50 protein-coding genes (1 of these 50 cut by a window edge) are annotated in these 57,671 nt (G+C 51.2%); 26 read left to right on the forward strand and 24 right to left on the reverse strand.

What is annotated here, in order from left to right:
• Positions 1-3,443: the 5' portion of a pyruvate:ferredoxin (flavodoxin) oxidoreductase gene (gene nifJ / locus FDX19_RS04655; protein WP_137381768.1), read on the reverse strand. Its footprint begins 82 nt before the window's first position; 3,443 of the gene's 3,525 nt are visible here — the first part of the coding sequence; it begins with the start codon at positions 3,441-3,443; its stop codon lies beyond the left edge, outside the window.
• A gap of 274 nt (positions 3,444-3,717) precedes the next feature.
• On the opposite strand from nifJ, the gene FDX19_RS04665 reads away from it, so the two are divergent.
• A complete protein-coding gene (locus tag FDX19_RS04665) occupies positions 3,718-3,984 on the forward strand; it encodes a DUF333 domain-containing protein (RefSeq protein WP_003020360.1) in 267 nt (88 codons plus the stop codon).
• Between the two features lie 13 nt (positions 3,985-3,997).
• On the opposite strand, the gene hslJ is transcribed toward FDX19_RS04665, so the two are convergent.
• From hslJ to FDX19_RS04680, 3 genes are all read right to left on the reverse strand, one after another.
• Positions 3,998-4,417: a heat shock protein HslJ gene (gene hslJ, locus FDX19_RS04670; protein ID WP_048211553.1), complete on the reverse strand. Its 420-nt coding sequence runs from the start codon at positions 4,415-4,417 to the stop codon at positions 3,998-4,000.
• Between the two features lie 112 nt (positions 4,418-4,529).
• Positions 4,530-5,519 carry a 2-hydroxyacid dehydrogenase gene (locus FDX19_RS04675; RefSeq protein ID WP_137381769.1) on the reverse strand — a complete coding sequence of 330 codons (990 nt, stop codon included), beginning with the start codon at positions 5,517-5,519 and terminating at the stop codon, positions 4,530-4,532.
• A gap of 252 nt (positions 5,520-5,771) precedes the next feature.
• Positions 5,772-6,587: an APH(3')-I family aminoglycoside O-phosphotransferase gene (locus tag FDX19_RS04680; RefSeq protein WP_137381770.1), complete on the reverse strand. Its 816-nt coding sequence runs from the start codon at positions 6,585-6,587 to the stop codon at positions 5,772-5,774.
• Between the two features lie 298 nt (positions 6,588-6,885).
• Between FDX19_RS04680 and FDX19_RS04685 the strand changes: the two genes are divergently transcribed.
• The 4 genes from FDX19_RS04685 (at position 6,886) to FDX19_RS04700 (ending at position 10,357) form a co-directional block, all read left to right on the forward strand.
• Complete coding sequence (locus FDX19_RS04685) at positions 6,886-9,525, forward strand: YdbH family protein (protein ID WP_137381771.1); 2,640 nt, start codon at positions 6,886-6,888, stop codon at positions 9,523-9,525.
• Positions 9,522-9,713 carry a YnbE family lipoprotein gene (locus FDX19_RS04690; RefSeq protein WP_137381772.1) on the forward strand — a complete coding sequence of 64 codons (192 nt, stop codon included), beginning with the start codon at positions 9,522-9,524 and terminating at the stop codon, positions 9,711-9,713. The genes FDX19_RS04685 and FDX19_RS04690 overlap by 4 nt, the downstream gene beginning before the upstream one ends.
• 7 nt (positions 9,714-9,720) lie before the next feature.
• Positions 9,721-10,047 (forward strand): YdbL family protein, encoded by a 327-nt coding sequence (locus FDX19_RS04695; RefSeq protein WP_137381773.1) that lies wholly within the window; start codon positions 9,721-9,723, stop codon positions 10,045-10,047.
• A 130-nt stretch (positions 10,048-10,177) separates the two neighbouring features.
• Positions 10,178-10,357 (forward strand): hypothetical protein, encoded by a 180-nt coding sequence (locus FDX19_RS04700; protein WP_121584690.1) that lies wholly within the window; start codon positions 10,178-10,180, stop codon positions 10,355-10,357.
• Between the two features lie 34 nt (positions 10,358-10,391).
• Here the strand turns inward: FDX19_RS04700 and azoR are convergent, their stop codons facing one another.
• Positions 10,392-10,997 carry an FMN-dependent NADH-azoreductase gene (gene azoR / locus FDX19_RS04705; protein ID WP_005126702.1) on the reverse strand — a complete coding sequence of 202 codons (606 nt, stop codon included), beginning with the start codon at positions 10,995-10,997 and terminating at the stop codon, positions 10,392-10,394.
• A gap of 201 nt (positions 10,998-11,198) precedes the next feature.
• Here azoR and hrpA point away from each other — a divergent pair, with 201 nt between their 5' ends.
• The 3 genes from hrpA to aldA all read left to right on the forward strand — a co-directional run bounded on the left by hrpA (position 11,199) and on the right by aldA (position 17,658).
• Positions 11,199-15,101, forward strand: coding sequence for an ATP-dependent RNA helicase HrpA (gene hrpA, locus FDX19_RS04710; RefSeq protein ID WP_137381774.1), 3,903 nt, complete (start codon positions 11,199-11,201; stop codon positions 15,099-15,101).
• 126 nt (positions 15,102-15,227) lie between these two features.
• Positions 15,228-16,019 (forward strand): YdcF family protein, encoded by a 792-nt coding sequence (locus tag FDX19_RS04715; RefSeq protein ID WP_137381775.1) that lies wholly within the window; start codon positions 15,228-15,230, stop codon positions 16,017-16,019.
• A gap of 199 nt (positions 16,020-16,218) precedes the next feature.
• A complete protein-coding gene (gene aldA / locus FDX19_RS04720; protein WP_137381776.1) occupies positions 16,219-17,658 on the forward strand; it encodes an aldehyde dehydrogenase in 1,440 nt (479 codons plus the stop codon).
• A gap of 54 nt (positions 17,659-17,712) precedes the next feature.
• Here aldA and FDX19_RS04725 read toward each other — a convergent pair whose 3' ends face one another.
• Together FDX19_RS04725 and gap are read right to left on the reverse strand one after the other, a co-directional pair.
• A complete protein-coding gene (locus FDX19_RS04725; protein WP_137381777.1) occupies positions 17,713-18,639 on the reverse strand; it encodes an alpha/beta hydrolase in 927 nt (308 codons plus the stop codon).
• 126 nt (positions 18,640-18,765) lie between these two features.
• Positions 18,766-19,767, reverse strand: coding sequence for a type I glyceraldehyde-3-phosphate dehydrogenase (gene gap / locus FDX19_RS04730; protein ID WP_137381778.1), 1,002 nt, complete (start codon positions 19,765-19,767; stop codon positions 18,766-18,768).
• Positions 19,768-19,956: 189 nt separating this feature from the next.
• Here gap and cybB point away from each other — a divergent pair, with 189 nt between their 5' ends.
• Positions 19,957-20,487: a cytochrome b561 gene (cybB, locus tag FDX19_RS04735; RefSeq protein WP_137381779.1), complete on the forward strand. Its 531-nt coding sequence runs from the start codon at positions 19,957-19,959 to the stop codon at positions 20,485-20,487.
• Between the two features lie 41 nt (positions 20,488-20,528).
• On the opposite strand, the gene FDX19_RS04740 is transcribed toward cybB, so the two are convergent.
• The gene (locus FDX19_RS04740) at positions 20,529-21,455 is read right to left on the reverse strand and encodes a DMT family transporter (RefSeq protein WP_137381780.1); all 927 of its coding nucleotides are present in this window, start codon (positions 21,453-21,455) and stop codon (positions 20,529-20,531) included.
• Between the two features lie 180 nt (positions 21,456-21,635).
• Here FDX19_RS04740 and FDX19_RS04745 point away from each other — a divergent pair, with 180 nt between their 5' ends.
• Positions 21,636-22,055, forward strand: coding sequence for a translesion error-prone DNA polymerase V autoproteolytic subunit (locus FDX19_RS04745; RefSeq protein ID WP_137381781.1), 420 nt, complete (start codon positions 21,636-21,638; stop codon positions 22,053-22,055).
• On the forward strand, positions 22,055-23,365 hold the full coding sequence (locus tag FDX19_RS04750; protein ID WP_137381782.1) for a Y-family DNA polymerase: 1,311 nt from the start codon (positions 22,055-22,057) through the stop codon (positions 23,363-23,365). Before FDX19_RS04745 ends, FDX19_RS04750 begins: the two co-directional genes overlap by 1 nt.
• A gap of 146 nt (positions 23,366-23,511) precedes the next feature.
• Here the strand turns inward: FDX19_RS04750 and FDX19_RS04755 are convergent, their stop codons facing one another.
• Positions 23,512-24,603 (reverse strand): YadA C-terminal domain-containing protein, encoded by a 1,092-nt coding sequence (locus FDX19_RS04755; RefSeq protein ID WP_170974344.1) that lies wholly within the window; start codon positions 24,601-24,603, stop codon positions 23,512-23,514.
• 1,072 nt (positions 24,604-25,675) lie between these two features.
• Here FDX19_RS04755 and FDX19_RS04765 point away from each other — a divergent pair.
• From FDX19_RS04765 to FDX19_RS04775, 3 genes are all read left to right on the forward strand, one after another.
• A complete protein-coding gene (locus FDX19_RS04765) occupies positions 25,676-25,951 on the forward strand; it encodes a metal/formaldehyde-sensitive transcriptional repressor (protein WP_012132328.1) in 276 nt (91 codons plus the stop codon).
• Between the two features lie 32 nt (positions 25,952-25,983).
• Complete coding sequence (locus tag FDX19_RS04770; RefSeq protein WP_137381784.1) at positions 25,984-27,102, forward strand: S-(hydroxymethyl)glutathione dehydrogenase/class III alcohol dehydrogenase; 1,119 nt, start codon at positions 25,984-25,986, stop codon at positions 27,100-27,102.
• Positions 27,103-27,271: 169 nt separating this feature from the next.
• Positions 27,272-28,960 (forward strand): methyl-accepting chemotaxis protein, encoded by a 1,689-nt coding sequence (locus FDX19_RS04775; RefSeq protein ID WP_137381785.1) that lies wholly within the window; start codon positions 27,272-27,274, stop codon positions 28,958-28,960.
• Positions 28,961-29,009: 49 nt separating this feature from the next.
• Here the strand turns inward: FDX19_RS04775 and FDX19_RS04780 are convergent, their stop codons facing one another.
• The 7 genes from FDX19_RS04780 to pcaQ form a co-directional block, all read right to left on the reverse strand.
• Positions 29,010-30,083: a pilus assembly protein FimA gene (locus FDX19_RS04780; RefSeq protein ID WP_137381786.1), complete on the reverse strand. Its 1,074-nt coding sequence runs from the start codon at positions 30,081-30,083 to the stop codon at positions 29,010-29,012.
• A 20-nt stretch (positions 30,084-30,103) separates the two neighbouring features.
• Complete coding sequence (locus FDX19_RS04785) at positions 30,104-30,691, reverse strand: fimbrial protein (protein ID WP_137381787.1); 588 nt, start codon at positions 30,689-30,691, stop codon at positions 30,104-30,106.
• Positions 30,692-30,699: 8 nt separating this feature from the next.
• Positions 30,700-31,260, reverse strand: coding sequence for a fimbrial protein (locus FDX19_RS04790; protein WP_137381788.1), 561 nt, complete (start codon positions 31,258-31,260; stop codon positions 30,700-30,702).
• Positions 31,261-31,263: 3 nt separating this feature from the next.
• Positions 31,264-33,849 (reverse strand): outer membrane usher protein, encoded by a 2,586-nt coding sequence (locus FDX19_RS04795; protein ID WP_137381789.1) that lies wholly within the window; start codon positions 33,847-33,849, stop codon positions 31,264-31,266.
• 25 nt (positions 33,850-33,874) lie between these two features.
• Positions 33,875-34,597, reverse strand: a complete 723-nt coding sequence (locus tag FDX19_RS04800; RefSeq protein WP_249357522.1) for a fimbria/pilus periplasmic chaperone — start codon at positions 34,595-34,597, stop codon at positions 33,875-33,877.
• 78 nt (positions 34,598-34,675) lie between these two features.
• Positions 34,676-35,236: a fimbrial protein gene (locus tag FDX19_RS04805; RefSeq protein WP_137381790.1), complete on the reverse strand. Its 561-nt coding sequence runs from the start codon at positions 35,234-35,236 to the stop codon at positions 34,676-34,678.
• 379 nt (positions 35,237-35,615) lie between these two features.
• Complete coding sequence (gene pcaQ / locus FDX19_RS04810; RefSeq protein ID WP_137381791.1) at positions 35,616-36,539, reverse strand: pca operon transcription factor PcaQ; 924 nt, start codon at positions 36,537-36,539, stop codon at positions 35,616-35,618.
• Positions 36,540-36,770: 231 nt separating this feature from the next.
• On the opposite strand from pcaQ, the gene FDX19_RS04815 reads away from it, so the two are divergent.
• The 4 genes from FDX19_RS04815 (at position 36,771) to FDX19_RS04830 (ending at position 41,379) form a co-directional block, all read left to right on the forward strand.
• Positions 36,771-37,673, forward strand: coding sequence for a manganese-dependent inorganic pyrophosphatase (locus FDX19_RS04815; protein WP_137381792.1), 903 nt, complete (start codon positions 36,771-36,773; stop codon positions 37,671-37,673).
• Positions 37,674-37,795: 122 nt separating this feature from the next.
• Positions 37,796-39,139 (forward strand): VOC family protein, encoded by a 1,344-nt coding sequence (locus FDX19_RS04820; protein WP_137381793.1) that lies wholly within the window; start codon positions 37,796-37,798, stop codon positions 39,137-39,139.
• 193 nt (positions 39,140-39,332) lie between these two features.
• Positions 39,333-40,988, forward strand: a complete 1,656-nt coding sequence (locus tag FDX19_RS04825; RefSeq protein WP_137381794.1) for a glucan biosynthesis protein D — start codon at positions 39,333-39,335, stop codon at positions 40,986-40,988.
• 166 nt (positions 40,989-41,154) lie between these two features.
• Positions 41,155-41,379 (forward strand): YdcH family protein, encoded by a 225-nt coding sequence (locus FDX19_RS04830; RefSeq protein WP_003020276.1) that lies wholly within the window; start codon positions 41,155-41,157, stop codon positions 41,377-41,379.
• A 66-nt stretch (positions 41,380-41,445) separates the two neighbouring features.
• Here the strand turns inward: FDX19_RS04830 and alr are convergent, their stop codons facing one another.
• Positions 41,446-42,672 carry an alanine racemase gene (alr, locus tag FDX19_RS04835; protein WP_137381795.1) on the reverse strand — a complete coding sequence of 409 codons (1,227 nt, stop codon included), beginning with the start codon at positions 42,670-42,672 and terminating at the stop codon, positions 41,446-41,448.
• 219 nt (positions 42,673-42,891) lie between these two features.
• Here alr and rimL point away from each other — a divergent pair, with 219 nt between their 5' ends.
• Positions 42,892-43,437 (forward strand): 50S ribosomal protein L7/L12-serine acetyltransferase, encoded by a 546-nt coding sequence (gene rimL / locus FDX19_RS04840; protein ID WP_137381796.1) that lies wholly within the window; start codon positions 42,892-42,894, stop codon positions 43,435-43,437.
• Here the strand turns inward: rimL and ydcK are convergent.
• A complete protein-coding gene (gene ydcK, locus FDX19_RS04845; protein WP_137381797.1) occupies positions 43,429-44,409 on the reverse strand; it encodes a YdcK family protein in 981 nt (326 codons plus the stop codon). The genes rimL and ydcK overlap by 9 nt on opposite strands.
• A gap of 113 nt (positions 44,410-44,522) precedes the next feature.
• Between ydcK and tehA the strand changes: the two genes are divergently transcribed.
• The 3 genes from tehA (at position 44,523) to FDX19_RS04860 (ending at position 46,945) form a co-directional block, all read left to right on the forward strand.
• A complete protein-coding gene (tehA, locus tag FDX19_RS04850; protein WP_137381798.1) occupies positions 44,523-45,524 on the forward strand; it encodes a dicarboxylate transporter/tellurite-resistance protein TehA in 1,002 nt (333 codons plus the stop codon).
• Positions 45,524-46,120, forward strand: coding sequence for a tellurite resistance methyltransferase TehB (gene tehB / locus FDX19_RS04855; protein ID WP_137381799.1), 597 nt, complete (start codon positions 45,524-45,526; stop codon positions 46,118-46,120). The genes tehA and tehB overlap by 1 nt, the downstream gene beginning before the upstream one ends.
• A gap of 156 nt (positions 46,121-46,276) precedes the next feature.
• Entirely contained in the window at positions 46,277-46,945 is a 669-nt protein-coding gene (locus FDX19_RS04860; RefSeq protein ID WP_137381800.1) for a DUF3313 domain-containing protein, read from the forward strand.
• A gap of 38 nt (positions 46,946-46,983) precedes the next feature.
• On the opposite strand, the gene FDX19_RS04865 is transcribed toward FDX19_RS04860, so the two are convergent.
• Positions 46,984-47,892 carry a DMT family transporter gene (locus FDX19_RS04865; protein ID WP_137381801.1) on the reverse strand — a complete coding sequence of 303 codons (909 nt, stop codon included), beginning with the start codon at positions 47,890-47,892 and terminating at the stop codon, positions 46,984-46,986.
• A 184-nt stretch (positions 47,893-48,076) separates the two neighbouring features.
• On the opposite strand from FDX19_RS04865, the gene FDX19_RS04870 reads away from it, so the two are divergent.
• Positions 48,077-48,946 (forward strand): helix-turn-helix domain-containing protein, encoded by an 870-nt coding sequence (locus FDX19_RS04870; protein WP_137381802.1) that lies wholly within the window; start codon positions 48,077-48,079, stop codon positions 48,944-48,946.
• Here the strand turns inward: FDX19_RS04870 and FDX19_RS04875 are convergent.
• Entirely contained in the window at positions 48,929-50,095 is a 1,167-nt protein-coding gene (locus FDX19_RS04875) for a benzoate/H(+) symporter BenE family transporter (RefSeq protein WP_137381803.1), read from the reverse strand. The two genes, FDX19_RS04870 and FDX19_RS04875, sit on opposite strands and share 18 nt — an antisense overlap.
• A 104-nt stretch (positions 50,096-50,199) precedes the next feature.
• On the opposite strand from FDX19_RS04875, the gene FDX19_RS04880 reads away from it, so the two are divergent.
• On the forward strand, positions 50,200-50,736 hold the full coding sequence (locus tag FDX19_RS04880; protein ID WP_137381804.1) for a helix-turn-helix domain-containing protein: 537 nt from the start codon (positions 50,200-50,202) through the stop codon (positions 50,734-50,736).
• A 78-nt stretch (positions 50,737-50,814) separates the two neighbouring features.
• Complete coding sequence (locus FDX19_RS04885) at positions 50,815-52,776, forward strand: U32 family peptidase (protein ID WP_137381805.1); 1,962 nt, start codon at positions 50,815-50,817, stop codon at positions 52,774-52,776.
• Here FDX19_RS04885 and FDX19_RS04890 read toward each other — a convergent pair.
• The 4 genes from FDX19_RS04890 to FDX19_RS04905 all read right to left on the reverse strand — a co-directional run bounded on the left by FDX19_RS04890 (position 52,773) and on the right by FDX19_RS04905 (position 55,729).
• On the reverse strand, positions 52,773-53,003 hold the full coding sequence (locus tag FDX19_RS04890) for a DUF2554 family protein (RefSeq protein WP_005126741.1): 231 nt from the start codon (positions 53,001-53,003) through the stop codon (positions 52,773-52,775). The two genes, FDX19_RS04885 and FDX19_RS04890, sit on opposite strands and share 4 nt — an antisense overlap.
• Before the next feature lie 187 nt (positions 53,004-53,190).
• Entirely contained in the window at positions 53,191-53,316 is a 126-nt protein-coding gene (locus tag FDX19_RS04895) for a DUF2474 domain-containing protein (RefSeq protein WP_124021191.1), read from the reverse strand.
• Positions 53,316-54,326, reverse strand: a complete 1,011-nt coding sequence (gene cydB, locus FDX19_RS04900; RefSeq protein ID WP_137381806.1) for a cytochrome d ubiquinol oxidase subunit II — start codon at positions 54,324-54,326, stop codon at positions 53,316-53,318. Before cydB ends, FDX19_RS04895 begins: the two co-directional genes overlap by 1 nt.
• Positions 54,326-55,729 carry a cytochrome ubiquinol oxidase subunit I gene (locus tag FDX19_RS04905; protein ID WP_137381807.1) on the reverse strand — a complete coding sequence of 468 codons (1,404 nt, stop codon included), beginning with the start codon at positions 55,727-55,729 and terminating at the stop codon, positions 54,326-54,328. The genes cydB and FDX19_RS04905 overlap by 1 nt, the downstream gene beginning before the upstream one ends.
• Positions 55,730-56,139: 410 nt before the next feature.
• On the opposite strand from FDX19_RS04905, the gene FDX19_RS04915 reads away from it, so the two are divergent.
• Complete coding sequence (locus FDX19_RS04915) at positions 56,140-57,549, forward strand: PLP-dependent aminotransferase family protein (protein WP_137381808.1); 1,410 nt, start codon at positions 56,140-56,142, stop codon at positions 57,547-57,549.
• Positions 57,550-57,671: the final 122 nt, after the last annotated feature.

Below are 57,671 nucleotides of genomic sequence, written 5' to 3' on the forward strand. Positions count from 1 at the left end.
TTCCACAGTTGCTCCGCAACCTCGGGTTGTTGAGCATTCAGGCGGCGGAATCGCTGCTCGTTAAGCAATGTTTCAGCCAGCGCGTCTGACGGTGGGCGAGAGTCCAGCGCCAGCGGCAGTTTACCTTCGTCTGCACGACGCGGGTCAAAGCGGTATAGCGGCCAGAATCCGGTTGCGGTGAGCTGACGCATCTGATCGTGGCTCAACGCGAGATCGTAGCCATGTTCTTCGCAAGGGCTGTACGCAATAATCAGTGACGGGCCCGGATAAGACTCCGCTTCCTGAATCGCTTTCACCGTCTGGTTTAGCTGTGCGCCCAACGAGATCTGCGCCACGTATACATGACCGTACATCATCATACTGACACCAAGATCTTTGCGGGCTTTGCGTTTACCATGCTCGCCGAATTTAGTCACGGCACCGAGCGGCGTGGCTTTTGACGCTTGCCCGCCAGTGTTGGAGTAACACTGGGTATCCAGTACCAGAATGTTAACGTTCTCTGTCAGGCTTAAAACATGGTCCAGACCACCAAAGCCTATGTCATAGGCCCAGCCATCACCACCAATCAGCCAAATGGATTTTTCCACCAGCGCATCGGCGTCGGTCAGCAACTGCTGTGCGTCTTCGACACCCTGCAGATGCTGGCGCAACGCTGCAACTTGCTCACGACGGACTTCTGGTGTTGCCTCCGCGTGCAGGGCGTCATTCAGCTCAGCCGGGATTTTATCGGCAAACTGTTCCAGTAAACGCATGACGCGCACACGATGCTGATCTACCGTCAGACGGAAGCCCAAACCAAACTCGGCGTTATCTTCAAACAGTGAGTTCGCCCACGCCGGCCCACGGCCATTAGCATCGGTGGTATACGGCGTTGAGGGCAGGTTACCGCCATAAATTGATGAACAGCCAGTGGCGTTGGCGATCAGCATACGATCGCCGTACAGCTGCGTAAGGAGTTTGATATACGGCGTTTCACCGCAACCGGAACAGGCTCCGGAATATTCAAACAGCGGGGTAATCAGCTGAGACGTTCGGATATCAATACGTTCCAGCTTGCTGCGATCGATCTCCGGCAGATTGAGGAAGAAGTCATAATTCACTTTTTCTTCTTCAACGTGTTCAAGGCGAGACATCATATTGATGGCCTTGATCTCAGGATTCTGGCGATCTTTCGCAGGGCACACTTCGACGCACAGATTACAGCCGGTGCAATCTTCAGGTGCAACCTGCAGTACGTACTTCTGACCGCGCATATCGCGTGATTTCACATCCAACGAATGCAGGCTGGCAGGGGCGCTTTCCATCGCTTCTGGTGAGACCACTTTGGCACGGATGGCCGAGTGCGGACAGGCGGCAACGCAATGGTTACACTGGGTACACAATTCTTCTTTCCAGATAGGGATTTCTTCGGCGATATTGCGTTTTTCCCAGCGCGTGGTTCCCATCGGCCAGGTACCGTCCGGTGGTAACGCTGAAACGGGCAGGGCATCGCCGAGACCTGCGAGCATTGCTGCTGTCACGGTTTTTACAAAATCAGGCGCGGCATCAGAAACGACCGGCGGACGGTTGGCGCTGTGCGGATCAACCGGTTGCAGTGCCACCTCGGCGACGGATTCACGTGCCAGCGCCAGCGCCTGCCAGTTACGTTCAACCAGATCCTGACCTTTACTGCTATAGCTTTTGGCTATGGCGCCCTGCAATTCAGCCAGGGCGCTGTCACCGGGTAAGATTTGCGTCAGATGGAAAAACGCCATTTGCATGACGGTGTTAATACGCGCGGCCAGACCGCACTCACGTGCGATTTTGGCCGCATTAATCACATAGAAACGGGCTTTCTTCTGATTCAGAACCGCCTGAACTTCCTGTGGCAGGCGAGTCCAGACTTCATCCACGCTATACGGCGTATTGAGCAGGAAAATACCGCCAGGCTTCAGACGCTCGGCCATTTGATATTTATCGATAAACTGCAACTGATGGCAGCCGACAAAATCAGCCTGCGATACCAGATACGCCGAACGGATAGGCTTCTCACTGACGCGCAGATGAGAAACGGTCAGGCCACCTGCTTTTTTCGAATCATAGACGAAATAACCCTGCGCGTACCACGGCGTGGAGTTACCGATAATCTTGATATTATTTTTGGTGGCCGATACGCTGCCGTCGCTGCCCAGACCATAGAACAGCGCTTCGAGCTTGGCGGTACCGGGCAGGGTGTTTTCTGGCAGAGGCAGCGACAAATTGGTGACGTCGTCATAAATACCGACCGTAAAACGCGATTTGGGCTTAGCGCTGCTCAGTTCATTAAATACCGCCATCACGCAGTCCGGGCCAAACTCTTTAGAAGAAAGCCCGTAACGCCCGCCAATGACGCGCGGTAATGTTTCCCGCTCGCCGCAGTTAAAGGCTTCTGCCAACGCGGTCATTACATCCAGATACAACGGTTCAGCCTGGGCGCCAGGCTCTTTGGTGCGATCCAGAACGGCAACGCTACGCGCCGTTTCTGGTAATGCCTGCAGTAAATGTCTGGCGGAGAAGGGGCGGAACAGCCGAACTTTCAGGACGCCAACTTTCTCTCCACGAGCAAGTAACTCTTCGACGACTTCTTCGCAGGTACCAATCGCGGAACCCATCAAGATAATGACACGCTCTGCCTGTGGATGACCGTAATACTCAAATGGCTGGTACTGACGACCCGTCGCCGTGGCGAAATCGTTCATCGCCTGTTCTACGTGATCGTAAACCGCGTTGTACCATGGGTTCGTCGCTTCGCGTGACTGGAAGTAAGTGTCCGGGTTGGCAGACGTCCCGCGAATAACCGGATGCTCTGGATTAAGCGCACGAGCCCGATGCGCATCAATTTCAGCTTGCGGCATCAGGCTGAGGATCGTGTCATCGGCCAGCGGCACAATTTTATTGATTTCATGCGATGTGCGGAACCCATCAAAGAAATGAATAAAAGGGACGCGGCTTTTCAGCGTGGCGATTTGTGAAATCAGCGCGAAATCCTGTGCTTCCTGGACGCTGCTGGCGCAGAGCATGGCGCAGCCTGTCTGGCGCACGGCCATTACGTCGGAATGGTCGCCGAAGATAGACAGCGCATGAGTAGCAATGGTACGCGCGGCAACGTGCAACACAAATGGCGTCAACTGACCAGCCAGTTTGTACAGCGTTGGGATCATCAAAAGTAGACCCTGCGATGAGGTAAACGACGTTGAGAGCGCACCGGTCTGCAATGCGCCGTGAACGGTCGCGATTGCGCCGCCTTCTGACTGCATTTCTACGACGCGAGGGGTATCTCCCCAGACGTTTTTAAGCCCGTTCCCGGCCCAGGCGTCTGCCTGTTCCGCCATCGTCGAGCTCGGCGTAATCGGGTAGATGGCGATAACCTCGCTGGTACGAAAGGCAACCGAAGCAACCGCACCATTACCGTCAATTGTTTGCATACTGACACCCTTACATTGCGCAAAAAGAGGGACACGCGTAACAGTAGCGAGTCCTGTAATTATTCTTTTATTTTAGCAAAAGGCTTTCAGGCACATTTTCGCTTTTGTGTCCCTGGAATAAACAGAATGAATGGTTTGATCAAAGGAGTAGCCAAAAAATTGCCAGAAAATGTAAACAGCACGCATAAATGCGCATTTTGCCTCTCGACGGCAGTGTTTCCGCTGCCTATTATTTATGGCTGTGTCGTTTGGTTAATATTCAGAGGGGAGTAAGATGCGCGCAGCGTTTTGGGTAGGGTGTGCCGCGTTATTATTATCGGCTTGCAGTAGTGAACCTGTTCAGCAGGCAACGGCCGCACACGTTGCACCGGGCATGAAGGCTGCAATGTCCAGTTCCGGAGAAGCCAACTGTGCCATGATTGGCGGTTCGCTATCCGTTGCTCGTCAACTGGATGGTTCTGCCATCGGGATGTGTGCATTACCCAACGGCAAACGCTGTAGCGAGCAGTCGCTTGCCGCCGGAAGCTGTGGGAATTATTGAGCCACTGCTTTTACTACATTAAATCCGCCAGTTTAAACGTCAACGTTTGTTCTGCCGTAGCCAGTGTTAACTGGTCAGCAGTCAGATCGACCTGTGCGCCTTGCTTAAACATCTCGCTGACGATGCCGTCGAGCGCGTTAAGCTGTGGATCGGCGCACATCATGCGCGTCATTGCCATGTCTTTCACTTTTAATTCACCGTCGGACAGCTTGCCCTGACCGTGGAACTGATTACACATTTTTCCCGACACCGTCATATTTTCACCGAAACTTAATTCAGGTGGGTTATTGGCGACGGTTACCGGCTTGCCATTGACGCTCTGTAAAACAAAACGGTGGTGCTGTAACTGTTCGCGATTGACGGAAATTTTTCCATTGCTCACACAGCCAGCCATAAGCATGCTGAGCGCAATCAGCGTGACAATTTTCTTCATTAACTTTCTCTACGTTCGTGACGGGATCACATTCATGATAATAATGATATCGCCAGATTTATCATCGGGGATTATCTGAAAGTGCTCCCCTGAGGGCAGGGGAGCGGAATGATTAGAAGAGGGCGTTCGGGCAGGTTTCGCCTTTGGCGATTTGAGCCAGATTCTGCAAGGTTGTTTCAGAAATGCTGGTCAACGCTTCGGCAGTCAGGAATGCCTGATGCCCGGTGAACAGGACGTTATGGCAGGCTGACAAACGACGGAACACATCATCCTGAATCACGTCATTGGACTTATCTTCAAAGAACAGGTCGCGTTCATTTTCATACACGTCCATTCCCAGGGAACCGATTTTCTGGTTTTTCAGCGCGTCGATTGCTGCCTGAGAATCAATCAGCGCACCACGGCTGGTGTTGATGACCATCACGCCATTTTTCATTTGCTCAAAGGCTTCGTGATTGAGCAGATGATAATTTTCCGGTGTTAACGGGCAGTGCAGGGAAATAACATCCGACTCCGCAAACAGTGTTTTAAGATCGACATATTCAACCCCTAACTCAAGGGCGGCGGCGCTGGGATACGGATCAAACGCCAGCAGGCGCATACCAAACCCTTTCAGGATCCGCAGTGCAGCAATACCGATTTTACCTGTACCAATCACTCCGGCAGTTTTGCCGTACATGGTGAAACCCGTCAGACCTTCAAGTGAGAAGTTGGCGTCACGAGTACGCTGATAAGCACGATGGATACGGCGGTTCAGCGTCATCATCATACCGATTGCATGTTCGGCGACGGCTTCAGGTGAATAGGCAGGAACACGTACAACCTGCAAGCCCAACTCTTTCGCGGCGTCCAGATCGACGTTATTGAACCCGGCGCAGCGCAGCGCAATGTATTTCACACCGTGCTTTTTCAGCTCTTCCAGAACAGGGCGGCTGCCATCGTCATTCACGAAGATACACACGGCTTCGCAACCGTGGGCTGTTTTTGCCGTCTTTTCCGTCAACAGAAAGTCAAAAAATTCAAGTTCAAAACCAAAAGCCTCGTTAACCTGCTGCAGATACTTCTTGTCGTACTGTTTTGTACTATAGATGGCGAGTTTCATAAGACTTTCTCCAGTGATTTTGACGTCACATTAATCCAATTCAAATTATTCTACAAAATATAAAAAATTATTGACAGTCAAAGACGTAATGAAAAATTCCAGCGCATCTGTTGTTAGTGTGGGCAGGTTCTTTAATTTCAACAACTGATTTCACTCATGTCAGACTGCATGCGGCTTTTGGTTGTTTTTTTGCCCATGCAGGCGGAGTCAGGTACGGACATACGGTACGACCCCACATTGCAGACGTAGCGTTTAAAAAAACTCATCGAGCATCAAATGAAACTGCACTTTGTTACTGTCTGGGTGGGAAATGCCATACGTTTGAAAAAGTCGTTGCTGTAAAGACCGTGAAAATTCCCCGAGACAACTCCAGAGGATCGCAAGGTCCTGGTAACGATCGGCAATGCCAACCCGACCAACGTCAATACAACCCATCACGCGGCCGTCAGCAAAAATAAGGTTATCAAGCGAGAAGTCGCCATGCGTCACAACGGGATCGGGTGGAAATGGCAAAAGGGTATGCATTGCATCCCAGACTTGTCCAGCAGACCAGTCATGACGTTCATCATCAAAATCATCGGTATCTACCAGACCGTTGACCATTCGTGTATGGGCTAATGAGAGACGAAACGGGTAGTCGCTGTTAAAAGGGCAGTGGCTGACTGGAATGGCATGTAATCGACGCAGGAATACTGCCAGCGCATCAACAATATCGCCACGGTCATCAGGATAGTCTTCCAGCATCTGAAAAGCGGTTTTTCCACTGATTGCTGTTGTCAGAAGCCACGCTTCATCAGCCGTACGGCTAAAATGATTGATGGCGGGCAGAGGCATATAGGCCTGCAGCCAGTTGAGTCTGACCATTTCATCGGTGATATCATTTGCAACGGTGCCTTTGCCATGCTTTAGAAATAACTCTGGCGCATCAGCCTTGCCATATAAGTGATAAATTGCCGCCCCGGACAGACCGACATTATTCCGCGCCCATTGATAACCTGTCAGCTCAGCGTCCAGCAGTGGGTTTAACGGCAGACTGGCGCATAGCGTTTCTCTTTGCGAATGATTCATACAACCCCTTTGTTTGGCAACAGACGCACAGCAGAGCATTCTAATCGCACTCACTGTAAACCTATCATTTTGCAATGTAAGGTATTGATTGACGCATCGCTGTCATAACAGTCCTGAACGGATGTAATTAATCTCCATCTTATTGATTTATCAGTTTCTTTGTGACTGATCTGCGTTCTATAAAAACGACATATCTTTCGGGAGCATCTATTCTTAATGTGGGCATGTTTAGTTAAACATGCCACAATACAAGCCTAAACCGGCTTAAATTTTCGCTAAATCAGGATATTAACTACCCATGAAGGGTAAATATAAAGCCGTTCTGGCACTCCTCTTATTATTGATTCTCATGCCGCTGACGCTGCTGATGACACTCGGTTTGTGGGTGCCTACGCTGGTGGGTGTCTGGTTACCGGTAGGCACGCGTATCGCGCTTGATGAGAGCCCACGGCTGACCCGACACGGACTGTATATCCCGGAACTTCGTTATCTGGTCGATGATTGCCCGTTAGCACGTATTACTCAGGCCGAACTGTCGCACCCGAGTCGTTGGTTGTTGAACGTCAAGACGATTGAAGTGGATTCTGCTTGCCTGGCCAAACTGCCTCAGACGCAACCCTCACCCGTCGCGCCTAAAACGTTGGCGGAATGGCAATCGATGCTGCCCAATACCTGGATTAACATCGATAACGTTATTCTCTCTCCATGGCAGGAGTGGCAGGGCAAACTGTCACTTTCGTTAACATCGTCTATTCAGCAGCTTCGCTACCAGGGGGAAAAGGTTAAATTCCAGGGGCGCCTGCATGGACAAAATCTGACGGTAAATGAACTGGACGTTGCGGCATTTGAAGGGCAACCGCCGGTAAAACTGGTTGGGGAATTTACGATGCCGCTGGTTCCTGACGGACTGCCTGTGAGCGGGCATGCGGTTGCAACGCTCAGTTTACCGCAGGAACCCACGCTGGTGGATGCGGAGCTGGAATGGCAAGAAAATAGCGGACAACTGATCGTGATGGCACGGGATGCGGCCGATCCGCTTCTCGATCTGCCATGGGAAATAACGCGTCAGCAACTGACTATCAGTGACGGTCGCTGGAACTGGCCTTATCAGGGGTTCCCGTTAAGCGGGCGTCTGGGGGTGAAAGTCGAAAACTGGCAGGCCGGCCTGGAAAATGCCGTGGTGAGTGGGCGTCTGAATATTCTGACGCAAGGTGAAGCTGGCAAAGGGAATGCGGTGTTAACCCTGGGGCCCGGCAAGCTCAACATGGATAACAGCGAAATGCCGCTGCAGTTGACCGGTGAAGCCAAACAAGGCGATCTGATTTTCTACGCCATGTTACCTGCAAGCCTCACCGGCAGCCTGAACGATCCGCAATTGGCGTTTGAACCTGGAGCATTGCTGCGTTCGCGTGGCCGAGTCATCGACTCACTTGATATTGACGAAATTCGCTGGCCATTGGCTGGCGTTAAAGTGACACAGCGCGGTGTGGATGGGCGGCTACAGGCCATTTTACGCGCGCATGAGAACCAGATGGGGGGCTTTGAGTTACACCTTGATGGTCTGGCAAATGATTTTCTTCCTGATGCCGGTCGTTGGCAGTGGCGGTATTGGGGCAAAGGCAGTTTTACACCGATGCATGCGAGTTGGGATGTCGCGGGCAAAGGGGAGTGGCATGACAACACCCTGAGACTTTTCGACCTCTCGACCGGATTTGATCATCTGCAATACGGCACCATGAAGGTGGAAAACCCGCGTCTGGTGATGGATGCGCCGATCGTGTGGGTCCGAGATGCCGAAAAACCGACGTTTAGCGGTGCGCTTTCGCTCGATGCCGGAAATACGCTCTTTAGTGGGGGCAGCGTCTTACCCCCTTCAACGCTGAAGTTCAGCGTCGAAGGGACCGATCCGACGATTTTCCAGTTTAAAGGTCAACTTCATGCCGGGGCAATGGGTCCGGTACAGTTGAATGGACGCTGGGATGGGGTCCGCCTGCGTGGCCAGGCCTGGTGGCCAAAACAATCACTCAGCGTTTTCCAGCCATTGGTACCACCGGACTGGAAAATGAATCTGCGCGAAGGTGAACTGTATGCGCAGGTGGCATTCTCTGCCGCGCCGGAGCAGGGCTTTGAGGCGGGGGGGCACGGCGTACTGAAAGGGGGCAGTGCCTGGATGCCTGATAACCAAATTAACGGTGTCGATTTTGTGCTGCCGTTTCGTTTTAGTGAAGGCGCATGGCAACTGGGTACGCGGGGGCCGGTGTCATTACGTATTGCGGAAGTTGTGAATCAGGTTGCTGCGACAAACATCACCGCCGATCTGCAGGGCGGATATCCCTGGAGTGAGGACAATCCGCTACTGTTAAGCGATGTCAGCGCCGAACTGCTGGGTGGCAAAGTGGTTATGCAACAACTGCGTATGCCGCAGCACGATCCGGCATTGTTACGGGTGCAGAATATCTCCTCCAGCGAACTCATCAGTGCGGTAAATCCGAAGCAGTTTGCGATGTCGGGTCCGGTCAGCGGTGCGTTACCGTTATGGCTGAATAATGAAAAGTGGATCATCAAAGACGGGTGGTTGACCAACCCAGGACCAATGACGTTACGTATTGATAAAGACACCGCGGATGCCGTTGTCAAAGATAACATGGCAGCCGGCGCGGCGATCAACTGGTTACGTTATATGGAAATAACGCATTCCTGGACGAAAATAAATCTGGATAACCTGGGTGTTTTAACTATGCAGTCAAACGTCACGGGGAATAGCCGGGTGGATGGCAAAGTGGGTACCGTTAATTTGAATTACACCCATGAGGAAAACGTATTTACGTTATGGCGCAGTTTGCGTTTTGGTGACAATTTACAGGCATGGCTTGAGCAAAATGCGGCGCTGCCAGAAACCCATTGCCCGGAAGGCAAGGAATGTGAGGAACAACAATGAAAATGATAGCTGCCATGCTGGGCCTGCTTGCGTCATCTCTGCTGGTGGGGTGTACCCCCAGAATCGAAGTGGCTGCGCCTAAAGAGCCCATCACTATCAATATGAACGTCAAAATCGAGCACGAAATCCATATCAAAGTGGATAAAGACGTCGAGAGTTTACTGAAATCGCGCAGCGATCTGTTCTGAGGTCACGATGAAAAAACAGCTTGTAGCGATCCTGGTGGCGTTAAGTTTTTTGAGCGGCAACGTATGGGCATTGACGCTGAATGAAGCCAGAACCCAGGGGCGGGTAGGTGAAACGCTCAACGGCTATCTTGTCGCGCTGAAAACGGATGCTGAAACGCAGGCGCTGGTGAATGAGATTAATAAAGCGCGCAACGCCAGTTATCAACAACTGGCTGAAAGCAATAATATTCCGCCAGATGAAGTGGCAAAAATGGCCGGGCAAAAACTGGTCGCTCGCGCCAAACCCGGTGAGTACGTACAGGGCATAAATGGCAAATGGTTAAGGAAAGAATAATTCATTTCTGAGCCGACGCTGACAAGTATTGCATTCACTTGAATTATTCATCGACATCGCAATAGTTGCCACACGGCATGATATCGATGTTGATATAGTTCCCCTCCGGTAGCGTCACTGGAGTGAAATCATGTGGCTTTTTAAGTGGTATGTCTGGAATCGTTGGGTATTCAAGCTGTTAAGCCGGGATGTCGCGGAGCCGGAACAATTTTTACTGCATTGCTGGGAAGAGAATCTGGCGAAGTGCAGGGATTATGCAACCATCTGGCGTGATATTAATCGCATTCACGGGAAGCAGGCAAAGAAGTAAGTACCCTCCCACCGGATGGTGAGAGGGTCAATCATCAGGCAGCGACGACGCTGTCGATTGCCGCTTTTGCATCGGACTGTGCTTTAGATGCCACTTCCGGACCGTAAGCAATACCTTCCGCGAAGACGACGTTCACATCGGTGATGCCGATAAAGCCCAGGAACACATTCAGATACGGGGTGATCAGGTCGGTCGGCGTATCTTTATGGATACCACCACGGCTGGTCAGCACGATAGCACGTTTTCCGGTTACCAGACCTTCCGGGCCTTTCTCGGTGTAACGGAAGGTTACGCCAGCACGGGCAATCAGGTCGAAGTAGTTTTTCAGCTGCGTTGGGATGTTGAAGTTATACATCGGCGCGGCGATAACAATCACATCATGCGCTTTCAGCTCAGCGATCAGCTCATCAGACAGCGCCAGTGCTTCTTGTTGACGTGGCGTCAGCGGGGTATCGCTCGGGCGCATCGCACCCACCAGTTCGCCATCCAGTACCGGAACAGGATTTGCAGCCAGGTCACGGACGGTGATTTCGTCAGCAGAGTGCTTTTCACGCCACTGTTCAACAAAATAATCAGACAACTGACCAGACTGAGAGTACCCTGCCAGAATACTGGATTTGAGAACTAATACCTTGCTCATGGGTGTTTCCTTTTATGTGTTTGAAGGGGATGTGCCCCGTTGCTTGTTGACACTTTATTCACAATCCTGCCGCAGTGATAGCGCAATATATCGAATCCTATGTTCGAAATTATTGAACAACACATGAAAAGCGCCGATGTGGTACTCTATACCCATCATCTACAAGAGATTTAACCTGGCAGAGCACTGCCCTCTAACGCTATGACAGAACAACAAAAATTAACCTTCAACATCCTGCAGCAACAGCTGGAATCGCTGATGCTGCGCGACAGACAGCGTTTTTCTCGTCGCCTGCATGGCGTGAAGAAGGTTAAAAATCCTGATGCACAACAGGCCATTTACCAGGAGATGGCAAAAGAGATTGACCAGGCAGCCGGTAAGGTTGGGCTGCGTGAAGCCGCTCGACCGACAATTACCTACCCGGAAAACCTGCCTGTCAGCCAGAAAAAACAGGATATTCTGGAAGCTATTCGCGACCATCAGGTGGTGATAGTTGCCGGGGAAACCGGTTCAGGTAAAACCACCCAGCTACCAAAAATTTGTATGGAGCTGGGGCGAGGGGTGAAGGGGCTGATCGGCCACACCCAGCCGCGTCGTCTGGCGGCGCGTACCGTCGCTAACCGTATTGCTGAAGAGCTACACACTGAGCCGGGTGGCTGTATCGGCTATAAAGTCCGCTTTAGCGATCATGTCAGCGATAACACCATGGTTAAGCTGATGACGGACGGTATTCTGCTGGCGGAAATCCAGCAGGATCGGATGCTGATGCAGTACGACACCATCATCATCGATGAAGCGCACGAACGCAGTCTGAACATCGACTTTCTGCTTGGCTATCTGAAAGAGCTTCTGCCGCGCCGTCCAGATCTGAAAATTATCATCACCTCGGCGACTATCGATCCGGAGCGTTTTTCAAAGCATTTCAATAACGCGCCAATTATCGAAGTCTCCGGTCGAACGTATCCAGTAGAAGTACGCTATCGCCCGATTGTTGAAGACGCGGATGACACCGAACGCGACCAGTTGCAGGCAATTTTCGATGCCGTTGATGAACTGGGACGCGAAAGCCAGGGTGACATTCTGATCTTCATGAGTGGTGAACGTGAAATTCGCGATACCGCTGATGCACTGAACAAACTGGATTTACGTCATACCGAAGTCTTGCCGCTGTACGCCCGTCTCTCCAACAGCGAGCAGAACCGCGTGTTTCAGTCGCACAGCGGTCGCCGTATCGTGCTGGCGACCAACGTGGCGGAAACGTCGCTGACCGTACCTGGCATCAAGTATGTGATTGACCCAGGAACGGCGCGTATCAGCCGTTACAGCTACCGTACCAAAGTGCAGCGCTTGCCGATTGAACCGGTGTCGCAGGCTTCTGCGAACCAGCGTAAAGGTCGCTGTGGTCGTGTATCGGAAGGGATCTGTATTCGTCTCTATTCAGAAGATGATTTCCTGTCGCGCCCGGAGTTTACCGATCCGGAAATTCTACGTACCAATCTGGCGTCGGTTATTCTGCAAATGACGGCGCTGGGTCTGGGGGATATTGCGGCATTCCCGTTTGTTGAAGCCCCGGATAAACGCAATATTCAGGATGGTGTGCGCCTGCTCGAAGAGCTGGGGGCGATTACCACCGACGAGCAGCAAACCGCTTACAAACTGACGCCGTTGGGCCGTCAGTTGTCGCAATTGCCAGTGGACCCACGTCTGGCGCGTATGGTGCTGGAAGCGCAGAAACATGGCTGCGTCCGTGAGGCGATGATCATTACCTCGGCGCTGTCCATTCAGGACCCGCGTGAACGTCCTATGGATAAGCAACAGGCTTCCGACGAAAAACACCGCCGCTTCCACGACAAAGAGTCTGATTTCCTTGCATTTGTAAATTTGTGGAATTACCTCGGCGAGCAACAAAAGGCGCTGTCGTCGAACCAGTTCCGCCGTCAGTGTAAGGTTGATTTCCTTAACTATCTGCGCGTGCGCGAATGGCAGGATATCTACACGCAGCTGCGTCAGGTCGTGAAAGAGTTAGGGATCCCGGTTAACAGCGAACCAGCTGAATACCGGGAAATCCACGTCGCGCTGCTGACCGGTTTACTGTCGCATATCGGGATGAAAGATGCGGATAAACAGGAATTTACCGGTGCGCGTAATGCCCGTTTCTCGATCTTCCCAGGTTCCGGTTTATTCAAAAAACCGCCGAAGTGGACAATGGTTGCAGAGTTGGTGGAAACCAGCCGTTTGTGGGGGCGCATTGCCGCGCGAATCGATCCCGAGTGGGTGGAGCCGGTTGCCCAGCATCTGATGAAACGTTCGTACAGTGAACCGCATTGGGAGCGTGCCCAGGGGGCGGTGATGGCGACAGAAAAAGTCACTGTTTACGGCTTACCGATTGTTGCCGCCCGTAAGGTGAACTACAGCCAGATCGATCCTGCACTATCGCGTGAACTGTTTATTCGCCATGCATTGGTGGAAGGTGACTGGCAGACGCGGCATGCGTTTTTCCGTGACAACCTCAAGCTGCGTGCGGAAGTGGAAGAGCTGGAGCATAAATCGCGTCGTCGCGATATTCTGGTCGATGATGAGACGCTGTTTGAATTTTACGACCAGCGCATCAGCCATGATGTGGTTTCCGCCCGCCACTTTGATAGCTGGTGGAAGAGGGTCAGCCGTGAGACACCGGATCTGCTCAACTTTGAAAAGAGCATGCTTATCAAAGAGGGCGCGGAGAAAATCAGCAAGCTGGATTACCCGAACTTCTGGCATCAGGGCAATCTTAAACTGCGGTTAAGCTACCAGTTTGAACCCGGCGCTGATGCGGATGGCGTGACCGTGCATATTCCGCTGCCGTTACTAAACCAGGTTGAAGAGAGCGGTTTTGAATGGCAAATCCCGGGGCTGCGTCGTGAACTGGTGATCGCGCTGATTAAATCACTGCCAAAACCGGTACGACGTAACTTTGTACCGGCACCGAACTATGCTGAAGCATTTTTAGGTCGTGTGACGCCGCTGGAACTGCCGCTGCTGGATTCGCTGGAGCGTGAACTGCGCCGGATGACCGGCGTCACCGTTGACCGTGAAGACTGGCACTGGGATCAGGTGCCCGATCATCTGAAAATAACGTTCCGGGTGGTCGACGATAAGAACAAAAAGCTGCAGGAAGGACGCTCACTGCAGGATCTGAAAGATGCGTTGAAGGGTAAAGTCCAGGAAACGCTGTCTGCGGTGGCCGATGATGGTATCGAACAGAGCGGTCTGCACATCTGGAGCTTTGGTCAACTGCCGGAAAGTTACGAGCAAAAACGCGGCAACTATAAAGTGAAAGCGTGGCCAGCGCTGGTGGATGAACGAGACAGCGTTGCCATCAAACTGTTTGATAATCCGCTGGAGCAACAGCAGGCGATGTGGTGCGGTTTACGCCGTCTGTTGCTGCTGAATATTCCATCACCAATCAAATATTTACACGAGAAGCTGCCCAACAAAGCGAAGCTGGGGCTGTATTTTAACCCGTATGGCAAAGTGCTGGATTTGATTGACGACTGTATTTCCTGCGGTGTGGATAGACTTATCGACGCTCACGGCGGCCCGGTGTGGACGGAAGAGGGCTTTGCGGCGTTGCACGAAAAAGTGCGGGCTGAGCTGAATGACACGGTGGTCGATATTGCGAAGCAGGTCGAACAGATCCTGACGGCGGTATTTAACATCAACAAACGTCTGAAAGGGCGTGTGGATATGACCATGGCGCTGGGGCTTTCGGATATCAAATCGCAAATGGGCGGGCTGGTGTACCGTGGATTTGTCACCGGCAACGGTTTCAAACGTCTGGGCGATACGTTGCGTTATTTGCAGGCCATTGAAAAACGGCTGGAGAAACTGGCGATTGATCCGCACCGCGATCGGGCGCAGATGCTGAAAGTGGATAGCGTGCAGCAGGCCTGGCAGCAGTGGTTCAATAAACTGCCGCCTGCGCGGCGTGAAGATGATGATGTCAAAGAGATCCGCTGGATGATAGAAGAGCTGCGAGTCAGCTACTTTGCCCAGCAGCTCGGCACGCCATATCCCATCTCGGATAAACGTATTCTGCAGGCGATGGAGCAGATTTCAGGCTAACGCGTGGTGGTGCCGTAGGCCGGATAAGGCGACGCCGCCATCCGGTGAGGTAAGGCGCGGTGCCTGCTGGTGCTGCGCTTATTAGGCCTACGCCGGTCTACAGAACAAAGACCAGGAGTCACGAACATGAGACAGTTTCCAACACTTTCCGCGCCTACCCTTGCGGCAATAAATACCGTAGGACAATGGTTAGCGCAGAGCGATTTTGTGGACCACGCCGCTATTCAGGCAGACTGTGTGGTTCTGGCGGGGAATGCGGTGATCCCGACTATCGATGCGGCCTGCCAGATAGCGAAAGAACATCAAATTCCCTTGCTGATCAGCGGGGGAATAGGCCATTCCACAACGTTTCTGTATAGCGCGATTGCTCAACATCCGCGCTATAACATCATCCGCACCAGCGGACGAGCAGAGGCGGCGATCCTGGCTGATATCGCGCACCAGTTCTGGCAAATTCCGGGTGAGACGATTTGGGTGGAAGATCAGTCAACAAACTGCGGTGAGAATGCACGCTTTAGCTGTGCCTTACTGAACCAGGCGACAGAAAATATTCGCACGATCATTGTGGTGCAGGACCCAACAATGCAACGCCGCACGATGGCGACATTCCAGCGTGTAACCCGTGATGATCTGCAGGCGCCGCGCTGGTTGAGCTTTCCTGGTTTTATCCCTGAGTTGACTCTACAGAACGGCGGTGTGGATTTCGCACCGACTGCGGAGGGGCTGTGGTCTGTGGATCGCTATCTTTCGCTGATTACCGGCGAATTGCCGAGACTACGTGATGATGCAAGCGGCTATGGCCCTCGCGGTCGTGATTTTATCGCCCATGTTGATATCCCGCAGAATGTTGAGGAAGCATGGCTGCATCTGCAAAACGATACGGCGCTGACTGACCTGCTGGCGAGCCGATCGCTGTAATTTCTGCCGCCCGTTTGTGCATGTTTTGTCGCAAACGGGCATAAATCCTGCCTGTTTTTTCCCTTCGCCATGACATTACCAGACGCTTTTATGAAGCGGCTCACAGAACGACAATTCCAGCAGTAATGCGCCATGCATGATTGGTATTAATTAACAATAGTTTTACTTGTTAAAAACAAATCAATCACAGGAGAAGCGCATGTCAGTACCCGTACAACATCCTATGTATATTGATGGGCAGTTTGTGACCTGGCACGACGATGCCTGGATTGATGTCGTCAATCCAGCGACCGAAGCGCTGATCTCGCGTATTCCCGATGGACGCGCTGAAGATGCACGTAAAGCGATTGATGCCGCGGAGCGTGCCCAGCCGGCATGGGAGGCGCTACCTGCAATTGAACGTGCAAACTGGCTACGCAAAATTTCTGCGGGCATACGTCAACGCGCCAGTGAAATCAGTGCGCTGATTGTGGCTGAGGGCGGGAAGATCCAACAGCTGGCCGAGGTCGAAGTCTCGTTTACCGCCGACTACATCGATTATATGGCGGAGTGGGCACGGCGTTACGAAGGTGAAATCCTGCAAAGCGATCGTCCGGGTGAGAATATCCTGCTGTTTAAGCGTGCGTTAGGTGTAACAACCGGTATTCTGCCGTGGAACTTTCCGTTTTTCCTGATTGCCCGCAAACTGGCGCCAGCTTTGCTGACGGGTAATACCATTGTGATTAAACCCAGCGAATTCACGCCGAATAATGCGATCGCCTTTGCCAAGATTGTTGATGATATTGGTCTGCCGCGTGGGGTATTTAACCTGGTGCTTGGACGCGGTGAAACGGTCGGTCAGGAACTTGCCGGGAACCCCAAAGTAGCGATGGTGAGCATGACCGGCAGCGTTGTGGCGGGCGAGAAAATCATGGCTGCGGCAGCGAAAAATATCACAAAGGTATGTCTGGAGTTGGGTGGTAAAGCGCCGGCAATCGTCATGGATGATGCCGATCTTGAGCTGGCCGTGAAGGCAATTGTTGACTCGCGGGTGATTAACACCGGTCAGGTGTGCAACTGTGCCGAACGCGTGTATGTCCAGAAAGGTATCTATGACCAGTTTGTGAATCGTCTGGGCGAGGCAATGAAAGCCGTCCAGTTTGGCAATCCGGCCGAGCGTAATGACATCGCGATGGGGCCGCTCATTAATGCGGCTGCGCTGGAACGTGTGGAACAGAAAGTGGCGCGCGCAGTGCAGGAGGGGGCCAGGGTAGCGCTAGGCGGTAAGGCCGTTGCTGGCAAAGGCTATTACTACCCGCCGACGTTGCTGTTAGACGTGCGTCAGGAGATGGCGATTATGCACGAAGAGACGTTTGGTCCGGTGCTGCCGGTGGTAGCGTTTGATACGCTGGAAGAGGCGCTGACGATGGCCAATGACAGCGACTATGGGCTGACTTCGTCGATTTACACGCAAAACCTGAATACGGCGATGAAGGCGATTAAAGGGCTGAAGTTTGGCGAAACCTATATTAATCGCGAAAATTTCGAGGCGATGCAGGGGTTCCATGCGGGATGGCGTAAGTCAGGAATTGGCGGCGCAGACGGTAAGCATGGCCTGCATGAATATCTGCAAACGCAGGTGGTTTATCTGCAGTCCTGATACTGAAACGCCGAGTATAAGCCGGGTGCTCCTGTGTGCCACCCGGCACAATCATCACACTTTTGTGGCTATCCAGTTCATCATCATTTCCGGCCACACGGCCAGCGGTAACCCTTGAGTATCCCGAATACCGAAGCCGTGTTTGCCGCGTTCAAACAGATGCATTTCAACAGGAACCCCCTGTGCGCGAAGCGCATTAAAAAATGCCAGACTGTTCTCGACTTTCACCGCCGGATCGTCAATGGCATGCAGCAGGAATGTTGGCGGCGTCGCGTTCTCAACCCGTTCTTCAAGTGAATAGCGGTGCAGATCCTGCTCTTCGGGGGTCGTGCCAACTAATTCAAGGCGAGAGCCAGGATGAGCAATATTCTCACGCAGGCTAATCACCGGATAGACCAGCGCCATGAACGCGGGGCGGGCGGGTTGTTCGTCTACGCAATCGATGGGCGTATAAACTGATTCAGCAAAACGTGTTCCCAGGCTGGCGGCCACATGACCGCCGGAGGAAAAGCCGAGGACACCGATACGATCAGGATCGATTTTCCACTCATGAGCGTTAGCCCGAATGTAGCGAATCGCACGTTGGGCATCGGCCAACGGGGCGTTTGACGCTTCCTCGTGACCATCCCCCGGCATGCGATAGGTCATGACAAACAGGGTATAACCGCGGGCATTAAAAAAGGGCGCCAGCGCGCTGCCTTCTTTGTCCAGCACGACGCGGCGATAAGAGCCGCCGGGGGTGACAAGTATTCCCACACCATTCGGTTTTGCGGGGGCGTAGACGGTGATTTCTGGGGCACGAATACCGGTTACAGCACGATCGTAATGAGAGGTTCCCGTGTGTCTGGGTTCGGGGGTAAATACCGCATCGCTGTTTTTTGCTCCGGGGGCTTCACCCATTGGCCAGACTGAGACGGTGGCGGCGTGGGCAACGGCTTGCGCTATCATAGTTTCTAACGTTTCACGACTCAGTGCTTCCATTACTGTGCTCCCTCTGTGGCAAAGGTTAGCTATAGCACACTTAATGAATTGAAAACGGGGAGAGACTCACAACGTATTGAATTAGCGGGAAATGAAACGAGGCGGAGGCGATCCTCCGCCATAACACTAAAGCGTGATAAATTTATCCAACGTACGGATAAGTTGGGTGACAAAACCGTACTCGTTATCGTACCAGGCCACGGTTTTTACCAGTTGCAGATCGCCCACTTCGGTGATTTCGGTTTGTGTCGCATCAAATACTGAACCGAAATGTGAGCCAATAACATCTGACGAGACAATTTCTTCGTCGGTATAGCCGAATGACGCATTGTTCAGCGTTGCCTTTTTCAGCGCGTTGTTAACCTCTTCCGCAGTGACTTTTTTACCCAGAATCGACACCAGTTCAGTGACAGAGCCTGTTTTTACCGGAACACGCTGGGCGTGGCCTTTTAATTTCCCGCTCAGGGCCGGGATCACCAGACCAATCGCCTTCGCCGCACCGGTGGTATGAGGAATGATATTTTCTGCTGCCGCGCGTGAAGCTCGCAGATCCTTACCACGTGGCCCATCAACCAGTGACTGTGTCCCGGTATAGGCATGGATGGTGGTCATGGTGCCAAGCTGAATACCGAAGTTGTCATGCAGCGCTTTTGCCATCGGCGCCAGGCAGTTGGTAGTGCACGATGCGACTGAGATAATCCGATCGTTTGCATCCATCGTGTCGTCATTCACGTTAAAGACGATCGTCTTCATCTCTCCCGCCGGGGCGGATATCAGCACTTTTTGGGCACCAGCATCCAGGTGGGCCTGCGATTTTTCTGTTGAGGTATAAAAACCGGTGCACTCGATAATAATTTCCGCACCTGTAGTTTTCCACGGAATATTTTTGGCCTCTTTTTCGGCGTAAACAGCAATTTTTTTACCATCGACAATCAGTGCGTCCTCGGTAAAGTCGACGCTCCAGGGGAATGGCCCGTAGTTTGAATCGTGTTTTAACAGATAGGCGAGGATTTTCGGTGAGGTAAGGTCATTGATAGCGACGACCTCCACACTGCTTTTGACTTCCAGTAGCCGACGCAATACCAGACGACCGATACGACCAAAACCGTTAATGCCAATTTTACTCATGGTTTTCTCCTGTCAGGATGAGACGGTACGACATATTTTCCCTACCAGGCATAGTCCAGTCAGGCATCCGCGGCAATAGCTGTTTTTGCGGTTAAACGTAACTGACTGAAAATGAGTGAACAAAACTTAATGAATTTTTAACAAAAGCCCGTTATGTTGACGCATTATTGTTTTTATTCGAGAAGTGTTATGGGGAATAAGTATTCTGGCCTGCAAATTGGCATTCACTGGCTGGTCTTTTTGTTGGTCATTGTGGCCTACAGTGCCATGGAGTTTCGCGGATTTTTCCCGCGCAGCTATCGTCCCGGGTTCAACATGGTGCATGTTTCCTGTGGTATCACGATTTTAGCGTTGATGGTGACACGTCTGCTGGTCAGACTTAAGTATCCGGCACCGCCGATTGAGCCAAAACCGAAGCCGATGATGATTGGCATGGCGCATCTGGGGCACCTGGTTATCTATTTGCTGTTTATTGCGCTGCCGATTATTGGCCTGGTGATGATGTATAACCGGGGAAATCCGTGGGTTGCATTCGGCATTGTTATGCCACATGCAGCAGAAGCCAATTTTGAACTGGCCGATATGCTGAAATCATGGCACGAAACGCTGGCAAACCTGGGTTATTTTGTCATTGGCCTGCATGCCGCTGCGGCTCTGTTACATCACTATTTCTGGAAGGATAATACGCTCCTGCGCATGATGCCGCGTAAGCGTTCCTGATCAAACGCCCCGCGTAATGCGGGGTGTTTTATTCTCCGTGATTATTTTTCGCAAGAGATCTCTTTTTCAACGCGTTGCACCTGCGTGGCGCGTTTCTTCAGGCTGATGATGGCCAGCGCCAGAACAATCAGCACAATCCCGCTACCTTCGACAACGCCAGGTTCTTCGCCGAGCAACCACCAGGAAAAGAGTACCCCACAAACCGGCACCGCCAGCGTGCTTAAGCTGGCGATACTGGCAGGCAGGTTACGCAGCACAAACAGCCATAAGCTCCAGGCCAGCGCTGTTGCCAGTACGGCGCTGTATCCTAATGCCCAGAATACGACAGGCTGCCAGTCAGGCGTTCGCTGTGGGACCAGCCAGGCGACCAGACTCATCACCAGCGCGGCATACAGCATCTGCCACGAGGTGAGTGCTAACAGGTCGATATTGGGATGACGAGCGTACATACGTTTGGCGACAACCGCACTGGCCCCCCAACTGATACCTGAGAGGATTGCCAGCAGCGCACTCTTCATTGACGAAAAGTCCAGTTGCCACGGCTGTAATACCAGTATCAGGCCAAACGCCGCCACTGCAATAGCGACGTACTGCAAACGACGCATGCGTTCACCGAGAAAAAGGGCGGCCATAATGACCACCCAGAAGGGCATGGTATAACTCAGAATAGCGACTTTTCCCGCACCGCCGCTGACCAGCGCCCACTGTGATAATCCCACCATGCCGCACGTTTGTAACAAGGCTATCGCCAACGTATAACCGAACGGGGTCGGGCGCATTCCGCGTCCGCGTAGCATCAGGACAATAAATAATAACAATGCTCCAAAAGAACAACGTAGTGCGGTGAAATCGAATGAACCAATGTAGTGCGTGACCTGTTTCATAGCAATCCAGCTATAGCTCCAGATGAGCGTTAGCGCGATCAGGCCGCCAATGGCCAGCGGATTGCTTTTCCCTGCGGTAGTCATAGTGTGTCCGTTTTGATGATGTTATGGCGCTACTATACCCGGTTTCATGTCGCGATACTTTTGTGCAGACACGAGTCGTTATAATTCAGGCGAATAGCCATAGCGCCACAAAAAGCCGCTTGAACAACTGCTCAGATAAAACTACTGTATATAAATACAGTTAATATTGGATGAGTCATTATGTTGTTTCTCAAGCCAGCGGATCTCCGCGAAATCAATACAACTCCCTTGTTTAGTGACCTTGTTCAGTGCGGGTTTCCCAGCCCGGCTGCGGATTATGTCGAGCGGGGCATCGATTTGAATGAATTGCTAATTCAGCATCCCAGTGCCACGTACTTCGTGAAAGCCGCGGGGGATTCAATGATTGAGGGGGGGATCGATGATGGCGATTTGCTGGTTGTTGACAGTTCGCTGACGGCGGTACATGGCGATATTATTATCGCTGCCGTTGATGGTGAGTTCACGGTTAAGCGGCTGCAGCTTCGTCCAACGGTACAGCTCGTTCCAATGAACAGCGCTTATGCACCGATCGTTATCGGTCGTGAAGAATCACTGAATGTATTCGGTGTCGTTACCTATGCCGTGAAGGCTCTGCGCTGATGTTTGCGCTCTGCGATGTAAATTCATTTTACGCCAGCTGTGAGACCGTTTTCCGGCCCGATCTCTGTGATAAACCGGTGGTGGTTCTCTCAAATAACGATGGCTGTGTTATTGCCTGCAGCGCGGAGGCCAAAAAGCTGGGTATCCAAATGGGGGCGCCGTACTTCAAACAAAAAGAGTTGTTCCGACGTTACGGTGTGACGTGTTTTAGCTCAAATTACGAGCTGTATGCGGATATGAGCAGTAGAGTCATGTCCATCCTCGAGGAACTCTCTCCGCGCGTGGAAAGGTATAGTATTGATGAAGCGTTCTGTGACTTGACGGGGGTGAGGAACTGCAGAGATCTTACTGATTTTGGTTGCGAGATGAGGGACGCTATTTTGCAGAAAACGCATCTTAAGGTGGGCGTCGGTATTGCTCAGACCAAAACACTGGCTAAGCTGGCAAACTATGCGGCTAAAAAGTGGCAGGCTCAGACGGGAAGCGTGGTCGATTTATCGAATAGCGAGCGCCAACGCAAACTGATGGCTGCCGTTCCGGTAGATGAAGTCTGGGGCATTGGTCGCCGTATCGGTAAGAAACTGGATGCCATGGGCATTAAAACGGTTTGTGACCTGGCTGAAACCGATATTCGCTTTATCCGCAAACATTTCAGCGTGGTGCTGGAAAGAACCGTACGGGAATTGCGCGGCGAATCGTGCCTGGCGCTGGATGAGTTTGCGCCGGTTAAGCAGGAAATTATCTGCTCAAGGTCGTTTGGTGTACGGCTCACGGATTATAATGCCATGCGGGAGGCTATTTGCACCTATGCTTCACGTGCGGCGGAGAAGTTGCGCGGAGAGCACCAGTTCTGCCGCTTCATTTCTGCGTTTATTAAAACCAGTCCATTTGCCCATAACGAACCTTACTATGGTAACAACGCGTCGGTAAAACTATTGACGCCAACCCAGGACAGCCGGGATATTATTGGTGCGGCAACGCGCTGCCTTGACGCCATCTGGCGAGAGGGACGGCATTATCAAAAAGCTGGCGTGATGTTAGGGGATTTTTTCAGCTCCGGTGTGGCGCAGCTCAATCTTTTTGATGAAAACGTCCCGCGGCATAATAGCGACAAACTTATGACGGTTCTGGATACCCTTAATGCTAAAAATGGTAAAGGGACGCTCTGGTTTGCCGGACAAGGGATACAGCAGCCATGGGCAATGAAACGAGACATGCTCTCACCTCGCTATACGACGAGATACAGTGATTTACTGCGGGTGGGGGATCTCCAACGGTGTAATGCCACATCTACGATTGCGTGTCTCTGACATTTCGGGAGCATGAAAAAGCAAGATACAGATCCCGCCTTTTTCATGCTATGCCCCGTTATTTACCTGATAATTCCTGCAAATACTGTGGTGGTTGATATCAAAAGTGGCCGCTATAAGTACGCGTTCAGACCACGGCTTATTCCTTACCAGCCATAAGACATGCCGCCGCCAACCACAAAGTTATGCTGTGTATCGTTGGAAACGGATGCTTTAACGACAACGTGCTCTGATGCCCGGGCAGAGAAACCGACAGCCAAAGCTGTTTCGCCATCCGTCGTACCGACACCCGCGCCGACGTTGACGCTCTGAGACTCAATAACCTGGGGGATATTCGCCATTGCTGCGACACCAGCGATGCCAGCGGACGCGCGTTTACGGTTCTGATCCACTTCATTTTTCAGCTTACCGAAGTTAGCGTTGGTGTTCTGCTCCAGTGTTTCGATGCGTTGCTCATGATTGGCCAGTTCGTCGGTGTGTTTCGCAACCGTCGCGTTGGTCGCTGCACGTTCAGCGGCGGCATCAGCCAGATACTTATCGACGGATGCCGAGCGTTGAGCGAACGACGAGGCTGCAACTTTTTGGGACAGGCCTGCTGTCAGCGTCTGGTAATGCGTTGCTTCTGTCTTCACTTCATCTGTGATGGCCTGTTTGTTAGAGGCAACCTGGGCTGCGTCAGCTTTGGTGCCGATTGCCGTTCTGAGCTGGTTATCAGCATCTGTACGATCGGTGATTTCTTTCTGTAATTCACCATCCTGACGCTGCTGATCGGTGCTGAACGTGCTGCTATCAACCTTGTTTTTGAGGGCATTAGTGTTGTTGTCAGCGGTTTTCTGTGCATTCCCCGCGTCCCGCATGGCTTGTGTGATATCGTTATTCTGTTGTTGGTCAAGTGCTGCCTGGGTGTTTTTATCCGTAGTATAGGTTGGCTTATCGACAAAATTACCTTGTGACTGCTGGAGTTGCGTGATGGCCTGTTGGTTGGCAATTGCTACGGCAGCTATATTGTTTGCCTGAGTGACATCGGCTTTATTTGCTGAAAGACCCGCAATCGCCCCGTGGAGGTTTTCTAAATCGTACGTTGCGCCATCAATACCCGTGATAGTAATGGTGCCGACAGGATTAGGCGTTTTGGTAAAGGTAGTGACACCATTTGTTGTCGTGCCGATAGCCGCTTCTGCAATTCCAGACAATAGCAAAGAAGAGAGAGTAATAGCAGTAATTAAGTTGGTTTTCATACATGTCATCATTAATATATAAGTGTTTAAGATTGCGTTGAGCGCTGTTTGAACTTCAACGTAAATAAAATTAGATAGAATACTATCTGGCGTTTTTTGATGTTCTCTTGTCCTGTGCGTGAAGCGGCATTTTCAACAGAGACCATATACAATGTTTTTATTATTAAAGCTGATGTGCTGAATTAGAGTCTGTGTAGTGAAAACGGTTTTTTATCTCGACCTTACCGTTTACTTTTCTTTTGTATCAGTTAGTTATGCTTCCTGTGGCGTGATGTGGGTAAGGGCGATGGGTACCTTGAAATCCGGCAGTCCATTGATAGTGATTAGATGGTTAAATGTTTCGCTGGTTATTATTGTCATGCGTTGCTTAGTCGTTAGTATTTCATTGAACGAAAATTACCACTACGCCAGATAGAATCAATATTGAAAAATGTCCAAAATTCTACTTGTTTAGAAAATTAAGAATAGTCCTGGATTTGGTGATTGGTTAATTAAGTTATTGGTACATTGGTTCCCGACCCATCGTAAATACAGGCGTGCCCGTACGGATTTTGCCCTGGTAAAGCATCAATCACCGCAACGGCTAGAACACGTAGCCTTGGCTTTTTTGATGTGCGTGACTTCGCGCATACGAGACCGCTTCGTGTTTATTCCATGACATAAGCTTCCCTCAATAATAGAACGAATGGCAAGAGAATATTACGTCAGCAATTAATTGAAAAAATTGTATTTTATAGTCAGGCTTAATTACCCAACATAATTTTGTTAATATTGATTTAGAATAAATAATTAACATGTATGGCAATATATTTAAATATTCATTTCCGTAAACCCCATCGCTAACCGCATTCACGTCGTGCTTGTTGTTAAGTCCGGTCTATGGGATTAGCAGATCACACGTAAAACGGTGCAGGCGTGGTCGCTGGAGGCTTTCGCGCTGCAATGTGCTGTTGATTGTTGAATGGCAAGCGATGAGTAACTTAATCTAACCGACTGATATTCAATAAATCTTATATTTTACAATTATATAAAAAAACTGATAGTATACCCCCCTATAGTATTAGGAGGGCGTATGCCGCATTCACCTGAAGATAAAAAACGCATTCTCACCCGTGTGCGGCGTATTCGCGGCCAGGTCGATGCGCTTGAGCGTGCGCTGGAGTCCGGCGAGCCGTGTCTGGCGATCCTGCAACAAATTGCCGCCGTGCGCGGCGCATCCAATGGCCTGATGGGCGAAATGGTTGAGATCCACCTGAAAGATGAACTGGTCAGCGGGGATACAACCCCAGACCAGCGTGCTGTGCGCATGGCTGAAATCGGCCATCTTCTGCGCGCTTATCTAAAATAACACCATCACCTCGCAATAATGGGAAGAGACAAATGAAATCACGTGCAGCAGTTGCATTCGGCCCCGGCCAGCCGTTAAAAATTGTCGAAATCGACGTCGCACCACCAAAGAAAGGTGAAGTGCTGGTTAAAATTACCCACACAGGCGTGTGCCATACTGACGCTTTTACGCTCTCTGGTGACGATCCGGAAGGTGTGTTTCCGGCGGTACTCGGCCATGAAGGCGGGGGTATCGTGGTTGAAGTGGGTGAGGGTGTCACCACTCTGAAAGCGGGCGACCATGTCATCCCGCTGTACACGGCAGAATGTGGTGAATGTAAGTTCTGTAAGTCTGGCAAAACTAACTTGTGTCAGGCCGTACGGGCTACCCAGGGTAAAGGCCTGATGCCGGATGGCACTACGCGTTTTTCTTATAACGGCGAACCCATCTATCACTATATGGGTACCAGTACCTTCAGTGAATACACCGTTTGCGCGGAGATCTCGCTGGCGAAGGTTAATCCGCAAGCTCCACTGGATAAAGTGTGTCTGCTGGGCTGTGGCGTCACCACCGGGATCGGCGCAGTACATAACACGGCGAAAGTGAAAGAAGGCGATACCGTGGCCGTATTTGGTCTTGGCGGCATTGGTCTGGCGGTGATTCAGGGCGCGGCACAGGCGAAAGCCGGACGTATTCTGGCGGTTGATACTAACCCGGAAAAATTCAAGCTGGCGGGTGAAATGGGCGCGACCGACTTCATCAACCCAACCGATTATGATAAACCGATTCAGGATGTGATTGTCGAGCTTACCGACGGCGGTGTGGACTTCAGCTTTGAATGTATTGGCAACGTAAATGTCATGCGTGCGGCGCTGGAATGCTGCCATAAAGGATGGGGTGAAAGCATCATCATCGGCGTGGCGGGAGCAGGGCAAGAGATCAAAACGCGTCCGTTCCAGTTGGTGACCGGGCGCGTGTGGCGCGGGTCGGCGTTTGGCGGCGTGAAAGGGCGTACACAGCTGCCTGGAATGGTTGAAGATGCGATGAGCGGGAAAATCCAGTTGGACCCGTTTATTACCCATCGCTTACCGCTGGAGCAGATCAACGAAGCGTTTGATTTAATGCATCAGGGTAAGTCCATTCGTACCGTTATCCACTTTGGCGATAACTGATTCATTGGCCAGCGGAATTCACCGCTGGCACTTTCCTGAATTTCTTTGAATGATGTTGTGAAAGTGTGACGAATCTTGCGCTTTTCACGGTAAGTAAACTTTATGAATTGCCGATGACTATCTAATGGGCGTGTTTTCACGCATAACCCCTACAAGAGAGTCGACGGTCATGGACAATACAATATCGATGCAAGCCCAGAATAAACTGGGCTTTCTGCATCAAATCAGACTGGTTCCGCTGTTTTCCTCCATTCTCGGTGGCATCCTTCTGCTGTTTGCTTTGAGTTCCGGGCTGGCAAGCTATTTTCTTATGCAGGCCGATCGCGATCAGCGCGATGTGACCGATGAGATTCAGGTCAGGATGGGGTTATCTAACAGTTCCAATCACCTACGCACAGCCCGTATCAATATGATCCACGCCGGCGCAGCGAGTCGCATTGCCGAAATGGACGATATGAAGGCCAATATCGCCGAGGCGGAAAAACGCATTAAGCAATCGCAGGATGGTTTTACTGCCTATATGTCTCGTGTGGTGAAAACGTCGGAGGACGAAGCCTTAGACGCTGAACTGAGCGCCAGTTTCAAAGCCTATATCGACGGTCTGCAGCCGATGCTGAAATATGCCAGAAACGGGATGTTTGAAGCGATTATCAACCATGAAAATGAACAGGCCAGGCCGCTGGATACGGCTTACAACAAGGTGCTGCTGAAGGCCATAGACATTCGTACTGCCAGGGCTAATCACCTCAGCGAGCAGGCCCACCAACGTACGCAACTTGGTATGGCGTTTATGCTGGGTGCATTTATTCTGGCACTGGTGTTAACCGTGATGACGTTTGTTGTCCTGCGTCGTACCGTGATTCATCCACTGTTGCGTGCGGCACAGCGTATTGAGCAAATTTCAGCGGGCGATCTGACCATGCGGGATGAACCCACCGGGCGCAGTGAGATTGGTCGTCTGAGTCGTCATCTTCAGACGATGCAACATTCACTGGAGAAAACCGTAGGCACAGTACGTCAGGGAGCGGAAGAAATCTATCGCGGCACCAGTGAAATCTCGGCGGGCAATACTGATCTGTCATCACGTACTGAAGAACAGGCCGCGGCGATTGAACAAACGGCAGCCAGCATGGAAGAACTGACTGCGACGGTGAAACAAAACGCGGACAACGCGCACCATGCGAGCAAGCTGGCGGAAGATGCTTCCGGCAAGGCCAGTCGCGGTGGGCAGATGGTTTCTGGCGTAGTGAAAACCATGGGCAATATCTCGACCAGCTCGAAAAAAATCTCTGAAATTACCGCTGTCATCAACAGCATTGCCTTCCAGACCAATATTCTGGCGCTGAATGCGGCGGTGGAAGCGGCTCGGGCAGGAGAGCAAGGGCGTGGATTTGCCGTCGTCGCCAGCGAAGTTCGCACGCTGGCAAGCCGTAGCGCCCAGGCAGCGAAAGAGATTGAAGGATTGATCAGTGAGTCAGTACGGTTGATTGACCAGGGGTCCGGTGAAGTTGTGGCTGCGGGTAATACCATGACGGATATCGTTGATGCGGTAAAACGTGTCACCGATATTATGCTGGAGATTGCAGCGGCCTCTGATGAACAGAGCCGGGGTATCGTGCAGGTAAGTCAGGCGATTTCAGAGATGGATAAAGTGACGCAGCAAAACGCCTCTCTGGTTGAAGAAGCGTCGGCTGCAGCGGCATCGCTGGAAGAACAGGCCGCACGTTTAACTGAAGCCGTCGGCACGTTTCGTCTGCAGGGCGCAAGTGCGATAAAACGCGTTGCAGCCGTTGTTAATCCAGTACCTTCATCACCACGGTCAAGTGCGATAAATACGGATAATTGGGAAACTTTCTGATAGGTCAGCAATCCGGTAATTCGGTTCTCTGAATTACCGGGTGACCCGCTTACTTATAGGTTGCGCTGATGACCCCTGAGGCCGTGAACGCACCGGGGGTATAATCATCGCAGGTACCTTGGGTAGCCGAAGCACAGGTGAATAGCCCCGCCATCGGAATATCTTTCGCCGTTACGATGCTGCCAAAATCGATGGTGACGGAAGAGTTGGCGTCATTTGCTGACAAATATTTCCGAGGTGAACCATCCTCGTAAGAAACCGCCACCCCCCGTCCTCCCGCCGCTGAGGTGCCAGTCGTGGTATTGGCCAAAATACCCAATCCGTTATTATCCGAAATGACTTTGGTTGAGGTTAGTTTAAGGGTAACGCCTGAGGCATTAACACAACCGCTGTTTTTCAACGTGAAGCCTTTTCTGTAGTTTATATTACCCACATCGCCAAAGTCGATGGTGGTGGGGGAGACGGATAAATTGCAGGTTGGTGTCTGGAATTTTACAGTAAAAGAGCTGCTACTCACGTTGATCTTAAGCAGGGGGTTACCATCATCACCAGCTCGAATTGTTCCTAACAACCCACTCTGTGTTGGCTTCGCATCACCCACCGCTGTTACTATACCTCGCTGCCATATTTGAACGTGTATGTTCATGAACATATACTCTTTAAGGCTCATATTTACATCCATCATTCGAGTCGCGGATGTAGAAGAGGGTAAATATACGCCGTCACTCCCCCCTGGCACATAGACGGTATAGTAAATGCCGGGAATCGTCGTAGGCCAAAACCCTCTGTTATAGGTATAAGTTGTGCTCGAATTGAAACCTTGGGTTGTCCAGGAATCAGATTGGACCCCCGCAGTATTATTTGCCCAACCCCACCAGTCGGAACCATCATTACCCGTACTACAAGTCACCTTAGCTTGCCCCCCCACAGTAATATCAGCCAGCTTTACATCAATATTGCTATTGGGTGAGAAAATTGAATTATCGATATTAATGGTGCCTGCATTCAGGCTTATATCATAATTCTGATCCAGAGGGCATTCCAGTGCCCAGGTGGGAAATGCAATAATCACTTGCAACAAAAAGAACAGTGACAAAACTCTACGAATAATCGCTGTTTTCATATCAGCTAACCCTGTATTTATTATTTATAGCTCACGCTAATTTGTACCTGGCTTAATACACCACCTGGTGTAACTGGTTTTGCGGCATTCACCCTTTGATATCGAACTTTAAAGGTATAATCGGTATCGGTAGTGGCAGAACCAATATAATTGGTGAAGTTGACGGCCGAGGTGTTGTCACTATTGAGGACATTAATATTTGCGCTGCTAAAAACCACCACCCCGACATTGTCTGCCGCCGTTGACGCCGTTACCTGCCCCGTAGGGCCGATATATTCATTAGGGAATATCTGGTTGCCGTTGAGTTGTGCTTTTTGCGGCTTAAAGCTCAGCACTAGCGTTTTGGCGACGGAACCGGAGTCGCAGCGTGCGCTTATCTTCAGCGACTTTGTAGCCACATTGCCCACCGCAGTGGCGGATAGATTCGCCCACGCGCCACCGCTGGCGAAAGCACTTGCCTCCAGATCGCCTAAATCAACATCGGATGCACTGATATTACAGCTACCGCTAACCACCTCCGCGCTTATCGTGAGTACATTGGTGTTGGTCGTGACCGCTGCCCATAACGGCGTGGATATCAATAATAAGACTCCGGGTATATATTTCACGGTGGCTCCTACTGATAGGTCGTGGTGAATGTTAATGTCGCACTGTACATCCCCGAAGTCGTAGGGGTGCCAGGATAAGATGTTGGGCGTAGAAATAGGGATAACGGCAACTTACCGTTGCTGCGCTCTGTGCTGCTCCAGATTATTTTTTCAGTATTGTTTACGCCGAGTGGCAACGGCGTATTGAGATTACTGGTACGATACAGCACGCCTGCAACGCCCACATGTCCACCTTTCATTTCTGTCGGATATCCACTCCATGAAGAGCTGGCCTTTGGTAAGGTTTGCATCCAGTTCAACGTCTGCGCGGTTTTCGTTCCGGACTTCGTGATATAGCAATCACTGTATTCCAGAGAAAAATCTTTCCGAATATTGCTACCCTGTGCTTCTATTTCGGCCCATGTTAATACGCCAAAGTCGATGGTCTGGTTCACTGCTTTACTACTTCCGACCACAATATTAATGGTACAGGTTGTGGCGAGTAAGTTGGCCTTGAAATTCACCGTCACATCCGCGGCGAAAAGCGATGAGCTACATAACAATAAAGAGATAAGCATTCCACGGCGCATAAACTATTTCCCAGCTTCTGGCATCTGACACACTAAGGTATCCAGACGGATTGATTTACCTATCATTGCGGGTGCATCGGGGAGTTGATAGGTTACATCGCAATAACTTGCCGCATCGCTTCCCCAAATAACCTTCAAACTGCCTCGTTGTTCGATACCGCGCAAAAAAGCGCGGCCTGCCTGACCCATTGCGCCAACGGATTCACCCTGTTCGTTAAGAATATTGGCCCCCAGAGGAATAAAGCTGTTATCGCTGCGCTTCAGAGTGACAAATACCGATTGCCCTTGCTGGGTGGCGAAGGTGACTTTCACCACAGCGCCATCGCGCGGCACCACGGCGGCCGAGGTGTTTTTCACTTCAACGTCCGCCTTGATGGTGCTGAGATCCAGTCCGACGGTATTCTCAGCGTAAGGGGTCAGGCTGGTAGCGACGGCATATCCTGCGCTGTCAATCTCGCCATAACCATTGCTGGTGGTGGCGCCATCTGCACCTTTCGCTTCAATAAGGGCGATGGCGCTTTGTGTGTTGACATTGCCCGGTAAGAGCGTCAATCCACCGCTGTGTAACAGCACCCCGCCGTTATTGTTTAAGGAATATTGCTGATTATGTTTTTTATCGACCGTAGCGGAAACGCTGGTTGCCCCATGCGCGCCGTTATAGGTGGAATACCCACTTACGGAATAGGTATCCTCTCCCTGGCTGTTCTGGTTAGCGGTGGTACTGAGGCTGTAGTTCCATCTACTATTGCTACTGTTGCCGCTGGCTGTACTGGTGAAACCGTTATTGCCGCCAAAGTCGCTATTGGCGTTGAGGCTCAGACTGGAGAAGGCCGGCTGATCGTTCTGAGCATTGCTACCAAAAGGAATACTCAACCCAACGTACAGGCTGTCATCTTCATCGCCCCATTCGTTATAACTGCGCTGCAGCGAGATACTCCATGAAATGGAGCGGAAAGTATTGCTGTAGCCCAGCGAATATTGAGACGTTTTGTCTGAGTTACCCCAATAACTCGTCCAGGTGCCGCTGAGATAAAATGCGCCGTAATCTTCGCCGTTAAGGGTAATGGGCTGATTGATGTTAGCCTGTAGCTCATTTTTAGAATGGCTGTAGTTGTTGCGATACGCATCGTTAGGGTTAGTATCGTGATCGTCGCTATAGCTATCGATACTATTTTGCAAAGAGATGGCGTCATTAAGGGAGAGATAGTCTTTGGTACTGTAACGATAGGCGCTAAAGCTGAAGTTAGTCTGTGTTGCCTCCAGTACGTTACTGTAGCTTAAACGGTAACTCTGCCCTTGCAGGACTCCAATATCATCAAGTGACGCACGAGAGTGGATAACATCGACTGCGATGGCGCCAAGACGGGTGTTCATAGCAAGACCCAGCATCCCAGCCAGGTAGTCTTCTTCCATTGACTGGATGCCGCCATATAGCGTGAAAATATCGCTCAATCCATAATTACCGTTGGTGGTGAGCACCCACGGGGAATCATCGTCGCTGTCATCATCTAATGTCCCAACGGCAAAATCCCAGTCGACTTCACCTTTAGTCATCAATTGCGCGACCGAAGCATACGGCACGGTAAACATGCGTTTTGAGCCATCAGCCTCTTCTACAGTAACGTCGAGGTCAGCACCGTTGATGGCCAAATAATAATCCTTCAGGGCAAAAGGACCAGGGGGAACGGTGGTCTCATAGATGATGCGCGACTGCTGTCGTACGGTAATTTTAGCATTACTGTTCGCTACGCCGTTGATGACCGGGACGTATCGTCCATCATGGGGGTCCATTCGTTTGTCGTTATAAAGGTGTACGCCTTTAATGCCGATACTATCCAGCACTTCGCTACGAGAGGTCACCTGACCCAGTTCCATTTGCGCCCGGATGGACGGTAAGTCGCGTGCCAGATAGAGGTCGTAGTTGTCCCAGGTTGCGCTATCGTCTTTTGTCCAGTTCAGCGCGCCGCTGGAGCGTAACCGCCATGCCCCCAAATTGAGACCATAGCCAAGTCCCAGATAGCCACTGTCAGAGGTGCTGCCCTCATTTTCACTGTGATAGCCGCTGAAGTTCCAGTTCAGTATTGCAGCAGGTATACCGGCATCCCAACGTGCAGGATTAACATAACCCGCGGGGTGGCTGACGAGAAACAGCTGTGGAATGGTGAGCATCAGAATCTGCGAGTTGGGATCGTAACTCACGCTGGATGAGGGGTAATAGTCTGCCAGCATGTAGCATTGTGACTCACCTTCGTCTGCATTTTCCGTGGGGAGTTTGCTTACATCGACGTTCGCTTCATCGAGCACTTCACGCGTCAGACAGGGAGACGCGTTCGGGGTGTGATTATCAATAAACTGGATCTTTGCAGTTTGCTGTTGCTCACCGTTAATCCATATAGATACGGTATAAACACCCGGTTTCACCGGGTTGCCGCGCGCATATTGTGATACGTCGATTGTTGATTTTTTACCTGCGTTGCTGAAGATAAAGTCATCGTTGAACTCAATGTAGTTATCGTCAGCAAATCCTGTCTGACAAATAACCAGCAATACCCATACAGAAGTGGCCAGGCGGTGTTTTGACATCAACATTAGGGCAATCCTTGCGCGAATTTTATTATTTTCCTGTTGCGTCAACGTTGCCACCGTAATCATTGACAGCAGTCCATGACACGGATTCAAAACGCGGGGTAGTGAGTGATTTCACTTCATAGCTTGCGCTGGAAAAGGGGGCGACCATATCGGGTTCAATACTGTATTTTTTACCCCCAGAGATAATCTTCGCACCGACCAGCGAGACAAAGTAAGGGGAGTCATTTTTTGCCGTCGCCCAGATTTGTTTGCCCTTGTTTGCCAGACTCCATTTCAGATGTTGAATGGCCTCGTCAGGTGAACCGGGGAGGGTGGCCGGGCGGTAAAACACTTTGATACGCGTTTTAAGCGCAATTTGCAGTTGATTTGATTTGGCTGCATCTTTGTTTTTTCCGGGGATTTCAAGCGCGTTAAACCAATAAACACTTTCACGGTCGGAGGGCAAAGGCTGGCCATCCCAGTTTAAGCGTACGGTTAGTCCTTGTTTGGGGTCGACGCGGCTTACCGGTGGCGAAGCGATAAAAGGGATATCTAAGGTTTGTGGATCACCATCTTCGCGGCCGTCATCTAACCATGACTGTATTAATAACGGTTGCTGGCCCTGGTTAACCATTTTAACTAATGCTTCTTTGGCATTAGAAAGATAAATAACACGAGTTGCATTAATTACCAGGCTGGCGGTAGCCGAATAACTGAACGAAATGGCTGATGAAAACATAATCATCATGAATGCTTTTTTTGAAATCATATTATTCGTTTCTAATGTTAATGACTGCAACCCCAAATTGATAAGATTGCAGTAGGGTTGTTAAGCTTTTAAAAATTATTAAGGATAGGTCGTTGTAAAGGTGGTATTTGCTTTAACTTGTCCAACTTGCGGGGTGCCGGAACCTGAATAGATATAGCCAACGGTATAGTCAAATACTGCCCCGTTATCGGCATCATAATTGGCTTCAGACTGCGGCGTTGCAGAGTTGAAATCGATGATAGTATTCGTATTGGTGTCTTCTACCTGGAAGCCAGCATCTTTATCACCCGCAGCAACAGTGTTTAACAACGCGTTGGTTGTGCTATTAAAATTGCCTGTTGTTGAGAATTGCCCTTTTACTTTACCGCCAGTCGGTGCCGTTGCGCAGTTTTTAACGGTAATCTGGAAGTTGGTCTTCATCACTGGATTAGTGACGGCTGCTTGCATTACTTGAACAGTGACATCACGAAGCTGAACTTCTTTTGATGCGGAAACACCATCAATGCTGACATCACAGGTTGATGCTGTAATGTTTCCCACAAAATCGATGTTTGCTGCGTCAGAATCAGCCGCCTGCACCTGAAAAGTTACACCTGCGACCAGAGCCGCTGCTACACTTAAATAAGTAAAAGATTTCATGTTATTTTCCTTAATAACAGGTTAAATGACGTAAGGATTATATGACTCTGGTTTATAGTTGAACAGTAGATGAGGAAGGGTGATTCTTTTTTGAGAATTTATTTAGGGAGAATTAGTAACAGATTAGTGTATGTATGCCGTACAATATATTAAATTAATATTTCCTATTTCTTTATGAATTTTAAGGGGAAATTTTCAGAACTGCGGATTATGGTAAGGGATGTCATCAGATATTGTTCGCTGAAAACACCACCTAAAGTAAGTATTGCTTAATTTACTTGTAAGAAAAGGTGCGGCTTATTAGATATATTTCGCGAATGTTTTACTGCACTTTTACGTAGGCAGGACTTGTCGGTAACGACAGGTCCTGCCTAAATAATCAAAACGGTACGGTTTTGCGAATCGCACTAATGAGGATTTGCGCGGCAGAGGAGAGCTGAACGTCTACACGGGTAAGAATGCCAATAGGTTCACCCGCCCCGTGGGTGGGAATCGGCAATGATACCAGCGTCGCCTGGCGTAAATCTTCCCGCACTGCGCCTGAAGGCACAAACCACACATAGTCGTAGTCAACCGTGAGTTGGCGGGAAAGCGATGCAGATAGCGTTTCGATGCAGCCTGGCGGCATTTTGCAACCCTGGCTTTGCAGCAGCGTCTCCGCGTGCTGACGAGGAGCAGTTCCTTTGGGTGACACCACAACGGGCCATTCCATTACCCGACTCAGCGTGATGGTCTCTTGCAACAATGGATGATTCGGCCGCACAACCAGTTTGAGCGACTCAAGAAACAACAGCTCGTAATTCAGACCAACCATTAATTCCGGATCGGCCATCCGACCGATACCGAGGTCGATCTCCCCGGATTTTAAGCCAGCCAGAATCATGGGATTACTCATGGTGGCAACTTGCAGCGTAGTCTCCATTTGCTGCTTATGGAACGGACCAATTACCGCCGGAAGAATACCCAACGCAGCGGTGGGTAAGGCTCCAATTCGTACGACATCCGTCTGCGACTCCTCGCGCTGGTTTAACGCCTGTCCGGCAGTATTGAGCGCATCCAGCACTCTTACCGCGTGGGTAAGAAACTGTTCGCCGGGCAACGTTAACTGCGCGCCAAGACGACCGCGTTCAAAGAGTCGGGTACCGGTCAGTTGCTCCAGTTCGTTCAGTGTTTTGGAGAGGGCTGGTTGACTCAGGTTAAGGGTTTCGGCCGCGCGCCCTAACGTTCCCTGTTGGGCAACGGCGACAAAAGTATGAAGATGGCGCAAGCGAATGCGCTGATTGAACAGAACATTTTTTTCCATAAGCGATGTTAAAAACAGAGCCGTATCGGTGACAAGTGAAGTTGTTTGTTTTTGATAACTTGATAGCAAAATATTATTAACATTTAACGTGTTTTACTTACAACTGATTTATTTTGCTTATGTTTTGTACAGTGTGACCGCGTAGTGGGATCATGGAAGGGAAGGTAGCCAGTCGTTATACTCTGACAATTGTTCGCTTTTTCATCTTTCATCATCACAGGGCACTGACCAATGATCCATGTAATAGGGCACCTTAACCCCGATAGCGATGCTATTTGCACCGCGGCAATGACGGCTCGCTGGCTTACGTTACGCGGCCAGCAGGCGACAGCATGGCGCGCGGGGGAACCGAACCGCGAAACGCAATTTATCTTTGCGCATGCGGGGCTGGACATGCCCGAACGACTCACGTTTCCGCTGACCGATCTGGATGTGTGGGTGGTAGATTTCACCGAACCGACACAAGGACCGGAATCGCTGTCTGAGAGCAATGTCGTCGGTATCATCGACCATCATCGACTCGGCGGATTAGTGACTCGTCTTCCTCCAGAGGTTTGGGTTAAGCCTGTTGGCAGCAGTGCGACGCTGTTGTGGCTACTGATGACGGATGACGAGCGCAATCAACTATCGTCTGCGGAGGCTGTTTTGCTGCTGGGGGCTATTCTAAGTGACACTGTCACGCTTCGCTCGCCCACTACCACGCCGGATGATAGCCAGGCGGTAGGGGCGCTGGCCCAAAAAACGGGTGTGGATCTGGACGCGTTTAGCCGTGATCTGCTGTCGGCCAAAACCAGCGTCGAAGGCATGAGTGCCCGTGATCTGCTGCATAAAGACATTAAAACGTTCACTATTCATGGGCATAAAGTCTGCGTGGCGCAACTCGAGCTGTATGCACTTCGCCAGGTTGACGGTGTGCTGGACGATCTCCGCGAGGAGATGACTCGCTATGCTGAGGAAAATCAGGCTGCGCTGGTGGTATTGATGCTGACGGATATCAATCTGGGTGATACCAGCCTGTGGTTCGCTGGAACTGAGTTGTCAGAGTTACCGCAACCCTGCAAGGTCGAAGGCATGCTCAGTCGTAAAAAACAGATGCTGCCATGGCTGGAAAGTCATTTAAAACCACGTCAGTAAGCTTCAGTTCACTGTCCTGGTGGGAGGGGGAATTTATGCGGGATCACAGTTTGTAAATTCTTCCCACCGGACTCAGCGGTGTTTTCTACACTCCAGGTAATATTCACTGGAGGCATGACATTATGGCGAACACCATCACGGCAGATGAGATTCGGGAACAATTTTCGCAGGCAATGTCAGCAATGTACCAGCAGGAAGTCCCGCAGTATGGCACGTTGCTGGAACTTGTTGCTGATGTGAATCTGGCGGTACTGGAAAATAACCCGACGCTGCATGAAAAACTGGCCAATGCGGATGAACTGGCACGGCTCAATGTTGAACGCCATGGGGCTATCCGGGTGGGTACTGCGCAGGAGTTGTCTACGCTGCGGCGGATGTTTGCCATTATGGGCATGTATCCGGTCAGCTATTACGATCTCTCCCAGGCGGGCGTCCCCGTCCATTCCACGGCGTTTCGCCCCATCGACGATGCCTCGCTTTCGCGCAACCCGTTTCGGGTATTTACGTCACTATTACGCCTCGAATTAATCGAGAATGTGGTGTTGCGCCAGCAGGCAGCGGAGATCCTCGCAAAGCGTGATATTTTCACGCGTCGTTGTCACGAATTGCTGGATGAGTTTGATGCACAGGGCAGCTTCACACCCGCACAAGCCCAGGAATTTGTGCATGAAGCACTGGAAACGTTCCGTTGGCATCAACACGCCACCGTAGATGAACAAACGTATCATGCCTTGCATAACGAACATCGACTGATTGCAGATGTGGTCTGTTTTCCTGGGTGCCATATCAACCACCTGACGCCGCGCACGCTGGATATTGATCGGGTACAGTCGATGATGCCGGAGTGCGGGATTACACCGAAAATTCTCATTGAAGGCCCACCACGGCGCGAGGTGCCCATCTTGCTGCGCCAGACCAGCTTTAAGGCGCTGGAAGAACCGGTATTGTTTGCCGGCGAAATGCGTGGAACGCACACAGCGCGTTTTGGCGAAATAGAGCAACGTGGTGTGGCGCTGACGCCAAAGGGCCGGGCGTTATACGACGAACTGTTGAGTAAAGCGGGGACCGGGAAAGATAACCTGACGCACCAGCTGCATCTTCAGGAGGTGTTTAAGGCGTTCCCGGACAGCGAGTTTCTGCTGCGCCAACAGGGACTGGCCTGGTTCCGTTATCGTCTGACGCCGTCGGGCGAAGCGCATCGCCAGGCTATTCGCCCGGATGACGATCCACAACCGCTCATCGAGCGGGGCTGGCTGGTTGCTCAGCCCATCACCTACGAAGATTTCTTGCCGGTGAGCGCTGCAGGGATTTTCCAGTCTAATCTGGGTAATGAAACGCAGGCGCGCAGCCACGGTAATTCCAGCCGCGATGCCTTTGAACAGGCGCTGGGCTGCGCGGTATATGATGAGTTTGTGTTGTATCAGGAGGCAGAAGAGCGCAGTAAACGGCGGTGTGGTTTGCTTTAACGGAATTTACACGGGATTCGGCCTGTTCTCATCGACATAAAATATTTTCGATTTTGTACAGATAATCGGCGACCAACAATTGGATTATTAATGAATTTTGTCTAGAGTGAGCGGTCAGAAATGTGCACTCTCTTGCCGCAGATTTTGACCGGCGCGGGACCATTTACACGACCAGAAGGACTCACTTTCAGGCATGAATCGCAGACGATTTATTAAAGGTTCAATGGCAGTGGCCGCCGTGTGCGGAACCAGTGGTATTGCATCACTCTTTTCCCGCGCCGCCTATGCGGCAGAGTCTGACATTGCAGACGGAAAAACCGTACGTTTTGATTTTTCCGTTCTGCAGTCGATGGCCCATGATTTAGCACAGAAGCCGTGGGGCGGTGCGCCGCGCGCATTGCCGGATACGCTGGCGAAACTGACGCCGCAGGCTTACAACAGTATTCAGTACGACGCAGAACAGTCACTGTGGAACAACGTTGAAAATCGTCAGCTTGACGCGCAGTTCTTCCATGTGGGAATGGGCTTCCGTCGTCGCGTACGCATGTTCTCGGTTGATGACAGTACGCATATGGCGCGTGAGATCCACTTCCGTCCGGAGCTTTTCAAGTACAACGATGCCGGTGTCGATACCAAACAACTGGAAGGGCAAACTGACCTCGGTTTTGCCGGTTTCCGCGTGTTCAAAGCGCCTGAACTGGCCCGTCGTGATGTCGTGTCCTTCCTGGGAGCCAGCTATTTTCGCGCCGTAGATGACACCTATCAGTACGGTTTGTCGGCGCGCGGTCTGGCGGTTGATACGTATACCGACAGCAAAGAAGAGTTTCCTGACTTCACCGCATTCTGGTTCGAAACGGTTAAACCGGGCGCCACTTCATTTACTGTTTATGCACTGCTCGATAGCCCAAGCGTGACTGGCGCGTTTAAGTTTGTGATCCACTGTGAGAAAACGCAGGTGATCATGGATGTGCAGAATCATGTCTATGCGCGTAAAGACATCAAGCAACTCGGTATTGCGCCGATGACCAGCATGTTCAGCTGCGGTAACAATGAACGTCGGATGTGTGACACCATTCACCCGCAAATTCATGACTCTGACCGTCTGGCGATGTGGCGAGGCAATGGCGAGTGGATCTGCCGTCCGCTGAATAACCCGCAAAAACTGCAGTTCAATGCCTACACCGATAACAACCCGAGAGGGTTTGGCTTACTGCAGCTCGATCGCGACTTCTCTCATTACCAGGACATCATGGGCTGGTATAACAAACGTCCAAGCCTGTGGGTAGAACCGCGTAACCAGTGGGGCAAAGGGACCATCGGCCTGATGGAGATCCCAACGACCGGTGAAACGCTGGATAACGTCGTCTGCTTCTGGCAGCCGGATAAAGCAATCAAAGCCGGTGACGATCTGGAATTCAAATATCGCCTGTACTGGAGCGCACAACCACCGGTACGTTCGCCGCTGGCCCGTGTGATGGCAACCCGCACCGGTATGGGTGGCTTCCCGGAAGGATGGGCACCGGGCGAGCATTACCCAGAAAAATGGGCACGTCGTTTTGCCGTTGATTTCGTCGGCGGCGACCTGAAAGCGGCTGCGCCGAAGGGTATTGAACCGGTCATTACACTCTCCAGCGGTGAAGCGAAACAGATTGAGATCCTCTACGTGGAACCTATCGACGGTTATCGCATTCAGTTTGACTGGTATCCGACCTCTGACTCAACCGATCCGGTCGATATGCGCATGTTCCTGCGTTGTCAGGGCGATGCCATCAGTGAAACCTGGCTGTATCAGTACTTCCCGCCTGCACCGGATAAACGTCAGTACGTTGACGACCGTGAAATGCGTTAATTGCTCTTCTGATGGCTCTCCTTCCGGAGAGCCATTGCTGAAACCTCTTCCGTAACAATCTGTACACTATTTACTCGATCCTGTTCGCATTTTTCCCTGACCTAACCGGGTAAGCTGATCGTGTGTATTTCTTGTACACATTCTTTACCACTAACAGGGAGAAAGTATGTTTCCAGAATACAGAGACCTTATTTCCCGACTGAAATCCGAGAATCCTCGTTTTCTGTCCTTATTCGAAAAACACAACAGCCTTGATCATGAGATTTCCAGACTGGAAGGTTCGGATGGTCGGGGATACAGTTTGGACATTGTTCGTCTTAAGAAACAGAAACTCCACCTGAAGGAAGATTTGCTCAAAATTTTGCAAAGAGAGAGTGTCAGTGAGAGCTAAATAGTACTGTGCTCACTGTGTTAAAGGGCTTCCCGCGAGAAACGGAAGCCCTTCCTGTTTTAGGTGTTAATCGACCATCACGCGTTTGTTTGTCGCCCCCCAGAGGATCGACATTTCAGTGAACAGCGCGCCGCTAATGTCTTCGACTTCTTCTGCGCTCACCTGTGCATTTCCCTGTTTACCGAATAGCACCACTTCATCGCCGGAGGCAACCTGCGGTAGATCGGTCACATCAACAATCACGGTATTCATGGATGTTTTACCCAGCACAGGAACCCGCTGGCCGTGGATCAATACGTGCCCCACGTTACTGAACACACGACGATATCCATCTGCATAACCCGTCGGAATATTGGCTAGAACGGAATTTCGTTTAAGGGTATAGGTTCTGTCATACCCGACGGTATTTCCTTTAGGGTAATGGTTTACCGACGCGATTGCGGATTTAAACGTCATGACGCGTTTGTATTCGGTGCTGGCAATGGTATCGCCATAAAAAATACCGCCAACACGCACCATGTCGAGCCAGGATTCAGGAACGGTCAGGGTGGCGAACGTATTCGCGACATGCAGAGTGACATCTTCGCGCTTCAGCCCGGTAATATTGAGTACCTGGGCCGATTGCGTATTGAAACGGGCCAGATCGCGTTTCACCACCGCCGCATCTTCTTCCGGGAAATGCGACATGATGCCAACAATTTTCAGACCGGGTAACGCGGAAATAGCGCGGGCCTCTTCCAGACCTGCCGCGGTGCTGACTTCCAGACCGTTTCGTGACATACCGCCAGAGTTCAGTGCCAGATGGATACGAATCGTTTTTCCTTTCTCCTGGGCAATGACACTCAGACGTTTAGCCATATCCAGATTGCCAATCAGCTCTTCAGTATCAAAATCCGCCGCCTGGCGCATCTCTTTTTCCGTCGCGTTGCGAACGCGCATTAGCTGCGATGTATAACCTGACTGACGAACAATGCTAATCTCCTCGTTGCTGGCGATGCCAATACACTGCACACCGTTTTGCATCATCACCGGCGTAACCAGTGAGAGATCGTGACCATACGCATCGCCTTTAAGAATGGCGCACATCCGGGTTTTGTCTCCCAGCAGTTGCTGAACTTTATGAATGTTATATTCCAGCGCGCTACGGGAAATCTCCAGCGTGGTATTATCCACAACCTGTTGTTTATTAAAGGCATAGGGGACAGGACCCGCTTGCGTGGTGGGGACGGGTTGGTGACAGGCGGTAATCAGTAAAAGCGGAATAAATGCTAAACGACCCAAAGGTGCTGCCATGCTTGCTCCTTAGCAATAGAATGAAAGTGTTATTGTCATCATTACGGCCTATCCATGCATGGGATAACCGGACATCCAGAGTAACGGCTTCCGCGCCAGAGATTGTTTCTAAGTGATTGCTGTTACAGCATAAAAATATGATATCCACGGCGCTAAACAGATTAATATCGGCTACTGCCAGTCAGAAATCCCCCGTTTACAATCGCAAAGGAGATAAACATGTCAGAAATTATTACCGTCAGTGACACGCTGGAACTGCGGGCAGTAGAAGAACAGCACGTCACGCCTTTGCATCAACTGGTGCTCAAAAATAAAGTTTGGCTCCAGCGGTCGCTGAACTGGCCGCAGCTTGTCGAATCTGAGGACGATACGCGTAAGAATGTGCAGGGGAATATGATGTTGCACCAGCGTGGCTACGCCAAAATGTTCCTTATCTTCAAACAAGGTGAAGTGGTTGGCGTTATCTCGTTTAACCAAATAGAACCGTTGAATAAAGCGGCTTACATTGGTTACTGGTTGGATGAAGTTCATCAGGGACAGGGGATTATGTCCCGGTCGCTACAGGCATTGATTCATCATTACGCTCAGCGTGGCGAGATCCGCCGGTTCATTATTAAATGCCGCGTGGATAACCTGGAAAGCAACCAGGTGGCGCTACGCAACGGTTTTCAGCTGGAAGGATGTTTAAAGCAGGCGGAATTTCTCAATGATGGTTATCATGATGTGAATCTCTATGCCCGTATCATTGATAGCGTTTCAGAATAAACCGGCGAGTGGGGTGCGCGTAATACGCTGTTCGCCGTTGATCACTTTTGGCCCGCGCAGATGGATTGCATCGCCAACAAAGGCTTCCACGTGGGCCTGACCGGTTATCTCAATATGATGCTCGATCAGCACTTCCCCCAGAATACAGGCGTGGCCTTCAATCAGGATGTGACCGTCCAGTAGGATCGGGCCGCCGCGTAATGTTGCATGTCCCCCGACCAGCACATGGTGTTTCAGGATACAGTTACCTTCAACTACCGCATGCTCAGCCACCTGTGAGCTATAGCGCAGGGTCGGTATCGCATCTTCATCGGTACCCGCGATGATGCGGGCGTTGCCGTATACCTTCGCACAATCGCAGATCCAAACGTTATTTTCCTCATTACCCTCGATGCGAGCACAATCAAAAACCTCGGCGCGGTGTTCAATAAAGGCGTAGTCAATGGTTGCATCGCCATAGATCTGCACCTGATGCACAATGCGTGAATGGTTTACGGTTGCGCGATCGTATATTTGCAGGGGCTGGTCACTTTCGCGGGTTAACCCTTTGGCGGCGATGACTTCGGATCCTCCCAGAACACGCGCATTACCCGACAGAAGACACTCGCCACGTACAACAGAGTCCTGAATGGTTACGTTGTCACGTATTTGTGCGCCATGGCTAATTTCAGCCCGATCAATCCATACGGCATCGCCAATCTGTGCGCCATCTCTGACCACGCTGGCCTGCGTAATACGGGCATTTCCTGAAATGGTTGCCCCCGCAAATGCCATCGCATTCTCATCGTAAATCCAGCAATTGCCATACTGCGCCAGTACGGCTTCATCATCAATCCAGCCACCAGGCGTGCCAGCCGGAACATCATTAAAATCAATCAGTGCAATTATCTGGCGTAGTAATACGCTTCTTTTGTTGCCATTATCCTGATAACTGAAGGAGCGAGGTTCGTCGCTCAGACGGTATTTGGTCATAGCTCATTTCCGTGTTGCGCACCTTAGTTAAACGTAGCAAAGTTTTCCGTACTGGCTAAATCGCCATAATTTCCATAAAATGCATTTCAAATATACTTTAAAAAATAAACAAAATGAGTAATAACAAGCATAGTGATCGGGTCCTTAACCTTCCGGCCGGTTATTTTGGCATGGTACTGGGCACCATCGGCATGGGATTCGCCTGGCGATATGCCAGCCAGGTGTGGTCGGTGAGCCACTGGATTGGCGATGGGTTAGTCATCCTGGCGATGGTTATTTGGGGTCTGTTAACGCTGGCCTTTCTGAGCCGTTTAGCGCGTTTTCCCCAGAGTGTGCTGGCAGAAATCCGCCATCCGGTGATGAGCAGTTTTGTCAGCCTTTTTCCGGCAACAACCATGCTGGTCGCGATTGGTTTTGTTCCCTGGTATCGCCCGTTAGCCGTCGGGCTATTTAGCATTGGCGTGGTGATACAGCTAGCGTACGCGGCCTGGCAAACGGCAGGCCTGTGGCGAGGTTCGCATCCCGAGGAGGCAACCACGCCGGGGTTGTATCTGCCAACCGTCGCCAATAACTTTATCAGCGCGATGGCCTGCGGTGCTCTCGGCTATAACGATGCCGGACTGGTATTTTTAGGGGCAGGGGTTTTCTCCTGGCTTAGTCTTGAACCGGTGATCCTGCAACGTTTACGCAGTTCTGGTGAGTTACCCGCGGTATTACGTACGTCGCTGGGTATTCAATTGGCACCCGCGTTAGTGGCCTGTAGCGCATGGCTTAGCGTCAACGGTGGAGAGGGCGATACGCTGGCGAAAATGCTGTTCGGCTATGGCCTGCTGCAGCTGCTGTTTATGCTTCGGCTGATACCGTGGTATCTGTCCCAGCCGTTTAATGCGTCTTTCTGGAGCTTCTCGTTCGGCGTGTCGGCGCTGGCAACCACAGGGCTACATCTGGGACATGCCAGTGAATCGGGATTTTTCCATACACTGTCGATTCCACTGTTTATTTTTACCAATTTTATCATTGCGTTATTACTGGTACGTACGTTTGTATTGCTGATGCAGGGGAAACTGCTCATCCGCACGGAGCGTGCTGCATTACTGAAATCTGAGGATAAATAATGACCCTTTGCGACGAAAACTACTTTACTGAAAAATACGATCTCACCCGGACCCATTCCGAGGTTGTTGAAGCGGCCAACATTGTCCCGCCAGGTAAAACACTGGATCTGGGCTGTGGCAATGGCCGTAACAGTCTGTATCTGGCGGCAAACGGCTATGACGTCACCGCGTGGGATAAAAACCCCATGAGCATCGCTAATCTTGAACGTATCAAAGCGGCTGAAGGGCTGACCAATTTGCACACGAACGTCGCAGACCTGAATGCGCTCAGCTTTGATGGCGAATATGACTTTATTCTTTCTACCGTGGTGCTGATGTTCCTGGAAGCGGAAACGATCCCGGGGCTTATCGAAAATATGCAACGTTGCACGAAACCGGGTGGATATAATTTAATCGTAGCGGCAATGGATACCGATGATTTCCCGTGCACCGTTGGTTTCCCGTTTGCATTTAAAGCAGGTGAATTACGTCACTATTACAGTGGATGGGATCTGCTGAAATACAATGAAGACGTGGGTGAACTTCATCGTACAGATGAAAATGGCAACCGCATTAAACTGCGCTTTGCCACCATGCTGGCGCGTAAAACTGCCTGAACATCCCGTCTGGCTTAACTCTTTCTGCGTTCAGCATTTTTTTGTGCTGAGCGCAGAGAAAAAATTGTGCGGCCGTTACCATTTTTAGTACATCCAAAATGAAACTGTTTTGCTATCCTTTTTATGCATCATTGCGAAAACTAAAGGGATCGTTTCATGCGTACTCAAACTTTATTTAAAGTTGCAGTGCTTACTGGTCTGTTGGCATTATCGGGCTGTGCGTCAAAAGTGACGCAGCCGGATAAATATTCTGGGTTTTTAAAAAATTATTCTGACCTGAAGGAAACAAAATCAGCAACGGGACAACCGGTACTTCGTTGGGTTGACCCGAACTATAATGAATCCAAATATGACAGTATCGTGTATAACCCGATAACGTATTACCCGGTTCCTAAACCTACTACGCAGGTAGGACAGAAGGTTCTTGATCAACTGTTGAACTATACCAACACGCAGATGAAAACGGCCATCAGCAAGCGTAAACCTCTGGTGGCAACGCCAGGGCCACGCAGTCTGATTTTCCGCGGGGCAATCACCGGTGTTGCGACCAGCAAAGAAGGTCTGCAATTCTATGAAGTGATCCCGGTTGCGTTGCTCGTTGCAGGAACACAAATGGCGACGGGTCACCGTACCATGGATACTCACCTTTATTTCGAGGGTGAGCTGATCGATCCGGCAACCAATAAACCTGTGATTAAAGTTGTGCGTCAGGGTGAAGGTAAAGACCTGAACAACGAAAGCACGCCAATGGCGTTCGAAACGTTGAAGAAAGTTGTTGATGACATGGCGACAGATGCCTCCATGTTTGATGTGAACAAAAAATAATAATGAAGAACGCACCATCTGCGGATGGTGCGTTCTTTTTATGCCACTCGCCGACGGTACAACAGTTTTCCCATCAAGGCTTCCGGCCGTGCAAACATCACCAGATTTCCCAGTAAAATCAGCACTAAACCGGCAATTGCGTTAGCCTGCCAGACATACCCTTCATACAGCGTTGACAGCGTGAGCGCCACCAGAGGGAAAAGCAACGTACTGTAAGCGGCCTTACTTGGACCGATGCGTCCTACCAGTGTGAAATAAGCGCCGAAGGCAATCACAGAGCCAAAAATAGCCAGATACAACAGTGCGCTAAGGTAGCTAAACGTCCACTGCGGTGTGAAGTCATCACCGCGAACCAGTGCAATGGTGGCAATCAGCAAGGTACCGTACAGCATGGCCCAGCTGTTGGTGGTCATCACCTCCAGCCCTTTTTTCTGATGACGCAGGCTGATCATATTGCCCAAGGAAAAACCAAACGTTCCCAGAGCGCTTAAACCAATACCCAGCAGAAGCGAGTGATTCAGGCCGCTATTGACCAAATCCTGCCAGAACAGGGTGATGATACCCGTCAACCCCAGCGCCGCGGCGAAATAAAAGCGTAGCGGTGGTTTTTGACCAAAAAATACAAAACTATTCACCGCATTAAACAGCACGGCCATAGAGAAAATTACTGATTCCAGACCGGTGTTAATCCAGGCCGCTGCCGTGTAAAAACACCAGAAATTGAAGCAAAAAACACATCCGCCCTGTAACAGACAAAACAGATGGTCGCGCCCGGAGAGCTTACGCAATTTGCCGCTGAACAGCAGGAGAAGGATCATCACCGAACTGGCGACCGCAAAGCGCCAAAAGATAGAGACCGGGGCAGCAACCGGCCCTTGCTGCAGGTAAATGGCAATCCATGTCGTTCCCCATATCACGACCACCAGGCAGTACAACAATGCGTTCATACATCTCTCTCATTTTTGTATTTAAGCGCACAGAGTGGCATGACTGGCTGGGGTTGGCTTTCATCTGATTGCGGTCGACTTGCAAAATCTTGCGCTTTTTTCTCGCAAACATGAAAAGGAGGCTGTTAACAACATGTGGCTGTTATAGACTGAAAGCCTGCTAACTTATTCTGAATGTGATGGTATGTCTCAGCCCTATGGCGCCTTTGAAAACTTACGCAAACATAATGCCGTGCTGCATGAATCGGTTGCGTTACATTCAGGTATCCAACTGGCGGCGTGGTCAAACAAACGCGACACCATTACCCAATATTGCGATCACCACACACTCAGCTTATATGTCGCGGATGGCTACGAGAGCTATCACAAGACGGCTGGGGGCTGGAAAAACGGCGGCGGCCCGGATCGCTTCTGCCTGATGCCGAAAGACAGCGAATCCAGTTGGGACATTCGTGACGATCTCTCCTTTGTACATCTTTATTGTACCGACGCGCATCTACGGGAAGTGGGTGAGAAAGTGTGGGACAAAAGCCCTTATAGCTTCACGCTGGACGAACACACGTTCGGCAGCGATCCGGGGATCACGGCGGTTTATCGTCAGTTTTTACTGGGTAATGACTGGCAGCAACCGGCTAATCACCTGACGCTTAGCGCGGCATCTTCACTGTTGCTGACGCATCTGATTCAACATTACAGCAATGTTCAATGGCGGCCGCCGGCGGTAACCGGTGGGCTTGCGCCAGCCACATTGCGCAACGTGCTGGCCTATATTGACGCGCATCTGGCCTACCCAATGACCCTCAGCGATTTGGCTGGCGAAGCGGCACTGAGCGATTTCCACTTTGCCAGAATGTTTCGCCAGTCGATGAATATGGCCCCGCATCAGTATGTTATGCAGCGTCGTATGGCGTTGGCGCAGCAACTGGTCCGTTATTCTTCACGTAGCTTGTCGGAGATCGCGATGGCTTGCGGATTCAGTTCAGCAAGCCATTTTAGCAACCGGTTTAAGCAGGTGACGGGCAAGACGCCAACGCAATTACGTGCGTCGAGATAATCTCAGCACGGCATAACATATCCCTCCGGCGATTAGTCCCCAGAACGCAGAGCCAATCCCCACTAAAGTCAAACCACTGGCAGTAACCAGAAAGGTGACGATGGCAGCATCTCGCTCCGCTTCATGGAGCAATGCCTGATACAGACTACCGCTAATCGTACCGAGCAAGGCCAGCCCAGCCAGCATCTGGATCCAGCTTGCCGGCAGAGCGGCCATCAATCCGGTTACCGACCCACCAAACACTCCGGCCAGAAGGTAGAACATCCCGGCAGCGGCAGCGGCTAACCAGCGTCGCCGGGCATCCGGATGCGCATCCGGACTTTGGCAAATTGCGGCAGTGATGGCGGCAATACAGATCGAGTAGACGCCAAAGGGAGAAAACAGTAACGCCAACAGCCCCGTGAAAATAATCAGCGGTGAAACGGGCAAGGAATAACCTGACGCTTTCATGGTGGCAATGCCGGGGGCATTTTGTGACGCCATGGTGACCAGAAAGAACGGCAAAGCGATGCTTATACTGTGTGCAAGAGAGAAGTGGGGGGCGATGAATTCAGGCATCACCGGAGATAAATCAATGTCATTAGTGACAACGTCACCTTTTAGCAGTGCGATGGCAATACCCACCAGCATGGCAGCAATGACGGCGTACCTGGGGGCGACAACTTTTAACACCAGCCACGCCAGCAGCATGCTGGCGCACAGGAGAAGCTCATTATTAAGGCTATTGAATGCCTGCAAACCAAAACGCAGCAGGATCCCGGCCAGCATTGCCGACGCCAGTGAGTGTGGGATTATCTGCATCAGACGTGCAAATAACCCCGTCACACCGCACAGGACTATTAACGCGTTAGCAACAATAAAAACGCCGATAGCATCCTGAATGGTCACGCCTTGCAGACCCGTAACCAGCAGCGCGGCGCCGGGCGTAGACCAGGCGGTCAGAATGGGGGCTCGATACCACACTGACAACGCCAGCGTACTCACGCCCATCGCGATTCCCAGTGCGGTCATCCAGCCCGCAATCTGCCCGGTTGTTGCGCCTGCGGCTATCGCCGCTTGCCAGATGATGGCTGCTGAACTGGCATAGCCGACCAGCACGGCAACAAAACCGGATAAAACGGTGGGCAAAGGGATTGAGAATGTGCGCATAGCGACTCCGCGTGCGTTATAACGGTCATTTACTGTAGCACTGTGCGTTATAGCGTACAAGTGATAAGCTGATGGACAGAAACAGGAGATAGAGGAAGGCGACAATGGACAATTTAACCCAATATCTGGCTACCACGCTCCGGACATTACGTCACCAGCGGGAATGGAGTCTGTCGCGTCTGGCAGAAGAAACCGGTGTATCCAAAGCCATGTTGGGGCAGATAGAACGCAACGAATCCAGTCCAACAGTGGCGACGTTATGGAAAATTGCCACCGGACTGAACGTGCCGTTTTCGACGTTTATTTCACCACCGGAGTCAGCAGGCACAGCGACGTTTGATCCCCAACAGCAGGCAATGATAGTGACACCGCTGTTTCCATGGGACCCACAACTTTGCTTTGACCATTTTTCAATATTGCTGGCACCGGGGGCATTGAGTGAATCTACCCCGCATGAAACCGGTGTGATTGAGCACGTAGTGGTGATTAATGGCCTGCTGGATATGTGCATTGATGGGCAATGGCGGACCATCAAATCGGGTGAGGGTGTCCGTTTTGCGGGTGATACTGCACATAGTTACCGTAACAGCAGCGAACAGACGGTTCACTTTCATTCCCTGATCCATTACCCACGCGGTTAATCGGGAAAACTATTTCGAAATGCCGCGCTTCTGACTACAATAGCCGCCATTTTACCGCTTGTGGATGGTAACAACTGTATGCGCCAGCAACCTCATTTCCTTGAATTGTTAAGCCCGGCTCGTGATACCGCCATTGCGCGCGAAGCCATTTTGCACGGCGCGGATGCCGTATACATTGGCGGCCCCGGTTTTGGTGCGCGTCACAACGCCAGTAACAGCCTGAAAGACATTGCTGAACTGGTGCCATTCGCTCATCGATATGGGGCGAAAATCTTTGTGACGCTGAACACGATTTTGCATGATGATGAGCTGGAACCTGCTCAGCGGTTAATTACCGATTTGTATCAGACGGGTGTTGATGCGCTGATTGTGCAGGATATGGGGATTATGGAACTGGATATCCCGCCGATTGAACTGCATGCCAGCACCCAGTGTGATATTCGCAGCGTTGAGAAAGCGAAGTTTCTTTCTGACGTCGGATTCTCGCAGATTGTACTGGCGCGCGAACTGAGTCTTGAGCAGATTCACGCGATTCATCAGGCGACGGATGCGACGATCGAGTTTTTCATCCACGGTGCGTTATGCGTTGCTTATTCAGGCCAGTGCTATATCTCTCATGCGCAAACCGGGCGCAGCGCAAACCGCGGCGACTGTTCACAAGCCTGCCGACTACCGTATACCCTGAAAGACGATCAGGGTCGGGTGGTGTCGTATGAAAAACACCTACTGTCGATGAAAGATAATGATCAGACCGCCAACCTCGGTGCGCTGATTGATGCCGGAGTACGTTCCTTCAAAATTGAAGGGCGCTACAAAGACATGAGCTATGTGAAGAATATTACCGCGCATTATCGCCAGATGCTCGACGCCATTATTGAAGATCGTGGCGATCTGGCCCGTTCATCAGCGGGACGTACCGAACATTTCTTCACCCCATCCACGGAAAAAACCTTCCATCGCGGCAGCACCGATTATTTTGTCAATGCCCGTAAAGGGGATATCGGCGCATTCGACTCACCAAAGTTTATCGGTTTGCCGGTCGGCGAAGTCCTGAAGGTGGCGAAAGATCATCTCGATGTTGAGGTGACCGAACCGCTGGCAAACGGGGATGGCCTGAACGTATTGATTAAGCGTGATGTGGTTGGATTCCGTGCTAATACGGTAGAAAAAACGGGGAATAATCGTTATCGGGTATGGCCGAATGAAATGCCAACGGACCTGCACAAAGTTCGGCCGCACCATCCGCTCAATCGCAATCTCGATCATAACTGGCAGCAGGCGTTAACCAAGACATCCAGCGAACGCCGTGTCGCGGTTGATATTGAATTGGGCGGCTGGCAGGAACAGTTGATCCTGACGTTGACCAGTGAAGACGGCGTGAGTATCACCCATACGCTGGACGGCCAGTTTGAAGAAGCGAACAACGCCGAAAAAGCGTTGAGTAACTTGCAGGATGGTCTGGCAAAACTTGGACAGACGCTGTACTACGCCCGCGATATTCAGGTGAATCTGCCGGGGGCGCTGTTTGTGCCGAATGGTCAACTAAATCAGTTCCGGCGTGAAGCCGTTGATATGCTGGATGCAGCGCGCCTGCAAAGCTATCAGCGCGGTAGCCGCAAACCGGTATCTCAGCCAGCGCCGGTCTATCCGCAGACGCATCTGAGTTTTCTGTCCAACGTCTATAACCATAAAGCGCGTGAGTTTTACCACCGTTATGGCGTCCAGTTGATTGATGCTGCGTATGAAGCGCATGAAGAAAAGGGCGATGTACCGGTGATGATCACCAAGCACTGCCTGCGTTTTGCATTCAATCTGTGTCCAAAACAGGCAAAAGGGAATATCAAAAGCTGGAAAGCCACTCCGATGCAATTGGTGAATGGCGATGAAGTGCTGACGCTGAAATTTGATTGCCGACCGTGCGAAATGCACGTTATCGGCAAGATGAAACACCACATTCTGAAAATGCCGTTGCCGGGCAGCGTAGTGGCTTCTGTCAGCCCTGATGAGCTGATGAAAACACTGCCGAAGCGGAAAGGCTAACTCAGATGTGTATCTGGCTTGCGTGATTTTTGCCAGTGATGGTGTTCGCGTAGATCGGCGGCGGATTCTTCCGCCGTCACCCTCAGCTCATCGCTGTCTGCCGTGTGGCGTAATAAATGATCGGCATCCTGTACCTGAAGATATTCATGTCCCTGATGAGTAGCGAAAAGCTGGCCGGAGAAAAGCGCGCTGGCCAGCAATAACACCGTTAACCCTTTCTTAAACATCATGCACCCTCTGGCACGTTAGCTGTGGACGTGGCGATAATTTCGCCTGGTGACTATTCAATATTTTAATCGGTGAAATGGCAATCTCTGTTTTGCCAGTGAGATGTTTTTTGCATTTTTGTTTGGTTAACGTTGGGATTTGTTACAACCGGGAAGCATCGCGCCGCCCGGCGTTTATTCATGTTTATCAGGACTTAAAGCCTGCCGCAGTCATCAACAGGCGAAAGAACATACCGACGGCGGCCAGAGCCAAGACGCTTCCCCCCCACAGGATCACCAGCCACATCAGACGTTTCCAGATTGATTGTTCCATCAATGATACCCCTCACCATGTTGAACTTTGCCGCGAAAGACGTAGTAGCTCCAGAAGGTGTACACCAGGATTATCGGGATAATCAGCAACGCTCCCACCAACATAAAGCCCTGGCTTTGCGTCGGCGCCGCGGCCTGCCAAAGGGTAATAGACGGTGGAATGATATGTGGCCAGATACTGATCCCCAGCCCGCTGAAACCAAGGAAAATTAAACCCAGCGTCAATATAAATGGCGGGGCATGGCTATGCTGCTGGCCCAGAGAACGCCACAGCCACAGGCTGATGAGTGCGACCAGCAGCGGAACCGGCATCAGGAACCACAGATTTGGCAGGCTAAACCAACGATCGGCAATCGCACTGTGTGCCAGTGGTGTCCACAAACTGATAATGGAAATGACGACCAGCAGCGCCAGCAGCAGTTTTTTTGCCACATTGCGCATTTTATCCTGTAGCGGGTTTTCGCTTTTCATTACCAGCCATGTTGCGCCAAGCAGCGCGTAGGCCACGACCAGCCCCAGCCCGCAAAACAGCGTGAAAGGCGTTAGCCAGTCAAACGGTCCACCGCTGTAGCTGCGGCCAGTAACGGAAAATCCATTGAGGACCGCACCCACGACTACCCCTTGGGTAAACGTGGCAAGAATTGAACCGCCCAGAAAGGCTTTATCCCAGAACGGTCGGTGTGCAGGCGTGGCTTTGAAACGAAACTCAAAGGCAACGCCGCGAAAAATCAGGCCAATCAGCATCAGGGTCAACGGGATCGTCAGCGCATCGACAATCACCGCATAGGCCAGAGGAAATGCGCCAAACAATCCTGCGCCGCCCAGTACCAGCCAGGTTTCATTCCCATCCCATACCGGTGCGACGCTGTTGACCATCACGTCGCGGTCATCAGCATCCTGAATGGCGGGGAATAAGATGCCGATCCCGAGATCAAAGCCGTCCATCACGATATACATCAGCGTGGCGAACACGATAATAACGAACCAGATAACTGATAAATCAATACCCATTAGCGATGAGCCTCAGCTTGAGAATCGAGGACCGCAGCGGAAAGCGGCCGTGCAGGTGTGCCAGTTGGCGGAAGGGTCGGATCATCTTCCTGTGGCCCTTTACGGATCAGGCGAATCATGTAGCTATAGCCCACACCGAAGACCGAACTGTAAACCACAAAGAAGGCCAGCAGGCTGATGCTCATATGCAAATCACCATGGGCGGAAACCGCATCCGCTGTGCGCTGCAAACCGTACACCACCCACGGCTGACGACCAACTTCGGTGGTGACCCAACCGGCCAGAATAGCGATCAGACCAGACGGCCCCATCCACAGCGCGAAACGCAGGAAGGGACGTGAGGTATACAGGCGTTGCTTGTAACGTAACCACAAAGCGAATGTGCCCAACAGGATCATCAGCATGCCAAGCCCCGCCATGATGCGGAACGACCAAAACACCATGGTGGAATTGGGTCGGTCTTCTTTAGGAAACTCTTTTAGCGCCGGGACCTGTTTATCCAGGCTGTGGGTCAGGATTAGGCTTCCCAGCGCCGGAATTTCCAGCCCATAGCGGGTACGCTCTTGCTCCATATCTGGCCAACCGAACAGTAGCAACGGAGTGGGTTCGCCGGGTGGGTTTTCCCAGTGCCCCTCGATGGCGGCAATTTTGGCAGGCTGATGCTCAAGCGTATTTAATCCGTGCATATCGCCAATCAACGCCTGCAACGGGGCGACGATTAATGTCATCCACAGCGCCATAGAAAACATGGCGCGAATCGCCGGAGTGTTATTCCCGCGTAATAAATGCCATGCCCCTGACGCTGCGACAAACAGCGCGCTGCTCAGGAAAGCGGCGACCGACATATGCAGCAGACGATAAGGGAATGATGGGTTAAAAATAACGGCAAACCAGTCCACAGGAACGACCTGTCCATTGACGATTTCATAGCCCTGTGGGGTCTGCATCCAGCTGTTGGAGGCCAATATCCAGAAGGTCGAAATAATTGTCCCCAGCGCAACCATGCACGTTGCGAAGAAGTGCAGGCCCGGCCCCACACGGTTCCAGCCAAACAGCATTACGCCGAGGAAGCCTGCTTCGAGGAAGAAGGCGGTTAACACTTCATAGGTCAGCAGTGGCCCGGTGATGCTCCCGGCGAACTCGGAAAAACCGCTCCAGTTAGTGCCGAACTGATAAGCCATCACCAGCCCGGACACTACGCCCATACCAAAGTTTACGGCGAAGATTTTCGACCAGAAATGATACAGCGAGCGCCAGGTCGGATTTTTGGTTTTCAACCAGAGACCTTCCAGTACCGCCAGATAGCTGGCAAGACCGATGGTAATGGCCGGAAAAATGATGTGAAAGGACACCGTAAACGCGAACTGGATCCTCGCCAGGTGAAACGCGTCAAGACCGAACATGCTTAACTCCGCAGGCAAAATTGATTTGGCGCAATTCTAAGCCTCTGGCGAAATGTGGGGCAGAAACAGAACAGTTCTTTTTAACCATAACAGTTGTGCTGCTGTTATAGGTCACACGATCTGATATGCAATCTGGTCGCCGCATTTGAATGTTACTTCGACGATAATGAGTTTATCCCGTGGCCTGCGGTGATTGACGATGCTGATGACTCTGTGAACATCACCTGTTTATTCGCCTTAAAGCACACCCCGAAAATTGATGCTATACAGATAGCTGCCCGGGCCTTAGGCAAAGAGCTTTCGCTAACGATGTTGTAAAACTGTTAACTATAACAGTTCTGAAAATATCGTTATTTATGTAGACTGATATATACAGAGGTTGTCACCGATACCGAATATCAGGACGAAAAATGAAGAAGTACCAGCGACTGGCGGAGCAAATTCGCGATCAAATCGCGTCTGGCGTATGGCAACCGGGCGATCGGTTGCCCTCTTTGCGTGAGCAGGTGGCAAGCAGCGGGATGAGTTTTATGACCGTGGGGCATGCCTACCAACTGCTGGAAAGCCAGGGGCGGATCATCGCCCGGCCGCAGTCGGGCTATTATGTTGCTGCGCGCCCCGAACGCGAAGCCGCTGTGCCGCAGGTACAGGTCATGCGCGATGAAGCCGTGGATATCAACACCTACATCTTTGACATGCTGCAGGCCAGTCGTGATGCTTCCGTGATGCCGTTTGCATCCGCTTTCCCCGATCCGCGCTTATTTCCGCTTCAACAGCTGAATCGATCGCTGGCTCAGGTGAGTAAAACGGCTACCGCCATGAGTGTTATCGAGAACCTGCCGCCTGGAAATGATGAACTGCGTCATGCTATTGCTCGTCGATACGCGCAACAGGGAATGACCCTTTCGCCGGATGAAATTGTGATCACCACCGGCGCACTTGAAGCGCTTAACCTGAGCCTGCAGGCGGTCACTGAGCCAGGGGACTGGGTGATTGTCGAAAACCCGTGTTTTTACGGCGCGTTGCAGGCTCTGGAGCGATTGCGTCTGAAGGCGTTGTCCGTTGCCACCGACGTGAAGGAAGGAATCGACCTTGTCGCACTGGAGCAGACGCTACAGGAGTACCCGGTCAAAGCCTGCTGGCTGATGACCAACAGCCAAAATCCGCTGGGTTTTACGCTCAGCGCACAGAAAAAAGCCCATCTGGTCGCATTACTGGAAAAATACCATGTGATGCTGATTGAAGATGATGTTTACAGCGAACTCTATTTTGGCCGGGAGAAACCGCTGCCGGCTAAAGCCTGGGATCGAGGGGACAGGGTATTGCACTGTTCATCTTTCTCGAAATGTCTGGTCCCCGGCTTTCGCATCGGTTGGGTTGCTGCCGGGAAACATGCCCGTCGTATTCAGCGACTCCAGTTGATGAGCACCTTATCCACCAGTTCCCCCATGCAGCTTGCGCTGGTGGACTACCTGTCGACCCGGCGTTATGACGCGCATTTGCGACGGCTGCGTCGTCAGCTGGCGGAACGCAAACAGCAGGCCTGGCAAACGTTGCTGCGTCATCTTCCGGCAGAGGTCAAAATACACCATAACGACAGCGGTTATTTTCTGTGGCTCGAACTGCCGGAACCGTTGGATGCGGGAGAACTCAGCACCCAGGCGCTGGCACACCACATCAGCATTGCCCCAGGTAAGATGTTTTCAACCTCAGGGACATGGTCACGTTTCTTTCGTTTTAATACCGCATGGCACTGGGGTGAACGCGAAGAACAGGCGGTTAAGCAGCTTGGAAAATTAATTCGCGAGATGATGAAATAAAACGGAATGTGCTATTCAATATAAAAGAATAGCGCATTCTTATTTTAGAAATAGTGAATGTTAAACCCTGATGTTATTTATATCAGGTGCCACCATACGGAATATCAATAGTTCTTCCAGGT

Source organism: Citrobacter sp. wls619, assembly GCF_005281345.1.
In the GTDB taxonomy this organism is placed as follows: Bacteria; Pseudomonadota; Gammaproteobacteria; order Enterobacterales; family Enterobacteriaceae; genus Citrobacter.

Coding starts and splice junctions, on each gene's coding strand:
- FDX19_RS04665 (WP_003020360.1), top strand. CDS start 3,718: ATGCGCGCAGCGTTTTGGGTAGGGTGTGCCGCGTTATTATTATCGGCT.
- hslJ (WP_048211553.1), bottom strand. CDS start 4,417: ATGAAGAAAATTGTCACGCTGATTGCGCTCAGCATGCTTATGGCTGGC.
- FDX19_RS04675 (WP_137381769.1), bottom strand. CDS start 5,519: ATGAAACTCGCCATCTATAGTACAAAACAGTACGACAAGAAGTATCTG.
- FDX19_RS04680 (WP_137381770.1), bottom strand. CDS start 6,587: ATGAATCATTCGCAAAGAGAAACGCTATGCGCCAGTCTGCCGTTAAAC.
- FDX19_RS04685 (WP_137381771.1), top strand. CDS start 6,886: ATGAAGGGTAAATATAAAGCCGTTCTGGCACTCCTCTTATTATTGATT.
- FDX19_RS04690 (WP_137381772.1), top strand. CDS start 9,522: ATGAAAATGATAGCTGCCATGCTGGGCCTGCTTGCGTCATCTCTGCTG.
- FDX19_RS04695 (WP_137381773.1), top strand. CDS start 9,721: ATGAAAAAACAGCTTGTAGCGATCCTGGTGGCGTTAAGTTTTTTGAGC.
- FDX19_RS04700 (WP_121584690.1), top strand. CDS start 10,178: ATGTGGCTTTTTAAGTGGTATGTCTGGAATCGTTGGGTATTCAAGCTG.
- azoR (WP_005126702.1), bottom strand. CDS start 10,997: ATGAGCAAGGTATTAGTTCTCAAATCCAGTATTCTGGCAGGGTACTCT.
- hrpA (WP_137381774.1), top strand. CDS start 11,199: ATGACAGAACAACAAAAATTAACCTTCAACATCCTGCAGCAACAGCTG.
- FDX19_RS04715 (WP_137381775.1), top strand. CDS start 15,228: ATGAGACAGTTTCCAACACTTTCCGCGCCTACCCTTGCGGCAATAAAT.
- aldA (WP_137381776.1), top strand. CDS start 16,219: ATGTCAGTACCCGTACAACATCCTATGTATATTGATGGGCAGTTTGTG.
- FDX19_RS04725 (WP_137381777.1), bottom strand. CDS start 18,639: ATGGAAGCACTGAGTCGTGAAACGTTAGAAACTATGATAGCGCAAGCC.
- gap (WP_137381778.1), bottom strand. CDS start 19,767: ATGAGTAAAATTGGCATTAACGGTTTTGGTCGTATCGGTCGTCTGGTA.
- cybB (WP_137381779.1), top strand. CDS start 19,957: ATGGGGAATAAGTATTCTGGCCTGCAAATTGGCATTCACTGGCTGGTC.
- FDX19_RS04740 (WP_137381780.1), bottom strand. CDS start 21,455: ATGACTACCGCAGGGAAAAGCAATCCGCTGGCCATTGGCGGCCTGATC.
- FDX19_RS04745 (WP_137381781.1), top strand. CDS start 21,636: ATGTTGTTTCTCAAGCCAGCGGATCTCCGCGAAATCAATACAACTCCC.
- FDX19_RS04750 (WP_137381782.1), top strand. CDS start 22,055: ATGTTTGCGCTCTGCGATGTAAATTCATTTTACGCCAGCTGTGAGACC.
- FDX19_RS04755 (WP_170974344.1), bottom strand. CDS start 24,603: ATGAAAACCAACTTAATTACTGCTATTACTCTCTCTTCTTTGCTATTG.
- FDX19_RS04765 (WP_012132328.1), top strand. CDS start 25,676: ATGCCGCATTCACCTGAAGATAAAAAACGCATTCTCACCCGTGTGCGG.
- FDX19_RS04770 (WP_137381784.1), top strand. CDS start 25,984: ATGAAATCACGTGCAGCAGTTGCATTCGGCCCCGGCCAGCCGTTAAAA.
- FDX19_RS04775 (WP_137381785.1), top strand. CDS start 27,272: ATGGACAATACAATATCGATGCAAGCCCAGAATAAACTGGGCTTTCTG.
- FDX19_RS04780 (WP_137381786.1), bottom strand. CDS start 30,083: ATGAAAACAGCGATTATTCGTAGAGTTTTGTCACTGTTCTTTTTGTTG.
- FDX19_RS04790 (WP_137381788.1), bottom strand. CDS start 31,260: ATGCGCCGTGGAATGCTTATCTCTTTATTGTTATGTAGCTCATCGCTT.
- FDX19_RS04795 (WP_137381789.1), bottom strand. CDS start 33,849: ATGTTGATGTCAAAACACCGCCTGGCCACTTCTGTATGGGTATTGCTG.
- FDX19_RS04800 (WP_249357522.1), bottom strand. CDS start 34,597: ATGATTTCAAAAAAAGCATTCATGATGATTATGTTTTCATCAGCCATT.
- FDX19_RS04805 (WP_137381790.1), bottom strand. CDS start 35,236: ATGAAATCTTTTACTTATTTAAGTGTAGCAGCGGCTCTGGTCGCAGGT.
- pcaQ (WP_137381791.1), bottom strand. CDS start 36,539: ATGGAAAAAAATGTTCTGTTCAATCAGCGCATTCGCTTGCGCCATCTT.
- FDX19_RS04815 (WP_137381792.1), top strand. CDS start 36,771: ATGATCCATGTAATAGGGCACCTTAACCCCGATAGCGATGCTATTTGC.
- FDX19_RS04820 (WP_137381793.1), top strand. CDS start 37,796: ATGGCGAACACCATCACGGCAGATGAGATTCGGGAACAATTTTCGCAG.
- FDX19_RS04825 (WP_137381794.1), top strand. CDS start 39,333: ATGAATCGCAGACGATTTATTAAAGGTTCAATGGCAGTGGCCGCCGTG.
- FDX19_RS04830 (WP_003020276.1), top strand. CDS start 41,155: ATGTTTCCAGAATACAGAGACCTTATTTCCCGACTGAAATCCGAGAAT.
- alr (WP_137381795.1), bottom strand. CDS start 42,672: ATGGCAGCACCTTTGGGTCGTTTAGCATTTATTCCGCTTTTACTGATT.
- rimL (WP_137381796.1), top strand. CDS start 42,892: ATGTCAGAAATTATTACCGTCAGTGACACGCTGGAACTGCGGGCAGTA.
- ydcK (WP_137381797.1), bottom strand. CDS start 44,409: ATGACCAAATACCGTCTGAGCGACGAACCTCGCTCCTTCAGTTATCAG.
- tehA (WP_137381798.1), top strand. CDS start 44,523: ATGAGTAATAACAAGCATAGTGATCGGGTCCTTAACCTTCCGGCCGGT.
- tehB (WP_137381799.1), top strand. CDS start 45,524: ATGACCCTTTGCGACGAAAACTACTTTACTGAAAAATACGATCTCACC.
- FDX19_RS04860 (WP_137381800.1), top strand. CDS start 46,277: ATGCGTACTCAAACTTTATTTAAAGTTGCAGTGCTTACTGGTCTGTTG.
- FDX19_RS04865 (WP_137381801.1), bottom strand. CDS start 47,892: ATGAACGCATTGTTGTACTGCCTGGTGGTCGTGATATGGGGAACGACA.
- FDX19_RS04870 (WP_137381802.1), top strand. CDS start 48,077: ATGTCTCAGCCCTATGGCGCCTTTGAAAACTTACGCAAACATAATGCC.
- FDX19_RS04875 (WP_137381803.1), bottom strand. CDS start 50,095: ATGCGCACATTCTCAATCCCTTTGCCCACCGTTTTATCCGGTTTTGTT.
- FDX19_RS04880 (WP_137381804.1), top strand. CDS start 50,200: ATGGACAATTTAACCCAATATCTGGCTACCACGCTCCGGACATTACGT.
- FDX19_RS04885 (WP_137381805.1), top strand. CDS start 50,815: ATGCGCCAGCAACCTCATTTCCTTGAATTGTTAAGCCCGGCTCGTGAT.
- FDX19_RS04890 (WP_005126741.1), bottom strand. CDS start 53,003: ATGTTTAAGAAAGGGTTAACGGTGTTATTGCTGGCCAGCGCGCTTTTC.
- FDX19_RS04895 (WP_124021191.1), bottom strand. CDS start 53,316: ATGGAACAATCAATCTGGAAACGTCTGATGTGGCTGGTGATCCTGTGG.
- cydB (WP_137381806.1), bottom strand. CDS start 54,326: ATGGGTATTGATTTATCAGTTATCTGGTTCGTTATTATCGTGTTCGCC.
- FDX19_RS04905 (WP_137381807.1), bottom strand. CDS start 55,729: ATGTTCGGTCTTGACGCGTTTCACCTGGCGAGGATCCAGTTCGCGTTT.
- FDX19_RS04915 (WP_137381808.1), top strand. CDS start 56,140: ATGAAGAAGTACCAGCGACTGGCGGAGCAAATTCGCGATCAAATCGCG.